The organism is Sphingomonas sp. MM-1, assembly GCF_000347675.2.
Taxonomy (GTDB): Bacteria; Pseudomonadota; Alphaproteobacteria; order Sphingomonadales; family Sphingomonadaceae; genus Sphingomonas_E; species Sphingomonas_E fennica.
Genome location: NC_020561.1, coordinates 791,110 through 847,996 on the forward strand (window position 1 = coordinate 791,110; position 56,887 = coordinate 847,996).

At 67.1% G+C, this 56,887-nt stretch carries 52 protein-coding genes (2 of these 52 running past the window's edge); 18 read left to right on the top strand and 34 right to left on the bottom strand.

Going from position 1 to position 56,887, the window contains the following annotated elements:
- Positions 1–557 carry the 5' end (the start) of a hypothetical protein gene (locus G432_RS03820; protein ID WP_015457498.1) on the bottom strand. The gene continues 1,024 nt to the left of window position 1, outside the view, so the window shows 557 of its 1,581 coding nt (coding positions 1–557); the start codon lies at positions 555–557; its stop codon lies off the left edge, out of view.
- Positions 558–640: 83 nt separating this feature from the next.
- Positions 641–2,095, bottom strand: a complete 1,455-nt coding sequence (locus G432_RS03825) for a methyl-accepting chemotaxis protein (protein ID WP_015457499.1) — start codon at positions 2,093–2,095, stop codon at positions 641–643.
- 55 nt (positions 2,096–2,150) lie between these two features.
- Between G432_RS03825 and G432_RS03830 the strand changes: the two genes are divergently transcribed.
- Genes G432_RS03830 through G432_RS03840 form a run of 3 tightly spaced genes read left to right on the top strand, consistent with a single transcriptional unit; the run spans position 2,151 to position 4,632 of the window.
- Positions 2,151–3,053, top strand: coding sequence for a DUF817 domain-containing protein (locus G432_RS03830; protein WP_015457500.1), 903 nt, complete (start codon positions 2,151–2,153; stop codon positions 3,051–3,053).
- Positions 3,054–3,056: 3 nt separating this feature from the next.
- Positions 3,057–4,235 carry a vWA domain-containing protein gene (locus G432_RS03835; RefSeq protein ID WP_015457501.1) on the top strand — a complete coding sequence of 393 codons (1,179 nt, stop codon included), beginning with the start codon at positions 3,057–3,059 and terminating at the stop codon, positions 4,233–4,235.
- Positions 4,236–4,251: 16 nt separating this feature from the next.
- Positions 4,252–4,632, top strand: coding sequence for a hypothetical protein (locus G432_RS03840; protein ID WP_015457502.1), 381 nt, complete (start codon positions 4,252–4,254; stop codon positions 4,630–4,632).
- A 551-nt stretch (positions 4,633–5,183) separates the two neighbouring features.
- On the opposite strand, the gene G432_RS22300 is transcribed toward G432_RS03840, so the two are convergent.
- On the bottom strand, positions 5,184–6,008 hold the full coding sequence (locus G432_RS22300) for a DUF3800 domain-containing protein (protein ID WP_041864778.1): 825 nt from the start codon (positions 6,006–6,008) through the stop codon (positions 5,184–5,186).
- Between the two features lie 66 nt (positions 6,009–6,074).
- On the opposite strand from G432_RS22300, the gene G432_RS22305 reads away from it, so the two are divergent.
- Both G432_RS22305 and G432_RS23625 read left to right on the top strand, forming a co-directional pair.
- Positions 6,075–7,171, top strand: a protein-coding gene (locus G432_RS22305) for an IS3 family transposase (protein WP_443024284.1) whose coding sequence is annotated in 2 segments (ribosomal slippage) — positions 6,075–6,236 and positions 6,239–7,171 — 1,095 coding nt in all. Because the reading frame shifts where the segments join, the coding sequence is not laid out codon by codon here.
- A 72-nt stretch (positions 7,172–7,243) separates the two neighbouring features.
- Positions 7,244–7,384: a hypothetical protein gene (locus G432_RS23625; protein ID WP_015457506.1), complete on the top strand. Its 141-nt coding sequence runs from the start codon at positions 7,244–7,246 to the stop codon at positions 7,382–7,384.
- A 251-nt stretch (positions 7,385–7,635) separates the two neighbouring features.
- On the opposite strand, the gene G432_RS03860 is transcribed toward G432_RS23625, so the two are convergent.
- The 3 genes from G432_RS03860 to G432_RS03870 all read right to left on the bottom strand — a co-directional run bounded on the left by G432_RS03860 (position 7,636) and on the right by G432_RS03870 (position 9,935).
- Positions 7,636–8,739 (bottom strand): anhydro-N-acetylmuramic acid kinase, encoded by a 1,104-nt coding sequence (locus G432_RS03860; RefSeq protein WP_015457508.1) that lies wholly within the window; start codon positions 8,737–8,739, stop codon positions 7,636–7,638.
- Positions 8,736–9,131: a hypothetical protein gene (locus tag G432_RS03865; protein ID WP_236626847.1), complete on the bottom strand. Its 396-nt coding sequence runs from the start codon at positions 9,129–9,131 to the stop codon at positions 8,736–8,738. Before G432_RS03865 ends, G432_RS03860 begins: the two co-directional genes overlap by 4 nt.
- A gap of 75 nt (positions 9,132–9,206) precedes the next feature.
- Entirely contained in the window at positions 9,207–9,935 is a 729-nt protein-coding gene (locus tag G432_RS03870; protein WP_015457510.1) for an FkbM family methyltransferase, read from the bottom strand.
- Between the two features lie 225 nt (positions 9,936–10,160).
- On the opposite strand from G432_RS03870, the gene tyrS reads away from it, so the two are divergent.
- Together tyrS and G432_RS03880 are read left to right on the top strand one after the other, a co-directional pair.
- The gene (tyrS, locus tag G432_RS03875) at positions 10,161–11,390 is read left to right on the top strand and encodes a tyrosine--tRNA ligase (protein ID WP_015457511.1); all 1,230 of its coding nucleotides are present in this window, start codon (positions 10,161–10,163) and stop codon (positions 11,388–11,390) included.
- Between the two features lie 103 nt (positions 11,391–11,493).
- Positions 11,494–11,826, top strand: a complete 333-nt coding sequence (locus tag G432_RS03880) for a hypothetical protein (protein WP_015457512.1) — start codon at positions 11,494–11,496, stop codon at positions 11,824–11,826.
- Positions 11,827–11,832: 6 nt separating this feature from the next.
- Here G432_RS03880 and recG read toward each other — a convergent pair whose 3' ends face one another.
- Positions 11,833–13,896, bottom strand: coding sequence for an ATP-dependent DNA helicase RecG (gene recG, locus G432_RS03885; protein ID WP_015457513.1), 2,064 nt, complete (start codon positions 13,894–13,896; stop codon positions 11,833–11,835).
- 82 nt (positions 13,897–13,978) lie between these two features.
- Here recG and G432_RS03890 point away from each other — a divergent pair, with 82 nt between their 5' ends.
- Both G432_RS03890 and mfd read left to right on the top strand, forming a co-directional pair.
- Positions 13,979–14,245, top strand: coding sequence for an FAD assembly factor SdhE (locus G432_RS03890; protein WP_015457514.1), 267 nt, complete (start codon positions 13,979–13,981; stop codon positions 14,243–14,245).
- A gap of 154 nt (positions 14,246–14,399) precedes the next feature.
- Positions 14,400–17,876, top strand: coding sequence for a transcription-repair coupling factor (gene mfd, locus G432_RS03895; RefSeq protein WP_015457515.1), 3,477 nt, complete (start codon positions 14,400–14,402; stop codon positions 17,874–17,876).
- A gap of 105 nt (positions 17,877–17,981) precedes the next feature.
- Here the strand turns inward: mfd and G432_RS24020 are convergent, their stop codons facing one another.
- The 8 genes from G432_RS24020 to G432_RS03935 all read right to left on the bottom strand — a co-directional run bounded on the left by G432_RS24020 (position 17,982) and on the right by G432_RS03935 (position 24,576).
- A complete protein-coding gene (locus G432_RS24020; protein WP_015457516.1) occupies positions 17,982–18,740 on the bottom strand; it encodes a PEPxxWA-CTERM sorting domain-containing protein in 759 nt (252 codons plus the stop codon).
- Positions 18,741–18,901: 161 nt separating this feature from the next.
- Entirely contained in the window at positions 18,902–19,297 is a 396-nt protein-coding gene (locus tag G432_RS03905; RefSeq protein WP_015457517.1) for a PRC-barrel domain-containing protein, read from the bottom strand.
- A gap of 175 nt (positions 19,298–19,472) precedes the next feature.
- The gene (locus tag G432_RS03910) at positions 19,473–20,306 is read right to left on the bottom strand and encodes a Coq4 family protein (protein WP_015457518.1); all 834 of its coding nucleotides are present in this window, start codon (positions 20,304–20,306) and stop codon (positions 19,473–19,475) included.
- 24 nt (positions 20,307–20,330) lie between these two features.
- A complete protein-coding gene (locus tag G432_RS03915; RefSeq protein ID WP_236626848.1) occupies positions 20,331–20,549 on the bottom strand; it encodes a hypothetical protein in 219 nt (72 codons plus the stop codon).
- Between the two features lie 22 nt (positions 20,550–20,571).
- Positions 20,572–20,790, bottom strand: a complete 219-nt coding sequence (locus G432_RS03920; RefSeq protein WP_015457520.1) for a hypothetical protein — start codon at positions 20,788–20,790, stop codon at positions 20,572–20,574.
- A gap of 14 nt (positions 20,791–20,804) precedes the next feature.
- Positions 20,805–22,490, bottom strand: a complete 1,686-nt coding sequence (locus G432_RS03925) for an N-acyl-D-amino-acid deacylase family protein (RefSeq protein WP_015457521.1) — start codon at positions 22,488–22,490, stop codon at positions 20,805–20,807.
- A 131-nt stretch (positions 22,491–22,621) separates the two neighbouring features.
- Positions 22,622–23,407: a 3-hydroxybutyrate dehydrogenase gene (locus G432_RS03930; RefSeq protein WP_015457522.1), complete on the bottom strand. Its 786-nt coding sequence runs from the start codon at positions 23,405–23,407 to the stop codon at positions 22,622–22,624.
- Between the two features lie 20 nt (positions 23,408–23,427).
- Positions 23,428–24,576 (bottom strand): patatin-like phospholipase family protein, encoded by a 1,149-nt coding sequence (locus G432_RS03935; protein ID WP_015457523.1) that lies wholly within the window; start codon positions 24,574–24,576, stop codon positions 23,428–23,430.
- Between the two features lie 101 nt (positions 24,577–24,677).
- Here G432_RS03935 and ypfJ point away from each other — a divergent pair, with 101 nt between their 5' ends.
- Positions 24,678–25,568: a KPN_02809 family neutral zinc metallopeptidase gene (ypfJ, locus tag G432_RS03940; protein WP_015457524.1), complete on the top strand. Its 891-nt coding sequence runs from the start codon at positions 24,678–24,680 to the stop codon at positions 25,566–25,568.
- Between the two features lie 181 nt (positions 25,569–25,749).
- On the opposite strand, the gene G432_RS03945 is transcribed toward ypfJ, so the two are convergent.
- Genes G432_RS03945 through G432_RS03955 form a run of 3 tightly spaced genes read right to left on the bottom strand, consistent with a single transcriptional unit; the run spans position 25,750 to position 28,549 of the window.
- On the bottom strand, positions 25,750–26,373 hold the full coding sequence (locus G432_RS03945) for a DUF2497 domain-containing protein (RefSeq protein WP_015457525.1): 624 nt from the start codon (positions 26,371–26,373) through the stop codon (positions 25,750–25,752).
- Between the two features lie 14 nt (positions 26,374–26,387).
- Positions 26,388–27,851, bottom strand: a complete 1,464-nt coding sequence (locus G432_RS03950; protein WP_015457526.1) for a TolC family outer membrane protein — start codon at positions 27,849–27,851, stop codon at positions 26,388–26,390.
- 29 nt (positions 27,852–27,880) lie between these two features.
- Entirely contained in the window at positions 27,881–28,549 is a 669-nt protein-coding gene (locus G432_RS03955; RefSeq protein WP_015457527.1) for a protein-L-isoaspartate O-methyltransferase family protein, read from the bottom strand.
- Between the two features lie 202 nt (positions 28,550–28,751).
- Here G432_RS03955 and cobT point away from each other — a divergent pair, with 202 nt between their 5' ends.
- Genes cobT through cobS form a run of 3 tightly spaced genes read left to right on the top strand, consistent with a single transcriptional unit; the run spans position 28,752 to position 31,029 of the window.
- Positions 28,752–29,759 carry a nicotinate-nucleotide--dimethylbenzimidazole phosphoribosyltransferase gene (gene cobT / locus G432_RS03960; protein ID WP_015457528.1) on the top strand — a complete coding sequence of 336 codons (1,008 nt, stop codon included), beginning with the start codon at positions 28,752–28,754 and terminating at the stop codon, positions 29,757–29,759.
- Positions 29,756–30,310, top strand: a complete 555-nt coding sequence (locus G432_RS03965; RefSeq protein ID WP_015457529.1) for a histidine phosphatase family protein — start codon at positions 29,756–29,758, stop codon at positions 30,308–30,310. Before cobT ends, G432_RS03965 begins: the two co-directional genes overlap by 4 nt.
- A gap of 2 nt (positions 30,311–30,312) precedes the next feature.
- The gene (gene cobS, locus G432_RS03970) at positions 30,313–31,029 is read left to right on the top strand and encodes an adenosylcobinamide-GDP ribazoletransferase (protein WP_041865136.1); all 717 of its coding nucleotides are present in this window, start codon (positions 30,313–30,315) and stop codon (positions 31,027–31,029) included.
- 237 nt (positions 31,030–31,266) lie between these two features.
- Here cobS and lpdA read toward each other — a convergent pair whose 3' ends face one another.
- From lpdA to G432_RS04005, 7 genes are all read right to left on the bottom strand, one after another.
- Positions 31,267–32,661, bottom strand: coding sequence for a dihydrolipoyl dehydrogenase (gene lpdA / locus G432_RS03975; RefSeq protein ID WP_015457531.1), 1,395 nt, complete (start codon positions 32,659–32,661; stop codon positions 31,267–31,269).
- A 105-nt stretch (positions 32,662–32,766) separates the two neighbouring features.
- On the bottom strand, positions 32,767–34,029 hold the full coding sequence (odhB, locus tag G432_RS03980; protein WP_015457532.1) for a 2-oxoglutarate dehydrogenase complex dihydrolipoyllysine-residue succinyltransferase: 1,263 nt from the start codon (positions 34,027–34,029) through the stop codon (positions 32,767–32,769).
- Positions 34,030–34,032: 3 nt separating this feature from the next.
- A complete protein-coding gene (locus G432_RS03985) occupies positions 34,033–36,945 on the bottom strand; it encodes a 2-oxoglutarate dehydrogenase E1 component (protein ID WP_015457533.1) in 2,913 nt (970 codons plus the stop codon).
- Positions 36,946–37,159: 214 nt separating this feature from the next.
- Positions 37,160–38,044, bottom strand: coding sequence for a succinate--CoA ligase subunit alpha (gene sucD, locus G432_RS03990; protein WP_015457534.1), 885 nt, complete (start codon positions 38,042–38,044; stop codon positions 37,160–37,162).
- 36 nt (positions 38,045–38,080) lie between these two features.
- On the bottom strand, positions 38,081–39,043 hold the full coding sequence (mdh, locus tag G432_RS03995) for a malate dehydrogenase (protein ID WP_015457535.1): 963 nt from the start codon (positions 39,041–39,043) through the stop codon (positions 38,081–38,083).
- A gap of 347 nt (positions 39,044–39,390) precedes the next feature.
- Positions 39,391–41,373: a DNA topoisomerase IV subunit B gene (gene parE / locus G432_RS04000; RefSeq protein ID WP_015457536.1), complete on the bottom strand. Its 1,983-nt coding sequence runs from the start codon at positions 41,371–41,373 to the stop codon at positions 39,391–39,393.
- 78 nt (positions 41,374–41,451) lie between these two features.
- Positions 41,452–42,768, bottom strand: a complete 1,317-nt coding sequence (locus G432_RS04005; RefSeq protein WP_015457537.1) for an amidohydrolase — start codon at positions 42,766–42,768, stop codon at positions 41,452–41,454.
- Positions 42,769–42,887: 119 nt separating this feature from the next.
- Between G432_RS04005 and G432_RS04010 the strand changes: the two genes are divergently transcribed.
- On the top strand, positions 42,888–43,706 hold the full coding sequence (locus G432_RS04010; RefSeq protein WP_015457538.1) for an ATP-binding protein: 819 nt from the start codon (positions 42,888–42,890) through the stop codon (positions 43,704–43,706).
- An 11-nt stretch (positions 43,707–43,717) separates the two neighbouring features.
- Here the strand turns inward: G432_RS04010 and G432_RS04015 are convergent, their stop codons facing one another.
- Together G432_RS04015 and htpX are read right to left on the bottom strand one after the other, a co-directional pair.
- Entirely contained in the window at positions 43,718–44,941 is a 1,224-nt protein-coding gene (locus G432_RS04015) for an RsmB/NOP family class I SAM-dependent RNA methyltransferase (RefSeq protein WP_051128800.1), read from the bottom strand.
- A 120-nt stretch (positions 44,942–45,061) separates the two neighbouring features.
- Complete coding sequence (gene htpX / locus G432_RS04020) at positions 45,062–45,997, bottom strand: zinc metalloprotease HtpX (protein ID WP_015457540.1); 936 nt, start codon at positions 45,995–45,997, stop codon at positions 45,062–45,064.
- 67 nt (positions 45,998–46,064) lie between these two features.
- Here htpX and G432_RS22310 point away from each other — a divergent pair, with 67 nt between their 5' ends.
- On the top strand, positions 46,065–46,235 hold the full coding sequence (locus G432_RS22310; RefSeq protein WP_015457541.1) for a DUF1674 domain-containing protein: 171 nt from the start codon (positions 46,065–46,067) through the stop codon (positions 46,233–46,235).
- A 154-nt stretch (positions 46,236–46,389) separates the two neighbouring features.
- Here G432_RS22310 and G432_RS04025 read toward each other — a convergent pair whose 3' ends face one another.
- From G432_RS04025 to G432_RS04035, 3 genes are read right to left on the bottom strand one after another with little or no spacing between them, the layout of a single operon-like run.
- On the bottom strand, positions 46,390–46,821 hold the full coding sequence (locus G432_RS04025) for an ExbD/TolR family protein (RefSeq protein WP_015457542.1): 432 nt from the start codon (positions 46,819–46,821) through the stop codon (positions 46,390–46,392).
- A gap of 55 nt (positions 46,822–46,876) precedes the next feature.
- Positions 46,877–47,797 (bottom strand): EamA family transporter RarD, encoded by a 921-nt coding sequence (gene rarD, locus G432_RS04030; RefSeq protein ID WP_015457543.1) that lies wholly within the window; start codon positions 47,795–47,797, stop codon positions 46,877–46,879.
- Between the two features lie 53 nt (positions 47,798–47,850).
- A complete protein-coding gene (locus G432_RS04035) occupies positions 47,851–48,072 on the bottom strand; it encodes a hypothetical protein (protein WP_015457544.1) in 222 nt (73 codons plus the stop codon).
- Between the two features lie 105 nt (positions 48,073–48,177).
- Between G432_RS04035 and G432_RS04040 the strand changes: the two genes are divergently transcribed.
- The gene (locus G432_RS04040; RefSeq protein WP_015457545.1) at positions 48,178–48,693 is read left to right on the top strand and encodes a hypothetical protein; all 516 of its coding nucleotides are present in this window, start codon (positions 48,178–48,180) and stop codon (positions 48,691–48,693) included.
- An 11-nt stretch (positions 48,694–48,704) separates the two neighbouring features.
- A complete protein-coding gene (locus G432_RS04045; RefSeq protein WP_015457546.1) occupies positions 48,705–49,223 on the top strand; it encodes a hypothetical protein in 519 nt (172 codons plus the stop codon).
- 45 nt (positions 49,224–49,268) lie between these two features.
- Here G432_RS04045 and alaS read toward each other — a convergent pair whose 3' ends face one another.
- Positions 49,269–51,935 carry an alanine--tRNA ligase gene (alaS, locus tag G432_RS04050; protein ID WP_015457547.1) on the bottom strand — a complete coding sequence of 889 codons (2,667 nt, stop codon included), beginning with the start codon at positions 51,933–51,935 and terminating at the stop codon, positions 49,269–49,271.
- A 343-nt stretch (positions 51,936–52,278) separates the two neighbouring features.
- On the opposite strand from alaS, the gene G432_RS24025 reads away from it, so the two are divergent.
- Positions 52,279–53,496, top strand: a complete 1,218-nt coding sequence (locus G432_RS24025; protein WP_051128695.1) for an NF038122 family metalloprotease — start codon at positions 52,279–52,281, stop codon at positions 53,494–53,496.
- Positions 53,497–53,560: 64 nt separating this feature from the next.
- On the opposite strand, the gene G432_RS04060 is transcribed toward G432_RS24025, so the two are convergent.
- The 3 genes from G432_RS04060 to topA all read right to left on the bottom strand — a co-directional run.
- The gene (locus G432_RS04060; RefSeq protein ID WP_015457549.1) at positions 53,561–54,058 is read right to left on the bottom strand and encodes a DUF4019 domain-containing protein; all 498 of its coding nucleotides are present in this window, start codon (positions 54,056–54,058) and stop codon (positions 53,561–53,563) included.
- Positions 54,051–54,677 carry a glutathione S-transferase family protein gene (locus G432_RS04065; RefSeq protein WP_015457550.1) on the bottom strand — a complete coding sequence of 209 codons (627 nt, stop codon included), beginning with the start codon at positions 54,675–54,677 and terminating at the stop codon, positions 54,051–54,053. The genes G432_RS04060 and G432_RS04065 overlap by 8 nt, the downstream gene beginning before the upstream one ends.
- 260 nt (positions 54,678–54,937) lie before the next feature.
- Positions 54,938–56,887: the 3' portion of a type I DNA topoisomerase gene (topA, locus tag G432_RS04070; protein ID WP_015457551.1), read on the bottom strand. 621 nt of this gene lie beyond the right edge of the window; the window shows 1,950 of its 2,571 coding nt (coding positions 622–2,571); its start codon lies off the right edge, out of view; it ends in the stop codon at positions 54,938–54,940.

A 56,887-nucleotide genomic window follows, 5' to 3' on the forward strand; every position in this document is an offset into this window, starting at 1 on the left:
TCGGCCAGCACGATCCGGTCCTTGTCGTCGAGGAACAGATAGGCCCCGCCCGAAGAATCCCCGAAGATCACGTCCATGTCGCGCCGCACCAGCGCCTGGAAGGTGCTGGGCCGCATCGGCAGGTCATAGGTGGCGAGCGCGTCCAGGCTCGCTGGATCGAGGAGGACGAGGCGGAAGCCGGTGACGCCGCCGCACATCGCCACCGGCTTGCCGTCCGAACGGAAGACGAAGGTGGCGCAGAGCCGTGGCAGCCATGTGCCGGCGGTGCGGGTGCGCACCTCGAGGCCGGGGCCGAACGGCCCGCTCACCGGATGGGTATCGGATTGGTAGCCATCGCCATGCATCGGCGATCGGCCGGGCGGCGGCAGCCCCGGCAGGGCCGGCACGAAGCCCGGCACCGGCGAGGGCTGAAACGCGCTGTCCCAGATGGCGGGCGCGGTCGATTGCCCGGCGATGGGCCGCGCCGCCACATGCTCGCGATTGGCGATCGCCAGAAACAGGAATGGCGCGGCCAATGCCGCCCCCAGCACGCCCAGCCCGATCCAGCGCTTGCGCATATCAGCCCCCCTCCCGGGCGCGCGATGCGGCTTTTTGCCCGTCACGCCCGATGGATGAGGATGCCCATAATCTCGGGGTGGCGCTAGATCAGATAGCCCAGCTCATAACAGCCCCAGCGCCGGCCCGCGAAGCGCAGCGGCACGAACACGCTGCGCAGCGGCCGATAGCGCCCCTCCCCCAGATCCTGCCGATAAGTGTAGAGGAACCAGTCGCCCTCGCGGTCGAGCGCGTCGCGGGTCTGATGATCCATGAAGATCTGGCGGTTGCGGGCATTCTCCAGGTTCCAGCGGCGATCGCCGGCCCGCTGCGGCTGGCTCCGCGTCGAGATATGCGTGGGCAGGTGGCCGTTGCGATCGATCAGGCAGCAGCCGACGATAGCGGAGTGCCGGGCCGTCGCCGCATCCAGCAGCGGGCGGATCGCGGCGTCGGCGAAGGGCACGAAGCGCGTCAGGAATTGCGGCGGATCGCTGCCGGGGATCGCGGCATAAGCGGTGTCGAAAAGATCGGCCTCGGCCAGGGCGCCCTCCGCCAGCGCCGCCGCGATCGCGGTCTCCACGCCCGCCGCCGCCTCCCGCGCCATGGCGATGAACGGCTGGTCGGGCGTGGCGATGCCGCTGTGCGCCACCTGATCCAGCATCCGGTTGGAGGCCGCTTCCAGCTCGTCCAGCCGCTGCCGGGTGCGGGCGAGCGCGCTGGCATTCTCGGTCCCGCGCAGCAGGAAATCCTCCAGCCCGGCATCCAGCGTCGCGACATGGCCAGTAACCTCGCGCCCGGCCCGCTCGATCGCGGCGGATCGCTCGTCGAACTGGGTTACCAGCGCGGCGATCGCCCGCAGCGCGCCGCTGATGTCGCCCGTGCGGCTGCGCGCGACGCGGCCGCGCTCCGTGCCCGATCGCATCCCCCCGATCACGCGCCGCGCGCTGCCGTCGAGCCGTTCGATGCCGTCCCGCACGGCGGCCGTGGCGCTGCGCGCGCTGCCGGCCAGCCGCTTCACCTCGCCCGCCACCGCGGCAAAGCCGCTCGCGGCATGGCCGGCGCGCGCCGCCTCGATCGTCGCGTTGATCGCCAGCATGCCCGTCTGCCGGGCGATGGCGTCGAGCTGGCCGGAAATCGCCGCCACATGCTCGATGGCGCGGGTGAAGCCTTCAAGCTCGTCCCCCACGGCCACGACATGATCGATCAGCCCGCCAATCTCGTCGAGCGCCGCCACCGCGTCGTCATGGCTGGTGCGGATCAGGTCGGTCGCGTGCCGGGCAACGCGGCGGATCTCGACGGCGGCGTCATCGGCCTCCTGCTGCGAGGCGTTGAGCCGGGCGACACTGGCGCGCAGCGATTCCAGCCGGCCATGATCGTCCTCGATCCGCTGGTTGACCTGGGCGACGAAGCCCGCGACGTCGCTGCACTGCAACGCAAAATCGCCGCACCGCTCGCCCAGCCGCGCCAGATGCTCGTCCGTCCCCAGCCTCGCCAGCAATTTGGCCCCCACGCCCCGGATGCCGCATCCGTTGATGCAGTGCGGCAACCTATCGATGGCCATGGTAAAATTGCGGTAAACTCTGGCCCGGCGTGCGATTTGGGCGATAGGAAAGCGAATGGCCGACCTGCCCGATCACCCTTCCGAAATCCATTTACATCCACTCGATGCTGCCCCGTCCGGGCGCGGAGCCACGCGTTTCGCGCAGATCCGGCTCCGGCTGGAACGGATCGAGCCGCGCCGGGGATGGCCGGCTCACGTCTACGAATTCCTGCTGTTCGGCTTCAAGCAAGGCTGGGCCTGCCTTTTCGGCGGGCTTCTGCTCGCGCTGCTGTTGGGCACCCATCTGTTCTATCCGGATCACGCCCCGATCGCGCGATACGACTTTCTGACCATCGCGGCCATCCTCATCCAGATCGGCATGCTCGCGCTGCGCCTTGAAAATCTGGAAGAGGCGAAGGTGATCCTCGCTTTTCACGTCGTCGGCACCGTCATGGAATTGTTCAAGACGACCGCCGGATCATGGACCTATCCCGAAACCAGCTTTCTGCGGATCGGCGGAGTTCCCCTGTTTTCCGGCTTCATGTATGCGGCGGTCGGCAGCTATATCGCCCGCATCTGGCGCATATTCGATTTCCGCTTCGATCATTATCCGCCACGATGGCAGACGATCGCGCTGGCGGGGGCGATATATGCCAACTTCTTCACCCACCATTGGCTGCCGGATATCCGGCTCGCCCTGTTCGCAGCCACGGCGCTGATCTTCGGCCGGACCATGATCTGGTTCACCCCGCATCGTGCCGCGCGACCGATGCCCCTGCTCGTCGGTTTCCTGCTGGTCGCCTTGTTCATCTGGTTCGCGGAAAATCTGGCAACCTTCAGCCGCGCCTGGGTTTATCCCGATCAGGCAGGAGGCTGGACGATGGTGTCCCCTGCCAAGCTTGGCGCATGGTATCTGCTGATGATCATCAGCTTCGTGCTCGTTTCGCTTGTCCATCGGCCGCGGGCGCGGCAAGGCTAGGGCATGTTCTTCTCTTTCCTGGATGAGCTGCGCTCCGCCGGCATTCCGGCCTCGATCAAGGAGCATCTGGTGCTGCTCGAGGCGCTGGAGCGCGACGTGATCGCGCGGCGGCCGGAGGAATTCTATTATCTGGCCCGCGCCGTCTTCGTGAAGGACGAAGGGCTGCTCGATCGGTTCGACCAGGTGTTCGCCAAGGTCTTCAAGGGCATAGAGGGCGGATATGGCACCGCCGAGGCCGAGCTGCCCGAGGAATGGCTGCGCAAGGTCGCCGAGCTTTATCTGACGCCCGAGCAGATGGAGGAGATCAAGTCGCTCGGTTCCTGGGAAGAGATCATGGAGACGCTGAAGAAGCGGCTCGAGGAGCAGGAGGGCCGGCACCAGGGCGGCAGCAAGTGGATCGGCACCGGCGGCACCTCCCCTTACGGCAATAGCGGCTACAATCCCGAAGGCGTGCGCATCGGCGGCGAGAGCCGCCACAAGCGCGCGGTGAAGGTGTGGGACAAGCGCGAGTTCCGCAACCTCGATTCCACGCGTGAGCTTGGCACCCGCAACATCAAGGTGGCGCTACGCCGGCTGCGCCGCTTCGCGCGGGAGGGCGCCGCCGACGAGCTCGACCTCGACGCCACGATCAACGGCACTGCGCGCAAGGGCTGGCTGGACGTGCAGATGCGGCCCGAACGGCACAATGCGGTGAAGCTGCTGCTGTTCCTGGACGTCGGCGGATCGATGGACCCGCATATCAAGCTGTGCGAGGAGCTGTTCTCCGCCGCCACCGCCGAATTCAAGAATCTGGAATTCTTCTACTTCCACAACTGCCTGTATGAAGGCGTGTGGAAGGACAACCGCCGTCGCTTCGCGGAACGGATTCCGACCTGGGATATCCTCCACAAATATGGGCATGATTATAAGCTGGTCTTCGTCGGCGACGCGGCGATGAGCCCTTATGAGATCACCCATCCCGGCGGATCGGTGGAGCATTATAACGAGGAGGCGGGACATGTGTGGATGCACCGCATCACCAGCACCTATCCCGCCGCCGCGTGGCTGAACCCGACGCCCGAGGAACATTGGGGCTATTCCCAGTCCACCCGCATCCTCCGCGAGCTGATGGGCGACCGCATGTATCCCCTCACCCTCGAGGGGCTGGACGATGCGATGCGGGCGCTCAGCCGCAAATCCTGAATTCATGGAGCCCAAGATGACCATCGCCCGCCTGCCGCTGCTGATCGCCATGATCGGCGCGATCACCGCCCCCGCGGCCGCGCAGCAGCAGATCAAGACGCCGCCCAACGCCTTCAGCGATCGCCTGGCCAGCCTCAGCGAATTGCAGCGCCATGCGGCGCTCCGCCGCGCGATCCTGGATTCGGGGCAATATTGCAAGCGCGTGGAATGGAGCGCGAAACAGCAGCAATATAAGAATCTGGTGATGTGGGTGGCGCGCTGCAATCCGGGCGGCGACAAGGCCGTCTATATCGGCCCCGACGGCACGGTGCAGGTGCGCGACTGCAAGGAAGCCGCGACGCTGAAGCTGCCGGCATGCCGGGTGCCGCCGGCCAAGCCCGCCACCGCGCGGAAATAACCGCCAATACCGGATCGGAAGCCGTCCGGGAACGGCCCGACATTCATCCTTCACATCACCCCGGGCTTGGTCCGAGGTCCACCGTGCGACAAGCGCCGGAGCTCTAAGGTCCTGGCTCCGGCATTCGTCGCGCGATGGCCTCGGATCAAGTCCGGAGCGACGAAGCTTTCTGGGCGTCGCCCGCGCCCGCACCCCGCTTCTCGATCCGCCTCAGACCGGAAGCTGCGCGCGCCAGATCACGCGCCACCCGGCGTCGCGCCGAGCCAGCACCAGCGCGCGAAGTTTGGATCGTCGCCGATCCAGATGGCATTGCCATTTCCACCGTCACTGCGCAAAAAAACGGGATTCGATCAACAGCTTAGCCTTAACTTCATGGATTCGCAGGATGAATCCTTGACATAAAGATTTCTTTATGCGATCTGGCATACGGTAGGATACGCCGGAACAACCCCAGTGATCCGAGTAACGGACGGGTCGCAACTAGAGTGACGGTCGCCCATCGGATGGTGGCCTAAAAGCAGTCTGGACAAACGGGGCCGGGGCCTACCAACTTACCATCTGCTGAAATCATAGCCGTAGTGGAGAAACACGTCCTTTTGCTCTGCTAGCAATTCAGCTTTCCAAGCCGGGGTCGGAAAGAGCGCCACACCAAAGTCGCGGGCGCTGCCATTCTCTTTCGCCATAATAGGCTGGAGCGCCTTAGACGGCGCAGCATCCCAAGTGCCCGGGCCTAAGAAATCTGACGCTTGGTAAAACGCGCTGGCTACGGCGTCCGCCAGCTGGAGCCCCGCCCGGCTGTAGTGCGGATGATCTTCCATCAGATCTGTATGGAGCATTTTCGTCACAGGCTGGCGCTTCTGCAAATAAATTTTGTCGCCCTCCTGCTGGAACCCAAGATAGTATTGGTAGGCTCTGGTTTGGCTGTAATGATGGCCTCCGCGACGCGAAAATTCAATTTTTACCAGCTTATGCTCACCATAGTCCTTCATCGTTCTAGATTCACAGAACGCCGTCACTCGTTCTAACAAAAGCCTGATGCACCAGTTGTAGAACCATTGCTGCGAAGGGATTTTAGCTGCCTTTCGATTTTCATAGCCGCGCATGTTTTTCTTGTTCGAGCATATCGCAAACGCTCTCAACGGCAGCCCCGCGATCGCGTTGGAAGCGGCCATTTTACGAGTAGGTGACAGATCGCGGAAATGAAGAAACCGCCTTTGCGTTACCCCTATGTCGGTCCTGATCTTATCTATCCAATCGACAACGTTAGCCTCTCGTTGGGCCTTCATAACGACGGCACTCAGTATCAGCCATTCTGACGCGCCATTTTCATCAATTGGGCGGACCTTGGTTAGGCCAGGGTCGCCGGCTTCATCGATGTATGTGACGTGCTCCCCTGAAACTCCGCCAGTCTGAGCTAGAGTCCTTCATGAAGGAGGACGACGATGAAGCGCAGCAGGTTCACCGAGGAGCAGATTATCGGGATCTTGCGGGAGCAGGAGGCCGGTTCGAAGACGGGGGATGTGTGCCGCAAGCACGGCGTGAGCAGTGCGACATTCTACAAGTGGAAGGCGACGTATGGCGGCATGGACGTGTCGCCATCAAGCTGCCCGGGAAGCATCTCCGCCCAAAGCCCCTCACCCAGCGCCTTGCGCAGCCGGTAGGTGCCGTGCAGCGCCTCGGGCCTGCCGCTCGTCGAAGGGCTGTCGAGGATGTTCGGCAGGCCTTCGGCATCAGCGAGCGTCGGGCCTGTGCCATCCTTGGCGTGGATCGATCGTCGATGCGCTATGCGCATCGGCGTGGTGATGATGGCGACCTGCGGTCGCGTCTTCGCGAGATCGCGCTTGAACGTCGCCGGTTCGGCTACCGGCGGCTGGGGACCATGCTGGCCCGCGAGGGCATCGTGATGAACCACAAGAAGCTGCTGCGGCTATATCGCGAGGAGAACTTGCGTGTGCGGCGCCGGCGGGGCCGCAAGCGAGCGATGGGCACGCGAGCACCGATGACGTTACCGCAAGGTCCGAACCAGCGTTGGAGCCTGGACTTCGTGAGCGACACGCTGGTGTGCAGCCGGCGTATCCGTATCCTTGCGGTGGTGGACGACTTCACGCGGGAGAACCTCGCGCTGGTGGTCGATACGTCGCTGTCGGGTGCTCGTGTGGCGCGCGAGCTCGATGCGATCATCGCGGTTCGCGGCAAGCCGCTGATGATCGTGAGCGACAACGGCACGGAACTGACCAGCCTCGCGATCCTGCGTTGGGCGCAGGACCGGGGGATCGAGTGGCACTATATCGCGCCGGGCAAGCCGCAGCAGAACGGCTACGTCGAGAGCTTTAATGGTCGCTTGCGCGACGAATGCCTGAACGAGACGCTGTTCGCGTCCCTCAGCCATGCGCGGTCGGTGCTGCGGGCATGGCGCGACGACTACAACTACGTGCGGCCGCATAGCGGGATAGGCGGGCTGACGCCCGCCAATGCTGCCGGGCGGGTTGCACAACCCAACCCGCCAGGGCACCCTGGCAACCCCGGACTCTACTTATGAGTGGAGGAGAAAAGGGGAGCACGTCATATGCAATATATCCGTAGTCCATAATCCTTCAGGAATATCACAGTCATGTCGGGAACGAAACAGAGCCAACTCGACAAGTTCAAGGAAGCAGCCCGCGCGCTGGAGACGGACGACGACGAAACACGTTTCAAGGAGAGGCTGGCGAAGGTCATGAAGCACAAGCCGGCGGAGAAGCCGGGTGAGTGAGGCCGTTTACGGCCCCATCATCTCGTTTATCTGTGCAGTCGGATTTGGCTGGTTGTTGGTCCGAGGCTTCCGGACTGGCAGCATGAAATTTCCGCAACCCTCTTTTACGATGTCCGGGCGTCGATCTGACCAGCCAGTCCGCTTTTGGCTCACGGCGATGTTCATCGGCTTCCTGACTTTGGCATCAGCCATCGCCACGATTGGGCAGCTAATCTTTCCGCGTGGTTTGTAAACTACACAATCGCCTTTATTTATGCCGCCTTGTGCAGCACGCCTCCGGCCAACGCCTCGGGCGCGCCGGTGGTGCCCGGGAAGCTGATCGGCCGTCCCTTCAGGCTGCGCACCGCCATATAGGCGAAGCCTTCCGCCTCGGTGGCGTCGCCGTTCCAGCCGAGCGCCTCGATCGGCTCGGGCCTCAATCCGCAGGCTTCGCCCAGCATCGCCATCAGCGTGGCATTGTGGCGCCCGCCGCCGGCCACGATCAGCCGCTTCGGCGCCGACGGCAGCAACCGCAGCCCGCGCTCGACGGTGAGCGCGGTGAAGGCGGTCAGCGTGGTGGCGCCATCGGCCGGCGAGAGCCCCGCCACGGCATCCAGCGCGAAATCCGATCGATCGAGCGACTTGGGCGGCGGCTGGTCGAACCAGGGATTGGCGAGCATGCCCTTCAGCACCGCCTCGTCCACCCGGCCGGTCGCGGCGAAGGCCCCGTTCTCGTCATAGGGCCGCCCGGCATGGCGTTCCATCCAGTCGTCGATCAGGCCGTTGGCCGGGCCGGTGTCGAAGGCGATCAGGTCGCCTTCCGCCTCGCCGATCCAGGTGATGTTGCCGACGCCGCCCAGGTTCAGGATCGCCAGCGGCTTGGCCTCCCCGGCGGCCAGCGCGCGGTGATAGACCGGAAGCAGCGGCGCCCCCTGCCCGCCGGCCGCGACATCGGCGCTGCGCAGGTCGTTCACCACGCTGATGCCCAGCGCCGCCGCCATGGCCGGCCCGTCGCCTATCTGCCAGGTCCAGCCGCGATCGGGCCGGTGGGCGATCGTCTGGCCGTGGAAGCCGATCACCGCCACGTCCGCCGGCGATATCTGCGCATCGACCAGCAGCTTGCGCACCGCCAATATATGGCTGCGGGTGACGAGATCCTCGGCCGCCAGTATCTCGGGATTGGGGCGCGGGCTGTCGAAGGCGAGGGCCAGCTCGGTCGCCGCGCGCAGGGTGGCGCGCGCCGCTTCGGAATAAGGCTCCCCCCGGAAGGCCAGCGGCCGGACATGCGCCTCGCCGTCCGTCTCGATCAGCGCCGCGTCCACGCCATCCAGCGACGTGCCGGACATCAGGCCGACCGCCAGCACGACATCGCTCATGAATCGAACCTCTCCGGATGGTCGCGCCGGGCCGCGCGTTCGGCGCGGGCCAGCAGGAAACGCATCTCCATCGCACCCTCCGCCGTCAGCGGCAAGGCGAGCCTGGCGGCGCGCGCACGGATATCCTCAAGCTCGCGATCGGCGATGCGGATGCCGATGAAATCGGCCCAGTCCCAGCCCTGCGCATCCTCGCCGGCAAAGGCCGCGCGCAGATAATGGGCCACCTCCTCGGCGGAACGCTCCATCGGCCGTTCGGTCAGCCTGACGATCAGCGCGATGGGAATGGCGACAGGCGCCAGCGCGATGGTGAGCGCGGCATCCGCCACGTCCCGCCAGGTCCAGCTCCGCGCCTTCGCCATCCATTCGCCCAGCACGTCCTGCTCCCGCTCCATGATCCGCATCGATCATGGACGATATCGGGTCTCGGGCGTCAATCCGAAACCCCGGAACCCTGGAAAGCGGAAAGATCAGCCGCGCATCATCAGGCAATCATATTCCAGCACGGTGCCGTCGGGCATGCGGTTGACGACGAACAGGTCGGCCAGCCGGAAGCCCAATTTCTCATATTCGCTCAGCGAATCGGTATAATGGACCATGCCTTCATAGAGCGGCACCACCGATACCTCAGACTGGAGCAGCCGCACCTGATCGATCAGCGCGCCGGCGCCGGCCACGACATTGGCGTCGAATCCCTGCGTGTCCATCTTCAGGAAGATGCGCGCGTCGGGCACGATCTCGCGGATCATCGGCAGGAAGCCGTCCAGCCGCTTCACCTCCACCGTTTCCACCTGCGTGCGCGATCCCTTGCCCTTCAGCGGCAGGAAGGAGCTGAGCACCGTCTCGTCATCCTCACCCGTCACGATCATGTTGAAGTCGGCGGTGCCGTCTTCCTTCCCCAGCGCGCAGGCCATGGCGTGCCAGTTCGGATCGCCGTTCCGCTTGGCGGCGATGGCGGGCGCGTTGGCGGCCAGCGGCTCGAACGTCATGATCGCGCCCGTATAGCCGGACTGGCGCAGATGCTGGGACCAGAAGCCGCGATTGGCCCCCACGTCCAGCACCAGGTTGATGTCCAGCTTGCGGATCAGCCGCATCGTCCGCGCCTGCTGGTCGAAGGCGCGGAACGAGGCGACGTCCGGCACATGCGCCCCGGCGGCGATCGCCCTGTGCCCCAGGCTGGCGGCAATACGCTTCAGCATCGGCTTCCCCGGCCATGGTTTGCGGAACAGGACGCACCGTCCCATCCGGACGATGCGGAGCGGCGGGCGATAATTCACAACGATATCCGCCGGCCGAATATCCCCTCTTTTGGATTACCCCTTTCGGATAGTATCCCGGTCGCACGGGCGGCCGCGCGGGCAGGACGGCGAAGCCGCTCTTGGCGCTACCCTCGGCCATTTTCGCGTGCTAGATGCCCGCGCGCCATGACCGAATATGCTTCCGATCTGCTGCGCCTCCTCGATAGCCGGGGCTACATCCACCAGCTCACCGATGCGGCGGGGCTCGATGCCCTTGCCGCGCGCCAGGTCGTGCCGGGCTATATCGGCTTCGATCCGACGGCGCCGTCGCTGCATGTCGGCCATCTCGTCTCGATCATGATGCTGCGCCAGTTGCAGCGCGCGGGCCACAAGCCCATCGTGGTGATGGGCGGCGGCACCGGCAAGATCGGCGATCCCAGCTTCAAGGACGAGGCGCGCAGCCTGCTGACGACCGAGACGATCGCCGCCAATGTCGCGTCGATCCGGCGCGTGTTCGAACGCTTCCTCACCTTCGGCGACGGCCCGAGCGACGCGATCATGGTCGACAATGCCGAATGGCTGGACCGGCTGGAATATATCCCCTTCCTGCGGGACATCGGCCAGCATTTCTCGGTCAACCGGATGCTCAGCTTCGATTCCGTCAAGCTCAGGCTCGATCGCGAACAGTCGCTCAGCTTCCTCGAATTCAATTACATGATCCTCCAGGCCTATGATTTCCTGGAGCTTTCGCGCCGCGTCGGCTGCCGCCTGCAGATGGGCGGGTCCGATCAGTGGGGCAATATCGTCAACGGGGTGGAGCTTGCCCGCCGCGTGGACGGCACCCAGGTCTTCGGCCTTACCACCCCGCTCCTCACCAATGCCGATGGCACCAAGATGGGCAAGACGGTGGGCGGCGCCGTGTGGCTGAACGAGGATCAGCTTTCCCATTTCGATTACTGGCAGTTCTGGCGGAATACCGACGATCGCGACGTCGCCTCCCGCCTGCGCCTGTTCACCGATCTGCCGCTCGACGAGATCGACCGGCTGGCCGCGCTCCAGGGCGCCGAGATCAACGAGGCCAAGATCGTCCTCGCCAATGCCGCGACCGCCTTGTGCCGGGGGGCCGAGGCCGCGGCGCAGGCCGCCGAAACCGCGCGCCGCACCTTCGAGGAAGGGGCCGCCGGCGATGCGCTCCCCAGCTTCGCGGTGGCGGGCGGATCGATCGCGATCGTCGATGCGCTGGTCGGGCTCGGCCTCGCCGCCTCCAAGGGCGAGGCCCGCCGCCTCATCAAGGGCGGCGGCGCGCGCGTGGATGGCGAGAAGGTGACGGACGAGGCGCTCGTCGTCTCGGTCGGGGCCGATCCGGTGCGCATCTCCTCCGGCAAGAAGCATCATGGCGTCCTGACGGCAGGCTGACGGGAAGGCGCGCTTCCCTCGCTTCGTCGCATTAACCACCTGCGTTGTCGGGTGATTAACCGCCGGGGTTCAGCTTGAAGCCTGTATTTCCGGGGCAGGTGTCATGGCTTCACAGGGACTCGCGCGTCATCTCTTCGAAGTGGAGAAACGCCGCGTCGCGCGCGACGATGTGTTCCTGCGCACCACCATCCGCCTGCCCGGATCGCAGGAAATCCCGGCGGAAATCATCAACATCTCCCGCTTCGGCTTCATGGCGCGCATGGCCGCCATCGTCGCGCAGGAAGCCAGCGTCGATATCCGCCTGCCGGACGGCAGCGAACGGCGCGCCCGCGTCGCCTGGGCGCTCGGCAATCGCATCGGCGCGGAATTCCGCCCCGCCATGGATGCGGAGGAATATCGCATCCTCTTTGAAACGCTGGATAATCCCGAAGGCTGATCCGCCTCAGCCCGATCGCAGCAGCCCCACCGCCGCATCCCGCTCGAAAAGATAAAGCGCCACCCGCGCCGCGCGGCCGCGATCGCCTTCCAGCCCGCCGTCGCGATCCACCAGCAGGCGCGCGTCCGCCGTGGCGGTATCGATAAGCTGGGAAACCTGCTCGGGATCGGCCAGCCGCATCTCCGCCTCGCCCGATTGCCGCGTGCCCAATATCTCGCCGGCACCGCGCAGCTTCAGGTCCTCCTCGGCGATGCGGAAGCCGTCATTGGTCTCGCGCATCAGGGCCAGCCGCGCGCGCGCCGTCTCGCCCGGCGTGCGGCCGCGCAACAGCAGGCAGATGGACCGCCCCTCCCCGCGCCCCACCCGGCCGCGAAGCTGGTGGAGCTGGGCCAGGCCGAACCTGTCCGCGCCCTCGATCACGATCAGCGTGGCGTTCGGCACGTCCACGCCCACCTCGATCACGGTGGTGGCCACCAGCACGCCGATGTCGCCGCGCTGGAAGGCGGCCATCACCGCATCCTTCTCCGGCCCCTTCATCCGGCCGTGCACCAGCCCCACCCGATCGCCGAAGCGCTGCCTGAGGTCCGCCGCGCGGGCCTCGGCCGCCGCCTGGTCGGATATTTCGCTCTCCTCGACCAGCGGGCAGACCCAATAGGCCTGGCCCCCGCCCGCCATGTGGCGGCCGAGCGCATCGACGATCTCGTCCAGCCGCGCGTCGGACATCACCCGCGTCTCGATCGGCTGGCGGCCGGGCGGCATCTCGTCGAGCCGGCTGACATCCATCTCGCCATAATGGCTCAGCGTCAGCGTGCGCGGGATCGGCGTGGCCGTCATCACCAGCAGATGCGGCGGCACCTCCGCCTTGGCCGCCAGCATCATCCGCTGGGCGACGCCGAAGCGATGCTGCTCGTCGATCACCGCGAGGCCGAGGCGCTTGTAGCTTACGCCCTGCTGGAAGATCGCATGCGTGCCGATCAGGATATGGATCGATCCGTCCGCCAGCCCCATCAGCACGCTTTCGCGGGCGCGGCCCTTTTCCCGCCCGGTCAGGATCGCGACATTGACGGGAAGGCCGGCGAGCTGGCGGCTCAGCGTCTCATAATGCTGCCGCGCCAATATCTCGGTCGGGGCGAGCAGCGCGCCCTGGGTTCCCGCCTCCACCGCCGCCAGCAGCGCCATCAGCGCCACCAGCGTCTTGCCGGCGCCGACATCGCCCTGCAGCAGCCGCACCATCGGCGTGGCCTGGGCCAGGTCGCCCTCTATCTCCGCGATCGTCCGCCGCTGCGCGCCGGTCGGGGCATAAGGCAGCTTCAGCGCCGCCCGCAGCCGCCCGTCGCCCACCAGCGGCAGCCCCCGGCGGCGGCGGGAGGAGGCGCGCACCAGCATCAGGGCGAGCTGGTTGGCGAAGATCTCGTCATAGGCCAGCCGTTCGCGCGCCAGCGTATCGGCGGGGTCGGCGTGGACGCGGGCCAGCGCATCGCGCCAGCCGGGCCATTGCCGCCGGGCCAGCAGCCCCGGCTCGATCCATTCGGCAAGGTCGGGCGCGCGGCTCAGCGCCTGCTCCGCCAATTGCCCCATCCGCCGGTTGGCCAGCCCTTCGGACAGGCGATAGACCGGCTCGCGCGCCGGCAGGTCCACCGGCTCGCCGGGCGCGATCACATGATCCGGGTGGATCATCTGCATCTCCTGCCCGTAAAGCTCCAGCTTGCCGGAAATGGTGCGCGGCTCGCCCAGCGGGAACAATTTGCGCGCCCAGCCCGAACTGCGCCCGAAATAGACCAGGCTGATCCGCTGGCCGGCGCGATCCTGCGCCTGGACCCGGAAGGGCGCGCGGGCGGAGCCGGTGGCGCGATAATCGGCCGGCGTCACCTCCACCACGATCACCTTGCCGGCATCCTGCGGATCGAGCAGCGGCACCGCCTTGCGATCGATCCAGGTGACGGGAAGGTGGAACAATATGTCCACCGCGCGTTCCAGGCCGAGCTTGCGCAACGGTTTCATCAGCGCGGGGCCTACGCCCTTCAACGCTTCCACTTCGGCGAACAACGGGTTGAGAATGTCGGGGCGCATAGTAGAGGACAACCCATATCCTCCAGCCGGCAGGTGCGCCAGCGCCCGCGGGCCGGATGCCCATTGCACGGAAGCCGAGTCCATGGATCGAGACACCCGCCTCAAGCGCCTGCGCTTCCGCGCCTGGCATCGCGGCACCAAGGAGGCCGATCTGCTGGTCGGCGGTTATTTCGATCAGTTGGCGGCCGGCTGGTCCGATGCCGAGATCGACTGGTTCGAAACGCTGCTGGAGGAGCAGGACGTGGATATCATGGCCTGGGCGCTCGGCAGCCAGCCGGTTCCGCCGCAATGGCAGGGGCCGATGATGGATCGGCTGCGGCAGCTGGATTATATCCCGGTGGAGAAGTGACGGCGGGATCCGGCATTCGTCATTCCCGCGAGGGCGGGAATCCATGGACGCGACGGCTCCGGGAAAATCGCAGCGTCGGCGTCGAACCTCGGCGTCAGCGGATTCCTCCCTTCGCGGGGCTGACGCGGCACGATACGGATAGACCATTTCACGCATGACCGATCTCCACCGCATCCTGAAGGCCGATCGCCCGCTTACGCTTGCCGGCGTGGCCCAGGGCTTCCTGCCCTGGCTGCTGGCCGATCTTGCCCGGGCCGCCGCCGCGCGCGGCGGGCGGACGGTGTTCATCACCCCCGATGATGCCGCGATGCGCGGGCTGACCGATGCCGCCACCTATTTCGCGCCCGAGATCGAGGTGCTGGCCTTCCCCGCCTGGGATTGCCTGCCCTATGACCGCGCCTCGCCGTCGCTGCGGGCGACGTCGCAGCGGCTGGCGACGCTCCACGCCTTGCAGCGCAAGGCCGATCGCCCGCAATTGCTGGTGACGACGGTGAACGCCGCCACCCAGCGCACCCTCACCCCCTTCCGCATCCGCCAGCTCGTCGCCCGGCTCGCCCCCGGCGAACGGATCGATCGCGATGCGCTGGCCGTGCTGCTGCAGGCCAACGGCTATGTCCGCACCGATACGGTGGCCGATGCCGGCGAATTCGCGGTGCGCGGCAGCCTGCTCGATCTTTTCCCGTCGGGCGAGGATCTGGCGCTGCGGCTCGACTTCTTCGGCGACGAGATCGAAAGCGTCCGCCGCTTCGACCCCGCCGACCAGCGCACGGTGGACCGGATCGACGGCTTCACGCTGCTGCCGGCATCCGAGGCGCTGCTGGACGAGGAGAGCATCAAGCGCTTCCGCACCCGCTATCGCGAGGCGTTCGGCGCCACGGCGACGGGCGATCCGCTCTACCAGGCGATATCGGAGGGGCGCCGGCTGGCGGGGATGGAACATTGGCTGCCCTTCCTGGAGGACCGGCTTTCCACCCTGTTCGATCATCTCGCCGACGATGACGTGATCGTGCGCGACGCCGGGGATGCGGGCGCCGCCGATGCCCGGTTCGAAGCGATCGCGGATTATCACGCCAACCGCGTGCGCGCCCAGTCCGCCGATCCCGGCAGCTACCGCCCGATCGCGGCCAGGGCGCTCTATCTCGACAATGAGGAATGGCAGGCGGCCATCGCCGATCGGCCGATCCACCTCGTCACCGCCTTCCACGAGCCGGAAAGCGCCGACGTGCTGGAGTTCGGCGTGGACGGCCCGCGCGACTTCGCGCCCGAACGCGCGCAGAACCTGAACGTCTACGAAGCCGTGACCGAGCATGTCGAGGCGCAGCGGCGCGGCGGCCGGCGCGTCATCCTCGCCAGCTATTCCGCCGGCGCGCGCGAACGGCTGGGCGGCCTGCTGAAGGATCACGGGCTGGATCGGCTGGCGGAGGCCGATAGCTGGCAGGATGCGCTGGGCAAGGCGGCGCAGGGCGCCACCGCGCTGATCGTCGTGCCGCTCGACCACGGCTTCACCACGCCCGACATCGCCCTCCTGACCGAGCAGGACATGCTGGGCGACCGGCTGGTGCGGCGGGCGAAGCGCAAGAAATCGGCCGACGCCTTCATGGCCGAGCTGGCGACGCTCTCGCCGGGCGACCTCGTGGTCCATTCCGATCATGGCATCGGCCGCTATGAAGGGCTGACCTCGATCCCGGTCGGCACGTCCCCGCACGATTGCGTGGCGCTCACCTATGCCGGCGGCGACAAGCTTTACGTGCCGGTCGAGAATATCGACGTCCTCTCCCGCTACGGCGCGGAGAATGAGGGCGTCCAGCTCGACAAGCTGGGCGGCGTCGCCTGGCAGGCGCGCAAGGCCCGGATGAAGGAGCGCATCCGCGAGATCGCGGGCGAGCTGATCGCCACCGCCGCCTTGCGGGCGCTGCGCCCGGCGGACGTGGCGCTTCCCGATGCCGGCGGCTACCCCGCCTTCGTCGATCGCTTCCCCTATCAGGAAACGGACGATCAGGATCGCGCGATCGGCGACGTGCTGGACGATCTCGCCAGGGGCACGCCGATGGACCGGCTGGTCTGCGGCGATGTCGGCTTCGGCAAGACGGAAGTGGCGCTGCGCGCGGCATTCGTCGCGGCCATGGCAGGGATGCAGGTGGCGGTGGTGGTGCCGACCACCCTGCTCGCCCGCCAGCACTTCACCAACTTCGTCGAGCGTTTCCAGGGCTTCCCGATCAATATCGGCCGGCTTTCCCGGCTGGTGCCGGCGGCCGAGGCCAAGCGGACCAAGGAAGGGCTGGCCGACGGATCGATCGACATCGTGGTCGGCACCCATGCGGTGATCGCGAAGAATGTGGAGTTCAAGCGCCTCGGCCTCGTCATCGTCGACGAGGAGCAGCGCTTCGGCGTCACCCACAAGGAACGGCTGAAGGCGATGAAGGCGGACGTCCACGTCCTCACCCTCACCGCCACGCCGATCCCGCGCACCCTGCAGATGGCGATGTCCGGCCTGCGCGAGCTTTCGGTGATCCAGACGCCGCCCGTCGATCGGCTGGCGGTGCGCACCTATGTGATGCCGTGGGACCCGGTGGTGCTGCGCGAGGCGCTGCTGCGCGAACATTATCGCGGCGGGCAGAGCTTCTTCGTGGTGCCGCGCATCAACGACCTGCCCGATATCGAGGATTTCCTGCGCAAGGAGGTGCCCGAGGTCCGCTATGTCGTCGCCCACGGCCAGATGAGCCCGACCGAGGTGGAAGAGCGGATGTCCGCCTTCTACGACAAGAAGTTCGAGGTGCTGGTTTCCACCACGATCGTGGAAAGCGGGCTGGACATTCCCAGCGCCAACACGCTCATCATCCACCGCGCCGACCGGTTCGGCCTCGCGCAGCTCTACCAGCTTCGGGGCCGCGTGGGCCGGGCCAAGACGCGGGCCTATGCCTATTTCACCACGCCCGCCACGCGCACCATCACCGAAACCGCGATGAAGCGCCTGCACGTGCTGTCCGATCTCGATTCGCTGGGCGCGGGCTTCCAGCTCGCCAGCCACGATCTCGACATTCGCGGCGCGGGCAATCTGCTGGGCGACGAGCAATCCGGCCATATCAAGGAGGTGGGGTTCGAACTCTACCAGTCGATGCTCGAGGACGCGATCATGGAGGCGAAGGCCGGCGGCCTCAGGGAGGCGGCGGTTTCCGCGCGCGACTTCTCGCCCCAAATCAACGTCGACGCGCCGATCCTCATCCCCGAGGAATATGTGCCCGATCTCGACCTGCGCATGGGCCTCTATCGCCGGATGAACGAGCTGGAGACCGCCAACGAGATCGAGGCCTTCGCCGCCGAGCTGATCGACCGTTTCGGCAAGCTGCCCGAACCGACGCAAAACCTGCTGACGGTGATCCAGATCAAGCTCAACTGCCGCAAGGCGCATGTCGCCAAGCTGGATGCCGGCCCGCGCGGCGCGCTCGTCACCTTCTTCAACGACAGCTTCCCCGATCCGGCCGGGCTGATCGCCTATGCCCAGCGGCTGCAGGGCACGGCCAAGCTGCGGCCGGACAACAAGCTGGTCATCACCCGCCCCTGGCCCGATGCGAAGTCGCGGCTGAACGGCGCGCTCCAGCTTTCCAGGGGCCTGGCGAAAATCCTTCGCTGAACGCGAAAACGGGCCGGCGGATCGCTCCCGCCGGCCCGTTTTCGGCTTTCACGTCATGGCCGCCCGATCCGGCAGGAATGGTTCCGGATCGGGCGGCCCCTGCCCTCAGGCAAGCTGGAAGCGGACGGCGCGGCGGCGCATCGTGCCGCCGACAAGGCCGAAGCCCGCGATCATCATCGCCCAGCTCGCGGGTTCGGGAACCGCCGGGGTTTCGACGCGATCGATGGTGTCGACCACCAGGCCCGAAAGCTTGAAGCCATCGAACTTGGCGAAATCCTTGAAGCTGGCGCCGACGAACAGCAGGTTGCCGATCTCGTTCGCCAGGTTGATGTCGCGGGTGGAGGTGCGCGATCCGCCGGCATTCTCCTCGAACGGGCCGAACACGCTGGCTACGCTCGCCCAATTGGCGAAATCCACGTCGCTGGCGAAGGAAAGATCGATATTGCCGACGCCGATCGTCGCATCGCTGTCGGACGATCCGCCAACGCTGAACGGGGTGAAGGTCGCCTTCTGCACTTCCACCGCCTGATCGAACTGGAACACCAGGAAATCGAAGGTGCCCTGATTGTCGATGGTATGGCTGGTATCGTTCTTCGCGCTCGCGCCCAGCCCCTGCGGATAGGCGCCGAGATAGGCTTCGCTGATCGAATAGCTGTTGCCCGTCTTCTTGGCGGACCAGGCGCTCACCTTGACCTGAAGCGTCTCCGCGCCGTTGGTCGCGGTGAAGGTGCGGACGTTGCCGCGCTGGCCGTTGTCCGGCGTATTGCCCGTCAGGCCGAAGGTGAATTCGGCCGCGGAAGCCATGCCGGGCGCCGCCGCCATCAGCATCGCCGCCGCGGCCAGACCCAGTTTGCGCAAAATCATATATGCCCCTTTCGCTCGTTCCGGATGCCTTCCGGAAATTCGGCGAACGGGAAGCAGGGGCCGGGCCAGTTCCGCGCAAAACACGCAAAATGCGGGCACTCGATGGTTAATACGGCTCCGCCCGGCGGAGCCGGTGTCAGTTCAGCCGACAGGACCCGCCGTCACCAATAGGGTTTCGCGTCCCAATAGGAATACATCGGCGTCTCGCTTTCGCGGATGCGGTCGGTGTCGTCGAGGTCCAGGCTCGGCGCGTCCTCGATTTCCTGCCTGGTGATGCCCGTCACATAGCCGCGCCTGACGGCATCGTAGCGCAGCCGTTCCCACGGGATCGGGTAGACATGCCCGCCAATGCCCAGCAGGCCGCCGAAATGCAGGACGGCATAGGCCACCTGCCCGGTCGTCTTGTGGATCATCACCGAATGCACGGTGCCCAGCTTTTCGCCCTTGGGCGAGTAGACGGGCGTTCCTTCGACCCGCGCGGACGATATCAGCTCGTGCGCGCGCACATCGTCGGCCACCGCCGCCATCGCCAGGTCTGTCATCATCTGGTCTGTCATGGCCAGCCTCCTTCGGAAGCCCCCCGCCCATAACAGCGGCGACTCCCTGCCGGAGCCGCCCGGTCAGGCCATCGATTATGCACCCTCGCCCGCCCGATGGCCAGCGCCGCGCACGCGACGCCGGCCGCCGGAAAGGCATTTTCCGCTATGCCGGGTCGCGGCTAAAGGGCTGATTTCAGCCGCGGAAGGCGTCGTAGGTCCATTCCCAGGCGCCAAGCTCCGGCCCGTCCTGGAAATTGAACTCCTCACGGATATCCGACACCTGCCAGTCGAGATAATCCTCCCAGCGGATCATGAAGAACGGCTTCTTCTGCTTGGCGCCGACGGCATAGCCACGGGCAAGGCCCTCCAGCAGCGTCGGCAGCACATCGGGATAATGCAGGCCGGCGCGGCTGATCGATGTCGCCGTCAGGATGGATCCATAGGCGTTCAGCTCATGCACCAGATCGCCCTGGAAATAATTGGAATTGGCGACCGTATTGGCCGCGATCAGCGCGATCTCGCCCACCGGGCTGGGATCGAGGCCCGTCACCATATGCTCGATATCGTGATTCTGGACGCGGCGCTTCACCAGGAAGTCGAAATCGTTCTTCGGCTCGTCCTTGTACATGAAGTCGATCGCCAGGCCGCTCTTGACGATGAAATCGTGGATCAGCGCGCCAAGGGTGCCGGGCGCCCGGCCTTCCACCAGCTCCGCCGTGAAGTTGGAGATGTAGCGTTCGTCCAGCCAGGCGGCGAATTCGGGGATGCGCGCCTTCTCCGCTTCGAGCGCCGCGAACACCCTGGCATAGTCCGTGACCTCGCCGAAGGCGCGGCTCAGCTCGGGGATCAGATAGGCGGCCGGCAGATCGTGGCCGTCGCGCTTGAGGCCGAACTGGGCATAGATATCGCGGAACAGCGGATTGTTGAGATATTTGGACGTGCTGATCAGCACGCTGGACTTGGCGGGCTCCGCCGCGCCCATGAGGTAGGAGGATTCTTCCTTGTTCAGCTCGATCGGCTTGTTCATCGCCCTCTCCTGATTTTTATCGTGTCAGCCCATGAAGCTCGGGTCGCGGACCTGCAGCACCGTCCAGGGGTGGCCGACGAGCGCGTCGGCGCTCGCCACGCCCGCCTTGGCCATCACGTCGGCCGCTTCCTCGGCATTGATATGCACCTTCGATCGGCCGCCATTGGCGAACATCAGCTCGATCACCAGCGCCGCCTCCCCGTCATGGGTGGAGGTGAGCTGGACGGATGCGATGCTGGGCACGGCGGTTCCCATCGATCCTGTCTCAGGCCGCGCGCGGCGGCTCCACGAAGATCACGTCCGATGGCGTCACCGCGCCGCCGCCGGGCCGGAAGGCGACGTAGAGGTTCCAGCTCTGCAGCATGCCCACCGCTTCCTCGGCCGGCGTGCCCGGCAGCTCGCGCGCGGCGATGCTGGCCCAATCGTCGCCGGGGACGGGCTGGATGAAGTTGCGGACGGGCGGGATATTGACGGTCTTGGCCATGTTTCTTGCTCCCCTCAGGCCGCCATCGGCACGATCGCGCCGGCCCGATCGCTGCTGTATCCGCCGTCGCGGCTATAGGCGCGGCGGCCGTTGACGAACACCTGCTCGATCCCCTCGGCGCGGCGGATGTAGCGGAAGCCCGGCGCCGGCAGGTCGTCGACCGCGATTTCCGGCCCGCGATCGATCGCTTCGGGATCGAAGATGACGAGATCGGCGGCATAGCCCGGCTTCACCAGGCCGCGATCCCTGATGCCCCACAGGCTGGCGACCTCATGGGTCAGCTTGTGCACCGCCTGCTCGACCGACAGGGTCTTGTGGCCGCGCACATATTGGCTGAACAGGAAGCCGGTGTCGCCATAGGTGGAGAAGTTGGTGACGTGCGCGCCGCCGTCGCCCGCGCCGATGCCGATCAGCGGCTCGGCCAGGAAATCGCCGATCTTGGCGGTGTTGTTGTGGCCCAGCGCCTCGAGGCCGTAGGAGGTCTGGAGGTCGTCCGCCAGCGCGATGTCGATGATCGCCTCGGCGATGTGGCAGCCGCGCGCCTTGGCGATGTCGCCGATGCGCTGGCCGGCCAGGTCCGCGCTGTTCGGCCCCGGCCGCTTCACGAAGGCATCGGCGAAATCGATCTGGAGGCCGATGGGCATCATGAAATTGTCCATCTCGCCCTTCAGCTTCTCGCGATGGGCGGGGTCGCGCAGCGCGGCGATCTTCTCCTCATGCGTCATCAGCGTCGTCGCCCACCAGGTCGGCAGGGTGGCGAAGGTCGACATCGGCGCCGTCAGGTCGAAGGAAAGGTCGATCGGCCGGGTCTGCATCTGCGGCACGACGCGCGCGCCATAGGCGGTCTGCAGCTTGATGCGGTCGAGCGCGATGCCGCACAGTTCCGGCGAGGCATTGCTGTCGAACAGCGGCGAGAAGGTCGTCGAGATATTATGCTTGCGCGAAAGATCGCCGAGGATGTCGATCCGGGCGCACAGCAGGTCCGCATCCCAGAATTCGGGGACGATCTGCAGGATCGCGCCATATTCGCCGAGCACGGCGCACAGCGCGTCCAGTTCCTTCGGCTCGGCCAGGCGGGCCGGCACCGGCCGGTTTTCATGATCGATATCGACCCACGATCCGCTCAGGCCCACGGCGCCCGCCTCCAGGCATTCGCGCAGGGCCTGCTGCATGTCGGCGATCTCGCCGTCGGTGGCGGCACGCTCGCGCGCGGCCTCGCCCATCACCCACAGGCGGATCAGGCTGTGGCCGACGAGCGGCGCGACGTTGATGCCCAGCTGGCCGCGGATCGCCTCGACATATTCGCCGAACGTCTCCCAGCTCCAGGTGAGGCCGGCGTCGAAGGCGTTCTTCGGCATCTCCTCGATCTTGCGGAAGGTGGCGCCCAGAAGCTCGCGATGCTCGGCGCGGAGCGGCGCGAGGCTGAGCGAGCAATTGCCCGGCACGATCGTCGTCACGCCATGCTCCAGCGCAGGCTGGGCAAAGCCGTCCCACACCAGCTGGGCGTCGTAATGGGTGTGCGGATCGATGAAGCCGGGCGACACCACCAGGCCCCTGGCGTCGATCGTCTCGACGGCATCGCCGCCGACATCGCCGACCGCGACGATGCGACCGCCGCGCACGCCCACGTCACCGTGGAAGCTGGGACCGCCGGAACCGTCGCAGATACGCGCATTCCGGATGATGAGATCGAGCGACATTGCGGCTTCCTCTGCCTTGAGACGACGAATCACCGGCGCGGTCTCGGGGCCGCGCTCGGTCGTTCCGTCGATTACGATACAGTTTGCATCTTATTTGGCAAGGGGAGTCCGCATGCCCTCCGGCAGCACCGTCAGGCGGCGGTCCACCCCCCGTCGATCGAAAGGTTGGCACCGGTGACCTGAGCCGCGCCATCGGTGCAGAGATAGACGGCCAGCGCCGCCACCTGCTCCGCCGTCACGAACTGCTTGGTCGGCTGCCCCGCCAGCAGCACATCGTTCATCACCTGCTCGCGCGTCATGTTCCGCGCCTTCATCGTATCGGGAATCTGCTTCTCGACCAGCGGCGTCCAAACATAGCCGGGGCTGATGCAATTCGCCGTCACGCCCGTTGTCGCGGCTTCCAGCGCCACCGTCTTGGTAAGGCCGGCGAGGCCATGCTTGGCGGCGACATAGGCCGCCTTGAACGGCGAGGCGACGAGCGAGTGGGCCGACGCGGTGTTGATGATCCGCCCCCATTTGCGCGCCTTCATGCCCGGCAGCGCGGCGCGGATGGTGTGGAAGGCGGAGCTGAGGTTGATCCCGATGATCGCATCCCATTTTTCCGGCGGGAATTCCTCGATCGGGGCGACATGCTGCACGCCCGCATTGTTGATGAGGATATCGACGCCGCCGAAGGTCCGGGCGGCCTCCTCCACCATCGCGACGATCTCCTCGGGCCTCGTCATGTCGGCCGCCGAATAAGCGGCCCCCGCCCCGCTCGCGGCGGCCAGCGCCTGCCGCTCCTGCTCGATCGCGCCGGCATCGCCGAAGCCGTTGATAACGACATTGGCCCCTTCGGCCGCCAGCGCCTTGGCATAAGCGAGACCGATACCCGAGGTCGATCCGGTGACGAGCGCGGTCTTGCCCTTCAGGAACATGGCGAAAACTCCGTTTTGGTTCAGCGGTTGAGAAGATCGAAGGCGGCGGTTTTCCCGTCGACGATGTTGCGGGCGACGAGCGCGGACCGGGTCATGGTCTCCGCCACGGCGGCCTCGCCGGCCGCCCAATGCTCGTTCATCGTCCGGGCCGAGAATTCATAGTCGCGCGCGCCGCCCTCCCAGGCGTTGGCGCGGTAGATGAGCTGGACGACATTGACCGAATATTCCCGCGCCATCTCCGCCAGCGCCGCCACGTCGGGATCGTCCGCCATCGCATCGGGCAGCTTGGCCAGCACCTTCCGGATGGCCTCCCTCTCGCGCCGCAGGCGGAGGCGCTCGTTCGATACCTGGCGGGTGCGGCTGGAGAATCGGATCTCCTTCTCCCGCGCGATAACGTCCATGATGGTGTGCGGAAAGGCCGATGCGGCGGGGAACAGGTCCACCTGGAAAACCAGCATGTCCGCATCCTGCGTATCGAGCACATAGCCGAGCGGCGTGTTCGATACGATGCCGCCGTCCCAATACCAGCGGCCATCTATCTCCACCGGCGGCAGGCCGGGCGGCAGCGCGCCCGATGCCATGATGTGGCGGGCGTCGATCCGCCGCGCGCGCGGCCCGCAACTGTCGAAATATTCGAAATTGCCGCTTTCGATATCGACCGCGCCGACCGACAGCCGCACCGGCCCTTCGTTCAGCAGATCCCAGTCCACCAGCGAATCGAGCGTCTGCCGAAGCGGGCTGCCGTCGTAGAAGCTGAGCGCCTGCGGCGTTCCCGGCTCGGCGAACATCGGCGGCATGACGCGCGGCGTGAAGAAACCCGGAACGCCGAAGGTGGCGACATGCGCGGCGGACCATTCGTGGATGAACTCGCGCACATTATCGTCCGGCCAGATCGGAAAGCTGGGCAGCCAGGCGCTTACGCCTTCCCAGAAGGCGCGCAGCCGCTCCACCCGCCGTTCCGGCGGATTGCCGGCGATGATCGCGGCATTGACGGCGCCGATCGAGATGCCGGCCACGCGATCCACCTCGATCCCCGCCGCCGCCAGCGCCTGATAGACACCCGCCTGATAGGAGCCCAGCGCACCGCCGCCCTGCAGCACCAGCGCCACCTCGTCCGGCAGCGGCATGGTCCCGCCCTTGGCGGCCCTGGCGGGTTCGGCATCGGCCATGGCGGCAATCTGCGCCCGATATTGCGGTGCGGCAAGGCAGAAGATTGCAACCCGCCGCATCGGCGCGCATGGTCGCCCGGCAATCTGCGGGGAGACCGACCTTGCGCCTGGACGACGAAAGCGAAAGCAGCAACATCGAAAGCCAGCGCGGCATGGGCGGCGGCGGCTTCCAGCTCGGCGGGATGGGCGGCGGCGGCGCGATGGGGCTGATCTTCAGCCTTGTGGCGAGCCGCTTCGGCATCGTCGGGATCATCGGCATCGTCGTGGTGATGATGCTGCTCGGCGGCAACCCGCTTTCCATGCTGGGTGGCGGTTCCGGCAGCGCCCCGGCCGTCCAGCCCGCCGCGACCGGCCAGGCCGCGATCCGCGACGAGACCGATCGCAAGGTCGCCAAGATATTGGGATCGACCGAGCGGGTGTGGGGCGAGCTGTTCCGCCGCGCGGGCCAGACCTATCAGGACCCGACCCTCGTCTTCTACGACCGCAACGGCATGTCGGGCTGCGGCGCCGCCCAATCCGCGATGGGGCCGTTCTATTGCCCCGCCGATCACAAGATCTACCTGGACACCACCTTCTTCGACGAGCTTGCCACCCGCTTCGGCGCGCCGGGCGATTTCGGCATGGCCTATGTGATCGCGCATGAGGTGGGCCATCATGTGCAGACGCTGACCGGCATTTCGGACAAGGTGCGCGCGGCCCAGCAGCGGGCCGGCCAGGCCGGCGCCAACGCGCTGCAGGTGAAGATGGAGCTTCAGGCCGACTGCTATGCCGGCGTGTGGGCGACGAACGACCGCAACCTGCTCGAGCCCGGCGATGTCGAGGTCGGCATGCGCGCCGCGCAGGCGATCGGCGACGATACGCTGCAGAAGGCGGCCGGCCAGCGCCCCGTGCCCGAAAGCTTCACCCACGGCACGTCGGCCCAGCGCATGGAATGGCTGCAACGCGGCCTGCAGACGGGCGATCCCGCCCAGTGCGACACCTTCGCCAGCTAGATTATCGCGCCGATCATCCCGCAAACGGGAAGAAACCGGCGGCGGTTCGGCCAGGCGAGAGAGGCATCACCCTGTAGTCGCTCATGTGCGACTCCGGGACCCATCGTGCGGCAAGCCGATGTCGGTGCAAGCGGGGGCAGGAAGGCGCCCGACCTTCCGAATATTCGGATCGCGGCCGGATCTAGAGCGCGCGCCCCGCGATACGGGCGATTTCGCGCTGGACGACGCCTTCGACCAGTTCGGGCAGCCGCGCGTCCAGCCATTCCTTCAGCATCGGGCGCAGCATCTCGCGCACGAGGCCCTCGAGCGTCTGCTCCTCGCCCGCCGGCTTGATCACGCTGGACGAAAGCGCCGCAAAGGCATGGCGGCTCGCCTCCGCCGTCGCGGTGGAAATCAGCTCGGGCTCGGTGCGGGCGCCCATATCCGTTTCAGCAGCCATCGCCGCCTCTCCCGTCGATATGCTCTTTCCCGTCGCCGGCGCGGCGGCGGCGTCCTTCGCGGCCGCGGCCGGCACCACATCGGCAGCCGGATCGACGGCAGCGTTTCCGGCTTCGGCGGGCACGGCCTCCACCGCGACTTCCTCGGTCAGTTCCAGAACCTCGTCCGCCGGGCGTTTCGCCTGGCGCCCCTTGATCGCGCGAATCATCGAAGCCGGAATCGGCACCTCCGCATCGGCCTGCGTCGCCTGGCCACGGCCGCCGCGCGTGCGCGGGGCGTTCATGGCCGCCGCGCTGTCATCGGCGATGATGCGCTTGATGGAAGCCAGTATCTCCTCCATCGACGGGTCGTTGCGGATATCAGCCATCCGCTTTTTATTGCCTAGTTCGACGGCGGAGTCACGGGGGCTTGGGCCGCCGGATCCATCGCCGGATCGACGGTCCGTGTCGCCTGGGCGACGGGTTTCGGATCGTTCGACCAATCCCAGGCCTTGTTCCGGACGCGGTTGTAATTTGTGACCGGATCGTAGAGCGGACCGCCATCGAGGTTCAGGTCGCGCATCTCGGCCCGGCCCATGGCGTTGAGCAGCGCGAAGCCCGCGACATAGGCGTCGCGCCGGGCGGTGACGAGCAGCACCTCGCTGTTGAGCAGTTCCTGCTCGGCATTCAGCACATCGAGCACGTTGCGCGTGCCGACCGTGTTTTCCGCCCGGGTGCCCTCCAGCGCCAGCCGGTTGGCGGCCACCGCCTGTTCGGCCGAACCGATCGTCTCGATCGCGGCCTGATAGCTGGCGAAGGCGGATCGCGTATCGGCGATCACCAGCCGCTCCACCTCGATCACGCGCTCCAGCGCCTGGCTTTCCTGCGCCTGCGCCTGGCGGACGCGCGCGCCCACGCCGCCGCCCTGGTAAAGCGGCATGCGCGCCCGCACGCCGACGAAGCTGTCCGTCCAGGCATCCTTGGGATTGAGCCCGGCGGCGGAGCCCGTCGCCTTGTCCAGCGTGCCGAGATAATCGGTGTAGCTGACGCCGGACACGGCATCCAATGTCGGCATGCGGCCGGCCCTGGCGGTGCGGACGTCATAGCCGGCGGCCTTGGCGCTTTCCTCGCTCGCCTGCAGATTGGCGTTGTTTTCAAGCGCCACCCGCACCGAATCGTCCGGCGTCTTGGGCAGTTCCGGCAGCGGCGGCGGCGGCTCGAGCGTGCCGGGGAACACGCCGACGAGGCGGCGGTAATTTTCGCGGCTGGCGGTCAGCTGCCCTTCGGCGACCGTCAGCCGGCTGCGCGCGTCCGACAGGCGCGCCTCGGACTGGGCGACGTCCGTGCGGGTGAGGTCGCCCACCTCGAAGCGATCGCGGCTCGCCTGCAAATTGGTTTCGAGCACGCGGACCTGGTTGCGGTTCAGCTCGACGATCGAGGTGTCGCGGATCACGTCCATATAAGCGGCGACCGCCTCGCTGAAGATCGCCCCTTCCGTCGCCAGCAGGTCCGCCCGGCCGGCGAGGACGCGCGCGTCGGCCGACCGGATCGAATTCTTCACCCGCCCGCCCGCATAGAGCGAATAGCTGGCGGATGCGCCCGCCGTCACCGAACGGCCATTATCGCGAAACGCGCTCAGGCCGCGATAATTCTGGGTGAAATCGGCACTGCCGGCCACCTGCGGGCGCGCGTCCGCCTTGGCGATCGGCACGCCTTCGTCCAGCGCGCGCTGCTGGGCGCGCGCGCCGGTCATCGTCGGGTTGGTCCGATAGGTCTGGATCAGGGCGTCGCGCAGCGTATCCGCCGAAGCCGCATTCGCAACCATGGTCCCGGCGAGCGCCGCACCGCACATCAACCAGAAACGCATGAGCAACCGATCCCCCCAATCCGCTTATGTCAGAATTTGAAAACAGCCGGCTTCGCAAAGCCCGGCAAGGGCGCCGCCTCGGCATCCGCAAAGGCCACGAGGCCGAAGGCGCCACCCACCTTGCGGCCGACCGAAAGGCGGCTGACGCCGCGTTCCACGACGGCGGCGGCCAACCGGCCTTCCTCGCCAAGCTGATCGACCAGCGCCTGTGGCAGCGTCTCGATCGCGCCGTCCACCAGGATCAGGTCATAAGGCGCGCCCTGCGCCCATCCGGCCGCCAGCGGCCCCTGCACCAGCTCGACATTCGCGGGCAGGCCGGCGGAGCGGGCAGCCGTCACCAGCGCCACATCCTCCTCCAGGGCCACGACATGCGCCACGAGGCCGGACAGCAGCGCCGCGACATAGCCGGTGGCCGATCCGACGATCAGCGCGCGATCGGTGGCGCGCGGCTGGGCCTCGGTCAGCAGCCGCCCGGTCGCCATCGGCGAATTCAGCGAACGCCCGCCGCCCAGCGGCACCAGCGTATCGACATAGGCGACCTCGGCCCGATTTGCGGGAACGAACGCCTCCCGCGGAACGGCGCGCATCGCGTCGACCACGCGCACGTCGTTGACGGCGGTGGTGCGGAGCTGGTTCGAAACCATCGCTTCGCGCATCGATTCAAAATTCTGCTCGGTCACTTCTGCCTCGTCGCACAACTGTCTTACGCATGCAATACACTAAAGACGACAAGCGCTTCTAGCCTGCCCCTTTTGTGTCGCCAAGCGGCTTACGGCCCATGTTCGGCAGACATGCAACCATCTTCGACAAAAATTTTCCACCCGGAAGGCGCGAGGACGGGCGATCGGCGGCGGGGCGACGGGCTGGACAGGCCAGCGCCAGCCTTTATGGCCGTCAGGCATGTTCGCGAGCGCCGCCGATTTCTCCGCCGCCCTTTCCGCCTTGCCGCTTCCCGATTCCGGCGCGCGATCCGCCGCCGCCGCGCGGCAGGCGCAGCTTACCAAACCGCCGGGCTCGCTGGGTCGGCTGGAAGATCTGGCGATCCTGATCGCCGGCTGGCAGGGGCGCGAGCGGCCGGAGATAGCGCGCGCGCGCGTCGCGGTCTTCGCGGGCAACCATGGGGTTGCGGCGCGCGGGGTGAGCGCGTTTCCGGCGTCCGTCACCGCGCAGATGGTGGAGAATTTCGCGCGCGGCGGGGCGGCGATCAACGCCTTGTCCGCCGCGGCCGCCGCCGAGCTCGTCGTGGTGCCGATCGATCTCGACCGGCCGACCGCCGATTTCACCATGGCGGCGGCGATGACGGAGGCGGAATGCCTCGCCGCGCTGAATGCCGGCGCGGCCGTGGTGGAGGACGGGATCGACCTGCTGGCGGTGGGGGAGATGGGCATCGCCAACTCCACCGCCGCCGCCGCGCTCTGCGCCGCCAGCTTCGGCGGCGAGGCCGTGGATTGGGCCGGACCCGGCACCGGCGTCGACGCGGCCGGCCTTGCCCGGAAGGCCGCCGTGATCGATGCGGCGCTGGCGTTCCATCGCGGCGCCCCCGCCTCTCCGTTCGAGACGCTGCGCCGGCTGGGTGGACGGGAACTGTCCGCGATCGCGGGCGCGGTGGTGGCCGCGCGGCTGGCGCGGGTGCCGGTGGTGATGGACGGCTTCATCGCCACCGCCGCCATCGCGCCCATCGCCGCGAGCCAGCCGGCCATCGTCGATCATGTCATCGCCGGGCATGTTTCGGCTGAGCCCGGCCACCGGCGCCTGCTCGACCGGATCGGCCTCTCTCCCCTCCTCTCGCTCGACATGCGGCTGGGGGAAGGCAGCGGCGCGGCGGTGGCGATCAACATCATCCGCTCCGCGCTTGCCGCCCATGGCGGAATGGCGACCTTCGCCGAAGCCGGGATCGGCGGCGGGTGACGGGCTTCCTGCTCCATCTGCTGCGCCACGGCGCGCCGGCCCTGCCCGGCCGGCTGCTGGGCCGCACCGACTGCGCGGCGACGCCCGAAGGCATCGCCGCCTGCCGGGAACAGGTGGAGGGGCTGCCGTTCGACCGGCTGGTCAGTTCCGATCTGGTCCGGTGCCGCGATACGGCGATGGCGATCGATCGCGGCGCGATCGTCGATCCGCGCTGGCGGGAACTGGATTTTGGGGATTGGGATGGCCTGACCACCGCGGAGATCGATCCCGCGGCGATGGCGGCATTCTGGGCGGACCCCGATCGCGATCCGCCGCCGGGGGGCGAAAGCTGGTCGGCACTGGTGGCGCGCGTGGCGGCAGCGATCGGGGCGCTCGATCCCGTCGACACGCTGGTCGTCACCCATGGCGGGGCGATGCGGGCTGCGGTTTCCTGTTTGTGCGGGTTCGACCAGCGGCAGACATGGGCGCTGGACCTTCCTTACGCGGCGCTGCTTTCGATCCGCATATGGCCGGGCGAGCGGCCGCAGGGCCAGATCGTGGGGCTTTGCTGATGTTGCGCGGGCCGATCATCGCCATCCAGTTCCTGACGCGCATCCCGACGCCGCAGGTCCGGGATTTCGACCCTGCCGAGATGGCGGCCGCGATCCGCTGGTTTCCCGCCGTGGGCCTGCTGGTGGGCGCGATCGTGGTGGGCGCCTGGTGGCTGGGGGCACGGATCGACCCCTGGGCCGCCGGCCTCGCCGGCCTCGTCGCCTGGGTGCTGGTGACGGGCGCGCTCCACCTCGACGGGCTGGGCGACCTTGCCGACGCGCTGGGCGCGAGCCACCGCGATCCCGAACGGCTGCTGGCGGTGATGAAGGACCCGCATGTCGGCAGCTTCGGCGCGATCGCGCTGATCCTGCAATGCGCGGCGAAGCTGGTGCTGCTGGCATTGCTCGCCAGCCGGATCGGGCCGTGGCCGCTGCTGCTGGTGCCGGCGCTGGCGCGGATCGGCCCGCTCGCCTGGACCCGCTGGCTGCCCCCGCTGGGCAGCGGCCTGGCCGAGCGATTCGCCTGGGCGGTGCGCCCGGCGGACATCCTGATCTGGTCGATCGCGGCGCTGGCCGCCTTCGCCCTGTTCCCGCCGCTGGCGATGGCGCTGCCGCTGGTGGCCGGCTGGGGCCTGTGGCTGCGCTGGCGGCTGGGCGGCGCCAGCGGCGACTGCCACGGCGCGGGGATAGAGCTGGTCGAAACCGGTTTGCTCGCCGCCCTGCTGGTGGCGGCGGGATGAGGCGGCGCGAGGTCGGGCGCCGATCCCGATACCCTTCTCCAACCTCGTTACCCCTCAACCTCGTCATTCCCGCGCAGGCGGGAATCCATTGTGTCGGGAGCTATCGGCTCAATCGGGCCAGCCGCATCCATGGATTAGCTACGCTGGCCTAGGGCTCCCGCCTGCGCGGGAATGACGAGAGATTGAAGGATAAGGACGACAGGGAGCCAGCACCCGGCCGGCTCCCTGCCCGCCTCGTCAGATGTGGATCGGCAGCCCCTGCACCGCCATCGCCGCTTCCTTGAGCGCCTCGGGGTGGGTCGGGTGCGCGTGGCAGGTGTAGGCGATATCTTCGGACGTGGCGCCGAATTCCATCGCCTGCGCCGCCTGCGCGATCATCGTGCCGGCGACCGACGCGACGATCCACACGCCGAGCACGCGATCGCTCTTGGCGTCCGCGATCACCTTCACGAAGCCGGCCGTGTCGTCGATCGTCTTGGCGCGGCTGTTGGCGAGCATCGGGAACTTGCCGACCTTCACCTCGCCGCGTTCCTTCGCCTGTTCCTCGGTGAGGCCGACGCCGGCGATTTCCGGGCTGGTGTAGACGACCGAGGGAATCACGTCATGGTTCACGATGCCGGTGAGGCCCGCGATATTCTCGGCCACGGCAATGCCTTCATCCTCGGCCTTGTGCGCGAGCATCGGGCCGGGGACGACATCGCCGATCGCCCAGATGCCGGGAACGGCGGTGGCGAAATCATGGTCGATATCGATCTGGCCGCGCTGGTTGACGGCAAGCCCCGCCTTGTCGAGCGCCAGCCCATCGGTGTTGGGACGGCGGCCGATGGCGACCAGGACGACGTCCGCCTCGATCGTCTGCGCTTCGCCGCCCGCGGCGGGCTCCACCGTCAGCACGGCGCCGTCGCCCTTGCGCTCGACCTTGGTGACCTTGGTCGAGGTCTTGATGTCGAAGCCCTGCTTCTTGAACAGCTTGGCGGCTTCCTTGCGGACTTCGCCATCCATGCCCGGCAGGATCTGGTCGAGATATTCGACGACGGTGACCTGCGCGCCGAGGCGGCGCCACACCGATCCCAGTTCCAGGCCGATCACGCCGCCGCCGATGACGACCATGTGGCCCGGCACCTTGGCCAGTTCCAGCGCGCCGGTGGAATCGACGATCACCTCGTTATCGACCGTGACGCCCGGCAGCGGGGTGACGGACGAGCCGGTGGCGATGACGATGTTCTTCGCCCGGTAGGTCTTGCCGGCGACTTCCACCGTATCCTTGCCGGTGAAGGCGGCGCGGCCCTTCAGCCATTCCACCTTGTTCTTCTTGAACAGGAATTCGATGCCGCCGGTCAGGCCCTTCACGGCCTTCAGCCGCTGGCCGTGCATGGCATCGAGATCGAGGCTGGCGCCGTCGATCTTCACGCCGAACTTGGCGAGCGCGCCCGAATGGGCTTCCTCATAGAGGTGCGAGGAGTGGAGCAGCGCCTTGGAGGGGATGCAGCCGACGTTGAGGCAGGTGCCGCCCAGCGTTTCGCGGCTTTCCGCGCAGGCCGTCTTCAGGCCGAGCTGCGCGGCGCGGATCGCGGCGACATAGCCGCCCGGGCCGGAACCGATGACGAGAACGTCGAAATCATAATCGGACATTCGTTTTCTCCTCGTCACCCCCGCCGGAGCGGGGGTCCATATAGCCCAGAAAGGTGGCGATATGGATTCCCGCCTGCGCGGGAATGACGGTCAAAGGGGCAAGGATCAGAGGTCGATGAGGAGGCGGGTCGGATCCTCGATCGCTTCCTTGATGCGGACGAGGAAGGTGACCGCTTCGCGACCGTCGATCAGGCGGTGATCGTAGCTGAGCGCCAGATACATCATCGGGCGCGCGACGATCTGGCCGTCGCGGACGACCGGGCGTTCCTCGATGCGGTGCAGGCCCAGCACCGCCGACTGCGGCGGGTTGATGATCGGGCTGGACAGGAGCGATCCGAACACGCCGCCGTTGGAGATGGTGAAGGTGCCGCCCTTCATCTCCTCCATCTTCAGCGTGCCGTCCTTGGCGCGCCGGCCGAAATCGGCGATCGTCTTCTCGATGCCGGCGAAGCTCAGCTTGTCGGCATCGCGCACCACCGGCACGACCAGGCCCTGCGGGGCCGAGACCGCGACCGAGATATCGACATAATCGCGATAGACGATCTCATCGCCCTCGATCGAGGCGTTGACCGCCGGCACGTCGCGCGCCGCCAGCACCGCCGCCTTGGCGAAGAAGCTCATGAAGCCGAGGCGGATGCCGTGCTTCTTCTCGAACAGGTCCTTGTAGCGGTTGCGCGCATCGATAACGGCCGTCATGTCGACGTCGTTATAGGTGGTGAGCATCGCGGCGGTGTTCTGCGCGTCCTTGAGGCGGGCGGCGACCGTCTTGCGCAGGCGCGTCATGCGCACGCGCTCTTCCTTGCGCTCGCCGGAAACGGCGAAGCTGGCGGCCGGGGCCGAGACGGCGGGCGCGGGCGCCGCAGCGGCGGGCGCCGCCGCCGGCTTCTGCGTCTTGGCGGCGAGAAGCACGTCGTCCTTCGTCAGGCGGCCGTCCTTGCCGGTGCCCTTGATCTTCGAAGGATCGAGCCCGTATTCGAGCACCACGCGGCGAACGGCGGGCGACAGCGTCTTGGGATCGCCGTCATCCTCCTCGACCGGCGCGGAGGCCGGCTCCGCCGGGGCGGCGGCCTCGGCCTGGCCTACGGCGTTGCGATCGGCCACGGCCGGGGTGGCCGCGGTCGAGGCGGCGGCGCCTTCGTTGATGATCGCGATCACGGCATCGACGAGGACGGTATCGCCCTCGGCCACCACCTGCTCGCCCATCACGCCATCGACCGGCGAATTGACTTCCACCGCAACCTTATCGGTTTCGAGGCTGGCGATCGGCTCATCGGCCTTCACCGCCTCGCCCGGCGCCTTCAGCCACTGGCCGAGCGTCGCTTCGGTGATGGATTCGCCCAGCGTGGGCACCTTGACTTCGGTCGCCATGTCTCAGTTTGCCTTCACTTCATGGCCAAGCGCTTCCGCAACGAGCGCCGCCTGCTGTTCCACATGCTTGCGTGCGAGGCCGGTGGCCGTCGCCGCGGATGCCTTGCGGCCCGCGTAGATCGCGCGGGCCGGGCCGACGCCCGCTTCCTTCAGACACTCCTCCAGGATCGGTTCGACGAAGAACCATGCCCCGTTATTCTTGGGTTCTTCCTGGGCCCACACCACCGTTTCGAGATTGGGCATCCGCGCCAGCCGCTTGACGAGCGCCTCGGCCGGGAACGGATAGATCTGCTCGATCCGGATGATCGTGGTGTTCTTGTCGCCCGCGGCGTCGCGCGCCTCGGCGAGGTCGTAGAAGACCTTGCCCGAGCAGAGCACGACGCGCTTCACATCCTGGTCCGCCGGTGCGTTCGGATCGGAAAGGATGCGCTTGAAGTGGCTGTCGCCCATGAACTCGTCGATCGTCGACACCGCCGCCTTGTGGCGGAGCAGCGACTTCGGCGTCATGATGATCAGCGGCTTGCGGAAATTGCGGTGCATCTGCCGGCGCAGCACGTGGAAGTAATTGGCCGGCGTCGTGATGTTGCACACCTGCATATTATCTTCCGCGCAAAGCTGCAGATAGCGTTCCAGGCGGGCGGAGCTGTGCTCCGGCCCCTGCCCTTCATAGCCGTGCGGCAGCAGCATGACGAGGCCGTTGGCGCGCAGCCACTTCGCCTCGCCCGCGGCGATGAACTGGTCGATCATCACCTGCGCGCCATTGGCGAAATCGCCGAACTGCGCTTCCCACAGCACCAGCGTGTTGGGCGCGGTGGAGGCATAGCCATATTCGAAGCCGAGCACGCCGAACTCGCTCAGCGGGCTGTCCAGCACCTGGAAGCGGCGGTCGAGCGTGGAGAGCGGGACATATTTGTGCCCGTCCTTCTGGTCCGTCCAGGCCGCATGGCGCTGGCTGAAGGTGCCGCGGCCCGAATCCTGGCCCGACAGGCGGACCGGATAGCCTTCTACCAGCAGCGAACCGAAGGCCAGCGCCTCGCCGGTCGCCCAGTCGAAGCCTTCACCCGTCTCGAACATCGCCTTCTTGGCATCGAGGATGCGGTTCAACGTCTTGTGGATGTTGAAGCCTTCCGGGACGGTCGTCAGCACGCCGGCCACGCGGTCCAGTGTCTCGCGGCTGATGCCGGTATTGGCGGCGCGGCGCTCGGTGATCGCCTCGCGCGGGGCGGCGAAGCCGCTCCAGTCGCCCTCGAACCAGTCCGCCTTGTTGACGCGGAAGCCCTTGGCGGCATCGAACTCGCCCTCGAGCATCTTGACGAATTCCTCGACCTGGCTGTCGAGCCAGGCCTGATCGATCACGCCTTCCGCCTTCAGCCGGGCGGCGTAGAGCTCGGACACCGGCGGATGCTTGCGGATCGCATCATACATCAACGGCTGGGTGAAGCCGGGCTCGTCGCTCTCATTGTGGCCGAAGCGGCGATAGCACCACATGTCGATCACCACGTCGCGCTTGAAGGCGACGCGGAATTCCGTGGCCAGCTTGCAGGCGAAGGTGACGGCTTCGGGATCGTCGCCGTTCACATGGATGATCGGCGCCTGCACCATCTTCGCGATATCCGACGGATAGGGCGAGGAGCGCGCGAATTGCGGGCTGGTGGTGAAGCCGACCTGGTTGTTGATGACGAAATGGATCGTGCCGCCGGTATTATAGCCGGCGAGGCCCGAAAAGCCGAAGCATTCCATGATGATGCCCTGGCCCGCAAAGGCAGCGTCGCCATGGAGCAGGATCGGCACCACCTTGCCGCGCTCGAGATCGTCGAGCTTGGTCTGCTTGGCGCGCGCCTTGCCCAGCACCACGGGATCGACCGCCTCGAGGTGCGAGGGGTTGGGCGCGAGGCTCAGGTGGACGAGATTGCCGTCGAACTCGCGGTCGGTGGAGGTGCCGAGGTGATATTTCACGTCGCCCGATCCGCCGACATCCTCCGGATTAGCGGAACCGCCGGCGAATTCGCTGAAGATGGCGCGATAGGGCTTTTCCATCACGTTCGCGAGAACGTTCAGGCGGCCGCGATGGGCCATGCCGATCACCACCTCGCGCACGCCGCCGGCGCCGCTATATTTGATGACGCTTTCCAGCGCCGGCACCATGGATTCGCCGCCGTCGAGGCCGAAGCGCTTGGTGCCGACATATTTGCGGCCCAGGAACTTCTCCCACTGCTCGGCGTGGATCACCTTGGAAAGGATGGCCTTCTTGCCCAGCTCGGTGAACTGGATCTCCTTGTCGCGGCCTTCCATCCGCTCCTGCAGGAAGCGGCGCTCCTCGATGTCGGAGATGTGCATATATTCGAGGCCGACATGGCCGCAATAATTGCGCTGGAGGATCGCCACGACCTCGCGGATCGTGCCGCGCTCCAGCCCCAGCGTGCCGCCGAGGTAGATCGGACGATCGAGGTCCGCGCCGAAGAAGCCGTGGAATTCCGGCGTCAGATCGGCGGGCAGATCGCGCTTGGAAAGGCCCAGCGGATCGAGATCGGCGCCCAGATGGCCGCGCACCCGATAGGAGCGGATCAGCATCACCGCGCGGATCGAGTCGGAGGCGGCGGCAACGATATCCTCGGACGAGATGGACGGCTTGGCCGGGGCGGATGCGGCCGGAACGGGGGCGCCGCCCTTGGCGGGCTTGGGCGGCAGGGCCGACTGGGTGGGGTCGAGGCCGGCGGTCAGCGCATCGGTATCGGTGGGGGGCCAGTTCGATCGCGCCCAGGAGGGGGAAGAAACCGTCGCCGCCAAGCCTTCGAAATATGTCCGCCAGCTCGGTTCGACCGATGCCGGATCGGCCTCGAAGCGCCGGTACAGCGCCTCCACGAAGGAAGGACTAACTCCCTCCAACTCGTCGAAACCCAGACCCTCGATACCCATTTTGCCGTCCTTGCGCGGATGCCGCGCCTTGGTTTGCACGCACCGGCGCCGAACGCACCGGCCAGTGGCTTTTACACGATGCCGGCAGCGGATGCGCCGACTTGTTCACAGTATTTAGGACGGAAAGCAGTCCCGCCAAACCGCTTCCCGCCCCACTTTATTGTCCAGCACCTTTCGCCTCCCTTTCCCACGGGGAGGCGGAAGATCGCCCGCTTCAGCCCTTCAGGACCTCCACCAGCGTCGTGCCCAGCTCCGACGGGCTGGCCGCGACGCGGATGCCCGCCGCTTCCATCGCCGCGATCTTGTCCTCGGCGCCGCCTTGGCCGCCGGAGACGATCGCGCCGGCATGGCCCATGCGGCGGCCCGGAGGCGCCGTGCGGCCGGCGATGAAGCCGACCATCGGCTTCTTGCGGCCCTTCTTAGCCTCATCCCGCAGGAATTGCGCGGCTTCTTCCTCGGCCGAACCGCCAATTTCCCCGATCATGATGATCGATTTCGTCGCTTCATCGGCCAGGAACAGCTCGAGCACGTCGATGAAGTTGGTGCCGTTCACCGGATCGCCGCCGATACCGACAGCGGTGGTCTGGCCGAGACCGGCGTTGGAGGTCTGGAACACGGCTTCATAGGTAAGCGTGCCGGAGCGCGAGACAACACCCACCGAACCCTGGCGGAAGATCGAGCCGGGCATGATGCCGATCTTGCATTCGTTCGGGGTGAGAACGCCGGGGCAGTTCGGGCCGATCAGGCGCGACTTGGAACCCTGGAGCGCACGCTTCACGCGCACCATGTCCAGCACCGGAATGCCCTCGGTGATGCAGACGATCAGCGGCACTTCCGCGTCGATCGCCTCCAGGATCGAATCCGCGGCGAAGGGCGGCGGAACGTAGATCACGCTGGCATCGGCGCCGGTGGCGGCGACGGCTTCGTGAACCGTGTCATAATTGGGCAGGCCGAGATGGGTGGTGCCGCCCTTGCCGGGGGTGACGCCCGCCACCATCTGCGTGCCATAGGCCAGCGCCTGTTCCGTATGGAAGCTGCCGGTGTTGCCGGTCATCCCCTGGGTGATGACCTTGGTGTTCTTGTTGACGAGAATCGACATCGGTTTTGTTCGCCCTTTGCTGGGGAAGCGGAAAGATTAAGCGAGGCTCGGATCGATGCCCTTGCAGGCGACCAGCAGTTCCTTGACCGCATCGACGGAGACCTGGAGGTTGGCCTTCGCCTCGTCATCGAGCTTGATCTCGACGATCTGCTCGACGCCGCCGGCGCCGATCACCACCGGCACGCCGACATAGAGGCCGTCCACGCCGTACTTGCCTTCGACATAGGCGGCACAGGGCAGCAGGCGCTTCTGATCGTTCAGATAGGCTTCGGCCATCGCGATGCCGCTGGTGGCCGGCGCATAATAAGCCGATCCGGTCTTGAGCAGGCCGACGATCTCGCCGCCGCCCGAGCGGGTGCGCTGCACGATCGCGTCGATGCGCTCCTTGGTGGAACGGCCCTGCTCGATCAGGTCGGGGATCGGGATGCCCGCGACGGTGGAATATTCGACCACCGGCACCATGGTGTCGCCATGGCCGCCGAGCACGAAGCTGTTCACGTCGCGGACGGAGACCTGGAATTCCTCGGCAAGGAAGTGGCTGAAGCGCGCCGAATCGAGCACGCCGGCCATGCCGACCACCTTGTTGTGCGGCAGGCCGGAGAATTCGCGCAGCGCCCACACCATCGCGTCGAGCGGGTTGGTGATGCAGATCACGAACGCATCCGGCGCATTGGCCTTGATGCCCTCGCCCACGGCCTTCATGACCTTGAGGTTGATGCCCAGCAGGTCATCGCGGCTCATGCCCGGCTTGCGGGCGACGCCGGCGGTGACGATGATGACATCCGCGCCCGCGATATCGGCATAGTCGTTCGTGCCGGTGATCTTCGCGTCGAAACCCTCGATGGGACCGCACTGGCTGAGATCGAGCGCCTTGCCCTGGGGAACGCCCTCGACGACGTCGAACAGGACGATGTCGCCCAGTTCCTTGATCGCCGCGAGATGAGCGAGCGTGCCGCCGATATTGCCTGCGCCGATAAGCGCGATCTTCTTCCTGGACATGCGCGTGCCTTCAAGGGTTCGAGTTGGCTTAGGAAGGCGGCCGCGGCGAGCGTCCGCCCGTGAAACGGCGTCCGCTTAGACCCATGGGACGCACGGGGCAACCGCCCGCGGCGCCATTCGGGACAGTTTTTGTTGCGGCTGCTGCCATCACCGCTTTCCATTGATGTCGTCCGGCCCGATCCGGGACCATATTAGGGCAACAGGAAACGATGGCTCACCGATCGTTTCCATACTTCGCATCGAGGCGACGCTTCACCCGCCATTGAGGACAAGAAATGTCCTTGCCCGGCTGGGCCGCCATGTCCCGCCTTTCCCTTCAGGTGGCGGGAAAGGATGGCAGGGGCGCCTCAGGCGTCGATCGCTTCCTCGTCGAACTGGGCGGCATTGGCCTGGATGAAGGCGAAGCGGTGCTCGGGATTCTTGCCCATCAGCCGGTCGACCAGATCGCGCACGCTCTGCCGCTCTTCATATTCCTGCGGCAGGACGACGCGGATCAGGCTGCGCTTCGCCGGGTCCATCGTCGTTTCGCGAAGCTGCTGGGGGTTCATCTCGCCCAGGCCCTTGAAGCGGCTGACCTCGACCTTCTTGCCCTTGAACTCGGTCGCCTCCAGCTCGGCGCGGTGCGCATCGTCGCGGGCGTAGGCGCTCTTGGCGCCGGCCACGATCCGGTAGAGCGGGGGCTGGGCGAGATAGAGATGCCCGCGCCGCACGACTTCCGGCATTTCCTGGAAGAAGAAGGTCATCAGCAGCGTGGCGATATGGGCGCCGTCGACGTCGGCGTCGCTCATCACGACGATGCGCTCGTAGCGCAGCAGATCGGGATTGCACTTGTCGCGCACGCCGCAGCCCAGCGCCTGGATGAGATCGGCGATTTCCTGATTGGCGAGGATCTTGGCGGACGAGGCCGAGGCCACGTTCAATATCTTGCCCCGGATCGGCAGGATCGCCTGCGTCTTGCGATCGCGCGCCTGCTTGGCCGATCCGCCGGCCGAATCGCCTTCGACGATGAACAATTCGGTGCCGGCGGGATCGTCGTTCGCGCAATCGGTGAGCTTGCCCGGCAGGCGCAGCTTGCGCCCGGCCGTCGCCGTCTTGCGCTTGACCTCGCGTTCGGCCTTGCGGCGCAGGCGTTCGTCCATCCGATCCAGCACGAAGGCGAGCAGCGCCTTGCCGCGTTCCATATTGTCCGCGAGGAAATGATCGAAATGGTCGCGGATCGCCTTCTCCACGAGGCCGGCGGCCTCGGGGCTGGTCAGCCGGTCCTTCGTCTGGCTCTGGAACTGCGGATCGCGGATGAAGACGGAGAGCATCAGCTCCGATCCGGTCATCACGTCGTCCGCCGTCAGGTCCTTCGCCTTCTTCTGGCCGACCAGTTCGGCGAAGGCGCGCATCCCCTTCACCAGCCCGGCGCGCAGGCCGTTTTCATGGGTGCCGCCATCGGGCGTGGGAATGGTGTTGCAATAATAGGAATAGCTGCCTTCGGACCAGAGCGGCCAGGCGACCGCCCATTCCACCGATCCTTGCGCGTTCGGGAAATCCTGCTTGCCCGAAAAGAAATTCGCGGTCGCGCACTCGCGGCCGGCAATCTGTTCCTGCAAGTGATCGGCCAGCCCGCCGGGGAACTGGAAGACGGCCTCGGCCGGCGTATCGTCCCCGATCAGCGAGGGATCGCAGCGCCAGCGTATCTCGACCCCGGCATAGAGATAGGCCTTGGACCGGGCGAGCCGATAGAGCCGGCCGGGCCGGAAATGGGCGGCCGGGCCGAATATCTCCGGGTCCGGCGTGAAGGACACGCTGGTGCCGCGCCGGTTGGGGGCGGCGCCCACGGTTTCCAGCTTCGAGGTCGGATGCCCCTTGGAGAAGGTCTGGCGGAAAAGCTCCCGATTGCGGGCGACCTCGATCACCGTATCCACCGACAGCGCGTTGACGACGCTGACGCCCACGCCGTGCAGGCCGCCCGAGGTGGCATAGGCCTTGTCGCTGAACTTGCCGCCGGAATGGAGCGTGGTGAGGATCACCTCCAGCGCCGACTTGCCCGGGAATTTCGGATGCGGATCGACCGGGATGCCCCGGCCGTTATCGGCGATGGTGATGCGGTTGCCGGCCGCCAGCGTCACCTCGATCCGCGTCGCATGGCCGGCGACGGCCTCGTCCATCGCATTGTCCAGCACCTCGGCGGCGAGGTGATGGAAGGCGCGCTCGTCCGTGCCGCCGATATACATGCCGGGGCGGCGGCGAACCGGCTCCAGCCCTTCCAGCACCTCGATCGCCGAGGCATCGTAATTTCCGGAGCTGGTGGAGGGAGTGGAAGCGAAGAGATCGTCAGCCATGGCGGAACGTATAGGGGGTGGATTCGCCGGCCGCCAGCCCCCCGCGCATGGCGGGGAGCGACACCACCCCCTTATGCCTCACTTCTTCCCCAGCGCCGTCAGGGCCGCCGTCACCATCGCTTCGGTTGCGGTGGAGATGGTGATGTCGGGATCGGGCGCCCAGAAGGGGCTGTGGATCGAGGGGAGCTTGGTTACGTCGCCGCCGGCCTTGTCCCAGCTCGCCTTCGATACGCCGCCCACCCAGAAGAGCAGCGACTGGATATTATCCTTGTCCGCCAGGTAGAACTGGCTGAAATCCTCGCCCCCCATCTGCGCGCGGAGCAGGCGGACGCGATCCTTGCCGAAACGATCGGCGAAGGCGGTGGTGATGGTGTTGGTGAGCGGCTGGGTGTTGAAGGTGGCGGGCGTGATGCCGTCCTTCAGCGCCATCACCGGCATGCGATCCTCCGGCATGCCGGCGGCGATCGCCTCGCCTTTGGCGATGCGGATGATGCCGTCCAGCAGGGTCTTGCGCACTTCCGGCGTGTAGCTGCGGACCGTGAGCTGCAGCTTCACCTCATCCGGGATGATGTTGTGCTTGGTGCCGCCGATGAAGCTGCCGACCGTGACCACGCCCGATTCCAGCGGATCGATCTCCCGCGAGACCAGCGTCTGCAGCGCGGTGACGATGCGGGCGGCCAGCACGATCGGGTCCTTGGCAAGCTGGGGATAGGCGCCGTGGCCGCCGATGCCCTTCACCGTCAGGTCGACGGTATCGACATTGGCCATCGTATAGCCGTCGGCATAGCCGATCACGCCGGCCGGCAGCGCGGCCGAATCGTGGAAGGCGATGACGGTGGAGGGCTTGGGAAAGCGGGTATAGAGCCCGTCGTCCAGCATCGCCTTGGCGCCGGAGCCGATCTCCTCCGCCGGCTGGCCGACCATGACGAGCGTGCCGGACCACTGATCCTTCATCGCCGCCATCCGCCGGGCGGTGGCGATCCAGGCCGTCATGTGCGTATCGTGGCCGCAGGCGTGCATCACGCCGGTTTCCGCGCCCTCGCGGGTGAGCGCCTTCACCTTGCTGGCATAGGGCACGCCCGTCTGCTCGACGAGGGGAAGCGCGTCCATATCGGCGCGGAGCAGCACGACCGGGCCGGGGCCGTTCTTCATCACCGCGACGACGCCCGTCTTGCCGACGCCGGTCGTCACCTCGAAGCCGGCCTTCTTCGCCTCGGCCGCGAGCTTCGCCGCGCTCTTCACCTCCTGGAAGCTCAGTTCCGGATTGGCGTGCAGATCGCGATAGATGGTGAGCAGCGACGGCATGTCCGCGCGCACCGCATCGGACAGCGTGTCGGCCGCCGCGGGGGTGGAAAGAAGGCCGATCAGGGCCAGGGCGGGCAGCGCTTTCTTCATGGCGACTCCGAAAATTCAGTATCCGGCGGTTTTTCTGGCAGGAAGGTTATCCGAGGGAAAGGGATTCAATCTTGCGCCACAGTCGGTTATGGCCGCCCGGACCGTAGCGGAGGACGCCCGTGACCGACAGTGAAGCCCTTGCCCGCATCGCCGCCGCGCTGGAACGGATCGCGCCGCCGCCGCCGCCCGATGGCGATCCCGCCGCGCATCCGGCCTATGTGTGGCACATGGGGGCGCTGCAGCCGACCCGCGCGTTCCGGCCGATCGCGCTCGACCTGCTGACCGGGATCGACCCACAGAAGACCGCGCTGATCGAGAACAGCCGCCGGCTGGCGCACGGCCATGCCGCGCACGACGTGCTGCTGTGGGGATCGCGCGGGGCGGGCAAATCCGCGCTGGTGAAGGCGAGCGTCGGCACCCTCCAGCAGGAAGGGCTGGATATCGCGCTGATCGAGGTCGCGGGCGACGCGATCGGCACCCTGCCGCGCCTGTTCGCCCGCATCGCGGACGTGCCGCGCGCCTATGTGCTGTTCATCGACGATCTGGGCTTCGAGGAAGGGAGCGACGCGCCCCGCATCCTGCGATCGCTGCTGGAAGGCGGCGCGGAGGCGCGGCCGGCCAATGCGCGGCTCTACGTCACCTCCAACCGCCGCCACATCGTCCACCGCGACATGCGGGAGCAGGACAGCCCGATCAACCCGCGCGACGTGGTGGACGATCGCATGGCGCTGGCCGACCGCTTCGGCCTCAGCCTGGGCTTCCATGTGTGCGACCAGGATACCTATGTCGCGATGGTTTCAGGCTATGCGGCGAAGCTGGGGCTGACATTCGAACCGCAGGACGCCATCGCCTGGGCGACGCAGCGCGGCGGCCGATCGGGCCGCATCGCCTGGCAATATGTGGTGGAGTTGGCCGGTCGGGCGGGGAAATCGGTTTAAGGCCGCCAGCGTCACCCTCGCCGGAACCGCGCCACGAAGAAGCCGTCCGCCCCGCCCTGCTTCGCCAGCGCGCCGGGCAGCACGCGGACGCGGCCCGCGCCCCCCGGCACGATGCCTTCGGGCAGTTCCTCAGGCCGGATCGGATCGCGGGTGAAGCCCTGTTCGGCCGCGAAGCCATCGGCCACCATCTCGCCTTCGGCGGGTTCCAGCGAGCAGACGGCATAGATCAGCGTGCCGCCCGGCTTCACCCAGCCGGCCGCCTGGCGGAGCATCGCCGCCTGCTGTTCGGCAAAGCCGGCGATGGCGCGATCGGTGGCGCGGTGGAGCACATCGGGGTGGCGGCGGAAGATGCCGGTGGCCGAGCAGGGCGCATCGAGCAGCACCGCATCGAAAACCGGGCGCGGCTCCTCCGCCATCACGTCCGCCTGCCGGACCTCGGCGGCAAGGCCGGTGCGGGCGAGATTTTCGCGGAGCCGTTCCAGCCGGGGCGCGGACAGGTCCGTCGCCGTAACCTGCCAGCCGGCGGCGGCGAGCTGCATCGTCTTGCCGCCGGGCGCGGCGCAGAGATCGAGCGCGCTGCGCCCCTCCCCCGCGCCCGCCACCCGCGCGGGCAGCGAGGCGGCGATATCCTGCACCCACCATTGTCCATCCGCGAAGCCCGGCAGATCGGCGATCGCGCCGCCACGGGCCAGGCGGACATGGCCGGGGGCGAGGCTGACGCCGCCCAGCCGTTCCGCCCATTCGGCGGTGGCGGCGGGATCGCGGAGCGTGAGATCGACCGGCGGCGGCGCGGCGATCGCAGCGCGGGCGGCATCGACCATGTCCTGCTTCCAGGCCTTGCGCCAGCGCTTCTCCACCGGACGCGGGAGCGCGGGCTGACCCGGCAGCGTGGCGCCGGCCCGCATCGCCGCGCCGAACACGCCATGGACCAGCCGGCGCGGGCCGCCATCCATCAGCGGCAGCACGGTGGCGATGGCGGCATGGGGCGGCGTGCCGAGCGCCAGCGCCTGGGCGAGCGCGATGCGCAGCGCGAAGCGGGCCTTGGCATCGTGGGGAAGCTTCTTGGCCGTGTGGGAATCGATCAGGGCATCGAGATCGGGCAGGCGGCGCAGCACTTCCGCCGCGATGGCGCGGGCGAAGGCGCGATCATCCGCGCGGTCGATGCCCGCCGTGGCATTGCCCAGCGCCGCTTCCAGCGGCAGGCCCTGCCGCAGCACGGCATCGAGCAGGCGCATCGCGGCACGGCGCGCGGCGACGCCGGCGGGTTCGTTATCGCTCAAATCATATTCCCATCGGTCGTTTCCGCGCGGCCATAGAGCATTTCCAGGCCGGGCGGAAATCGCGCGCCAGGCGGATCAGCGGCGCCCGTTGGGATCGAGCGCGCTGGCACGGCGGCGCGAAGCGGGCACCGAGGCGACGCGCGGCGCGGCCGGCCGCTGGCGGGGCAGATCGCCCATTTCCGCCGCGATCGCATCCAGCCGGGCGATGCGGTTGCCGGTATCCGGGTGGGTGGAGAAGAGATTGTCCCCGCCCCTGCCCGACAGCGCCGGCACGATATAGAGCTGGGCGGCCGCCGGGTTGCGGTCCACCACGGGATTGGGGATGCGGGCCGCGCCCTTGGCCAGCTTGGCGAGCGCGGAGGCCAGCGCGCGCGGCTTGCCGGAAATCTCGGCCCCGCCCCGGTCCGCGCCATATTCGCGGGTGCGGCTGATCGCCATCTGGACGATCATGGCCGCAAAGGGCGCCATGATGACGGCGGCGAGCGTGACGAGCATGTTCGGCCGATTTTCGCCATGGCCGCCGAAGAACAGGCCGAAATTCGCGATCATCGATATCGCGCCGGCGATCGTGGCCGTCATCGTCATGATCAGGGTATCGCGGTTGCGCACATGGGCCAGCTCATGCGCCATCACGCCTTCGATCTCGTCGCGATCGAGGATGGCGAGCAGGCCCGTCGTCGCCGCGACGGCGGCATTTTCCGGGTTCCGGCCGGTGGCGAAGGCGTTGGGGTGCGGCGAATCGATGATGTAGACCTTCGGCATCGGCAGGCCGGCGCGCCGCGCGAGGCCCTGCACCAGCCCGACGAATTCGGGGCAGTTGCCGGCGTTCACCTCGCGCGCATCGTGCATGCGCAGCACGATCTTGTCCGCATTCCAGAAGGTGAAGAGGTTCATGCCCCCCGCCACCAGAAGGGCGATGATCGCCCCGCCCGAACCGCCGATCGCATAACCCAGGCCCATGAACAGCGCGGTCATCGCCGCGAGCAGCATGGTCGTCTTCATACCGTTCATCTTGCGCTTCTACCTCCAGAGCGCAATGTGGGGCGCAGCCCCGCAATCTTCAATCGGAACCAACGCCATGTCCGGCAAGCGCCCGCCCCATGTGAAGCCGCCCGCTCATCTTTCGCCCAGCCCGCCCGTGCCGGAGCCGGCCGAATATGTGCCCGATCCGGAGGAGGCGGAGACGCGCGGCCACGATCCCGTCCGCTACGGCGACTGGGAAAGCAAAGGCATAGCGGTGGATTTCTAGGGACCTCCAGGGGGACGCGCGGCGGTTCGGGGGTAGGGGCCGCCGCGCGTCCGGGAGGGGGAGCCGCCCTAGGGGTCGGAAACGCGGCTCCGGAAGCGTGCAGGCATCTTATGACTCGGCGATGTTACAGGGCCATTGCATCCGCGAGGCCCGATCAGTCGAGCCCGGCATAGCGCGCATTGTCGACCAGCCCGATCCGGTCGATCCGCGCCCGCTTGATCGCGGCCAGCGTCTGATCGACGACGCCGTAGGGCGCCTCCCCATCGGCGCGGACATGGAGGATGGGGCGGGCCGGATCGGCGCGGTGGCCCGCCAGCCGCGCGGGCAAGGCCGCAACCGCCACCGGCGCCCCATCCCAGGAAAGCGCGCCCGAAGCCGCGATATCCAGGCGATGCACCGGCGGCGGCGCGGCATCCCGCCGCCCGTCGCCCGGCAGATCGATCGCGACCTTGTGCGTCACCACGGGCACCGTGAGGATCATCATGATGAGGAGGACGAGCAGCACGTCGATCAGCGGCGTGGTGTTCATCTCCACCATCGGGCGGGGATCGGTGAAGGGAATCGGACGATAGCGGGAACGGGCCATGGCATCCTCCTTTTCTGGAGGATACGGGATATCATAACCAATCGCCGAGGGAAGCCTATTCCGGCAGCGTAACGGGCATGGCGCGATGCGCGCGGAGCATATCGGCGACATAGACGGCAAGCCCCGCCCAGATCAGCCCGAAGGTGATGATGTGGACCGTCGTCAGCGGCTCCCCGAACAGCAATATGCCCTGGAAGAAGACCAGCGTGGGCGTGAGATACTGGATCAGCCCCATCGCCGTGTAGCGCATCCGCCGCGCCGCCGCCGCGAACAGCAGCAAGGGCGTGGTGGTGAGCAGGCCGCCGGCGATCAGCAGCAGATCGGTATCGCGATCCACGCCGAAGACGCCCTCCCCCGTATGCGCGCACCACATGAGCCAGCCGAGCGCGACCGGCGCGAGCAGGGTCGTCTCCACGGCGAGGCCGCCCAGCGCATCGATCGCCACCACCTTGCGGACAAGGCCGTAGAGCCCGAAGGTGAGCGCGAGGGCGAGCGATATCCACACCGCCCCGCCCTGCGCCACCGCCATGACGATGACGCCCGCGCCCGCCAGCCCCACCGCCAGCCATTGCACCGGCCGCAGCCTTTCCTTGAGGAAGATCATGCCGAGCGCGACATTGACCAGCGGGTTGATGAAATAGCCGAGGCTCGCCTCCAGCACATGTTCGTGCAGGATCGCCCAGGTGTAGAACAGCCAGTTGAGCGCGATCAGCGTGGCGCTGACCATCAGCAGGCCGAAGGTGCCGCGCGTGCGCAGCGCCGCGCGGATGCCCTTCAGCCGGCCGAAGGCGAGGACGATGACCGCGACCAGCACGAAGGACCAGACGGTGCGGTGCGCGACGATCTGCACCGGCGGCACATGCATGATCTGCTTCAGGTAGAGCGGCAGCAGCCCCCAGATCAGATAGGCCGATAAGGCCAGGAACACGCCGCTGCGGGCTTCATCCTGGGACGCGGAGGGAGATTGCCGGCTCATGATCGCGGCCCTTCGGCCGTCCCATGGCCGCCGTCAACCCGATATGATTTCAATCAGATGATGCCGCCGCCCAGGAACAGGCGCAGGCAGCCGATCGCGATCACGACGAGGTTGAGCGTCTGCCCTTCCTTCGATCGGGACAGCAGGCCGACGATCAGCCCCACCACCGCCACGGGCAGGATCAGCCAGTTGGCCCAGCCCAGGAAGGGAATGAAGGCGAAGATCGCGAGGACCGCCGCGATGACGCCGATAAACAGGGAGATGACGTTCAGCATGGCAGGATGATCGCCTTCTCCGCTCCGCGATGCAAGCGGAAACTGTATTGCCCATATAATACACATGCGATAAGGGAAACCGACCGGAAAACTGGGGAGAAGAAAATGCGTCGCACCACCCTGCCGATCGGCCTTGCCGTAGCGGTTTCAGGCCTGTTTCTGCTCACCGCCTGCGAGGTGAAGGTGGGCAAGGACGACAAGGCCGATGCCGGCAATGGGGCGGCGGCTTCCTCGGCCGACAATGGCGGGCAGGTGTCGCTCGACATACCGGGCTTCAGCGCCAAGGTGGACGTGCCGGCGACCAGCCTCGGCAGCGACGACATGGATATAGACGGCCTGCGCCTCTATCCGGGCACGAGGGTGACGGGCGTGGACGTGAAAGCCGCGGGCGATGCGAGCGCGAACAGCGTGCGCATCAGCTACGCCAGCGCCGACGCGCCGGACAAGCTGAAGGCCTATTATGAGGCGGCGGCCAAGGACAAGGGCTTCACGTCCGCGGCTTCCACCCGCGAAGGCGCGGCCGACGTGCTGAACCTGACCAACGCCAAGGGCAAGAAGGTGCGGATCGCCATCGAGCCGGCGGGCACGGGCAGCAAGGGCGCGCTGACGATCCTGGATTGAAAGGCGGCCAGATGACCGGATCGACCAAGAACAGGCCCCACCCCGCGATCCTGGCGCTGGCTCTGGCCGCCGCCCTGTCCGGTTGCGGCAAGAGCGGCACGGCCGGCAAGGACAGTGCCGGGGGGGATGCGAGCTACCAGCTCAGCGAGAGCAACGGGCAGAGCACGCTGACCGTGCGTTCGGACAAGGGCACGGCCCGGATCGTGAGCGGCACCGGCGACGCGGCCCTGCCGGCCGGCCTTTCGCTCTATCCCGGCGCCACCGTGACCAGCAGCACGCGGATCACCGGCGAAGCGACCGCCAGGAGCACGATATTGAGCTTCGACACGCCGGACATGCCGGCGCAGGTGATCGCTTATTACAAGGCCGGCGCCCGGAAAGCAGGCTATGCCGTCGATGCCGAGGTGAAGGCCGGCACGATGGAGATGCTGAACGGCAAGCACGGCAAGGAGGGCGGCTTCACCCTCACCGCCAATCGCGAAGGCGGCAAGACGGTGGTCAGCCTGCTCGGGAGCGCCGGCGCGCAATAGCGCGTGGCCGGAACCCCGGGGCGGCTCCGCCCGCCGATCGCGCGATCAGGCGGCGACCGGCGCCGCCTCCATCACGGCGCGGATCGCGGCCAGCGCATCGGCCGCCTTGGCGCCGTCCGGTCCGCCGCCCTGGGCCATGTCCGGCCGGCCGCCGCCGCCCTGCCCGCCCAGCGTCGCCACCGCCGCCTTGACGAGATCGACGGCGCTCACATCGCCCTTCAGATCGTCGGTGACGCCGACGGCCACGGAGGCGCGCCCTTCGTTCACCGCCACCAAAGCGGCGACGCCGGAGCCGATCCGGGCCTTCTCCTCGTCGATCAGGCCGCGCAGGCCCTTGGGGTCCAGCCCCTCGATCACCTTGCCGACGAAGGCGCGGCCGGCGATGGTTTCGGACCGGGCGGCCTCCGGCGTCACGCTTGCGCCGCCGGAAAGCGCCAGCGCCTTCTTCGCATCGGCCAGCTCGCGCTCCAGCCGCTTGCGCTCCTCGACCAGCGAGAGGACGCGGGCGGGCACGTCTTCCGGCGCGGTCTTGAGCGTGGCGGCGGCTTCCTTCAGCCGGTCCTCGCGGCCGGTGAGCCAGGCGCGGGCGGCCTCGCCGGTCAGCGCCTCGATACGGCGGACGCCCGACGAGACCGCGCTTTCCGACACGATCTTGAAGAGCGCGATATCGCCCAGCGCGGCGACATGGGTGCCGCCGCACAGCTCGACCGAATAGCTGGCGCCATCGGCCGCGCCCATCGAAAGCACGCGCACCTCGTCGCCATATTTCTCGCCGAACAGCGCCATCGCGCCGGCCGCGATCGCATCGTCCGGCGTCATCAGCCGGGTCATGACGTCGCCATTCTCGCGGATGTGACGGTTCACCTCGGCCTCGACCTCGGCGATCTGCTGCGCGGTCAGCGCCTTGGGGTGCGAGAAATCGAAGCGGAAGCGATCGGCCGCCACCAGGCTGCCCTTCTGCGTCACATGCCCGCCCAGATGCTTGCGCAGCGCGGCGTGCAGCAGATGGGTGGCCGAATGGTTGGCGCGGACGCGGGCGCGATATTCGACGTCGATGGCAAGCTGGACGGCATCGCCCACCTGCACCTCGCCGCCCTCGATCACGGCCTTGTGGGCGTGGATGCGGCCCAGCGGCTTCAGCGTGTCGGTGACGGTGGCGAAGAAGCCGCCCTCGCCCCTGATCTCGCCGACATCGCCCATCTGGCCGCCGCTTTCGCCGTAGAAGGGCGTCTGGTTGGTGACGATCATCACCTCGTCGCCCGTCTGGGCGGCCTTCACCCGCTCGCCGTCGCGAACGATGGCGATCACGCTGCCTTCGCCGACATTGCTGCTATAGCCCGTGAACTCGGTGCCGCCGGCTTCCTCGGCAATGTCGAACCAGACGTCGTCGGACGCCTTCTCGCCCGATCCCTTCCAGGCGGCGCGGGCGGCGGCCTTCTGCTCGGCCATCGCCGCATCGAAACCGGCGCGATCGACGCCGAAGCCCTGGGCGCGCAGCGCATCCTCGGTCAGATCGTAAGGGAAGCCGAACGTGTCGTAGAGCTTGAAGGCCACGGCGCCCGGCAGGGTTTCGCCCGCCTTCATCGATCCGGTCGCCTCGTCCAGCAGCCGCAGGCCGTTGGCGAGCGTCTGGCGGAAGCGGGTCTCCTCCTGCTTCAGCGTTTCCTCGATCAGCGGCTGGGCGCGGACCAGCTCGGGATAAGCGGCGCCCATCTCGGCGACCAGGGCCGGGACGAGGCGATACATCAGCGGCTCGGCAGCGCCCAGCAGATGCGCGTGGCGCATGGCGCGGCGCATGATGCGGCGGAGCACATAGCCGCGGCCCTCATTGGCCGGCAGCACGCCATCCGCCACCAGGAAGCCCGAGGCGCGGAGGTGATCGGCGATCACGCGGTGCGAGGCCTTTGCCGGCCCGGCGGTGTCGGTGCGCGTCAGCTCGCCGGAAGCCGCGATCAGCGCCTTGAAGGTGTCGGTATCGTAATTGTCGTGCACGCCCTGCAGCACGGCGGCGATCCGCTCCAGCCCCATGCCGGTGTCGATCGAGGGGCGCGGCAGGTTGACCCGCTCCTCCTTCGTCACCTGCTCATATTGCATGAAGACGAGGTTCCAGATCTCGACGAAACGGTCGCCATCCTCCTCGGGGCTGCCGGGAGGACCGCCATAGATATGGTCGCCATGATCCCAGAAGATCTCGGAACAGGGGCCGCACGGGCCGGTATCGCCCATCGCCCAGAAATTGTCCGAGGTCGGGATGCGGATGATGCGGCTTTCCGGCAGGCCGGCGATCTTGCGCCAGAGGTCATAGGCCTCGTCGTCCGTGTGATAGACGGTGACGGTCAGCCGGTTCTTGTCGAGGCCCCATTCGCGGGTGATGAGGTTCCACGCGAGCGAGATCGCACGTTCCTTGAAATAATCGCCGAAGGAGAAATTCCCCAGCATTTCAAAGAAGGTGTGGTGCCGCGCCGTATAGCCGACATTGTCGAGATCGTTATGCTTGCCGCCGGCGCGCACGCATTTCTGCGAGGAGGTCGCCGTGGAATAGGGCCGGGTTTCGAGGCCGGTGAAGACGTTCTTGAACGGCACCATGCCCGCGTTGACGAACATCAGCGTGGGATCGTTGTGCGGCACCAGCGGCGCGGAAGGCACGATCTGATGCCCCTCGCCTCCGAAATAGTCGAGGAAGGAGCGGCGGATGTCGTTCGTCGATGTCATGCGCGCGACTTAGTGGAGCGCGCGTCTCTTCTCAAGCGGAGTCGAAGGCAAGGCGGCAGCGGCGCGGCCTGCGGCGCATGTCTCGGAATAGGTACGACCAATGGCCTGGGGCAGGCCGATCCCACTGAAAAGGCCAGATAAACGGAATATCCCATCAAGCCATATAGTTAACGCCAATATAACGCACACGTAATAATCGTTAATATTTGGTTAAAAACAAGTTTTCGGCGCCGCAACAAAAAGATACCATCCCCTATCGAATCGCGCCACGGGGGCGTGGCGTGGTCGCCCTTTGGAACGGGGACTGCTCATGCAAGTATGCAAGCTTCTGGCTGGCGCAGCTTTGGCCGTTGCGGCAATCGCTTCGACACCGGCATCGGCGATCGTCATCAACCTCAACTATACAGGCGCCGGCAGCGCCAATGATTCCGCCGCCTATATGGGTTTCCTGACGGCGGCGAAATTCTGGGAAAACATGCTCGTCGGCGATTCCACGGTGAATCTGAACGTCAGCTATGCGGTGCTGGCCCCGAATGTTCTGGGATCGACGAGCAGCACGCGCGCCGACGTCAACCTGACCGACGTGGTGGCGGCGCTGGAAGCCAAGGCCACCTCCGCGCTGGACGCCAGCGCCGTCGCTGCGGTCAAGGCCCAGCTCACCAACAGCGGATCGGTGAACGCCATCACCAACACGCCCCTGCAGGGCACGCTCGGCGTGGATACCCGCTTCCGCGAATGGGACAATGATTCCAGCGAGAACAACAGCTACATCTGGGGCAACACCGCCAATCTGAAGGCGCTGGGCCTTACCACCGACATTCGCGGCAACGATTTTACGAACACGACCGACGGCAGCATCACCTTCAGCTCGCAGTTCAAGTTCGATTTCCACCCCGAGGACGGCATCGATGCCGATGCGATCGATTTCGTCGGCGTCGCGGTGCACGAGATCGGCCATGCGCTCGGCTTCGTCAGCGGCGTCGATCTCTATGACGTCTATGGCTATTCCAAGGGGCCGGCCTGGCAGCAGGGCGGGTTCGACTTCGACAATCCCGACGGCGGCCTGATGAGCGTGCTGGACCTGTTCCGCTTCAGCAACGATCCTTCCGGCCTTTCGCCCGATGGCGGGCCGGTGCTCGACTGGTCGGTCGCCGATGCCGCCTATATCGCCGCCGGGGGCAATCCCTATTTCTCGATCGACGGCGGCCTGACCCAGCTGTTCGGGGATTCGCGCTATTCCACCGGGCGCTACAATGGCGACGGCCAGCAGGCATCGCACTGGAAGGATAATCTGCCCGGCGTGCCGCAGATCGGCGTGATGGACCCGACGGTCGCCTACGGCCACCAGGACATCGTCGAGGCGCTCGATCTCGCCGCGTTCGATGCCATGGGCTACCAGCTCAACTTCGACATATTGGCCCGCCCGCGCAGCTACAGCACGGCGCAGATGCCGGCCCTGCCGGAACCGGCCACCTGGGCGCAGATGCTGCTGGGCTTCGGCGTCATCGGCGGCGCCATCCGCCGTGCCCGCCGGGAAAAGGCGGCCGCCGCCACGGCCTGAACGCCCTTTCGATCGACCTTCGGCCGGCGGATCCCATGGGTCCGCCGGCCATTTCATGCCGCCATCAGGGATCGACGCAGCCGAGCTGGCGGTCGGCGGAAGCCAGCCTTTCCGGCGGCAGCTGCGCGGCCGTCGCCTTGTCGATGAAGCTCTGCTCCTCCCGCACGATGCGGAACTGCCCGTCGGCATCCTGGTGCCACATCAGATAGCCGCAATGCGCGTGGATGTTGGGAAAGCGGCTGCGGAAATCGGCCGCGACATAAAGGCCCGGCTCCGGCGCATCCGGCGGATCGCGATACCAGGTGAGGCGAACGACATCGCGCGCCTCCGCCCTGCCCGCCTCCGCATTGAAACGCCGGGCTTCGGCGGTATAGAAATCCTCGGTCAGATAGCCGCGCATCGACGCCGCGATCAGCGCATAGGCGCGGTGATAATCCCCGCCATCCTTGGCCGCGAAATAAGCCTGGGTGCGATCGATCACCGCCCGCTGCACGGCCTCGCCGGGGACCGCGTCGCCCGCCATCGCCGGCAGCGCCGCCGTCAGCAACAGCCATTCAGGCATAGGCATAAGCGCCCCCGGCAAGGAGCGCGCGGCCGTATGCCGGGCGGGCGTGGATGCGCTCCAGCCAGTCCATCAGGTGCGGGCGGCCGTGGTCCAGCCCGCCGCGATGGCGCGATATCTCGACGGGAAAGCTCATCATCACGTCCGCCGCGGTGAACATGTCCCCGGCGAACCAGGGGCGATCGGCGAGTTCGAGGTTCAGCCAGTCGAGATGCCGGTCCAGCATCGCCCGCAAGGGCTTGCGCGCCGGCCGGCCCAGCAGGCCCAGCCGGTTCACCACCAGGATCGCCAGCAGGGGCGGCATCATCGATCCTTCGGCATAATGGAGGAAATGGCGGTAGCGCAGCGCGGCCTCGCGATTGCCGGGAGGCCCAAGGCGGCCATCGGCCTTCTCCACCAGATATTCGGCGATCGCGCCCGTTTCCGCGACGACGCGGCCTTCATCCTCGATCAGCGGGGATTTGCCCAGCGGATGCACCCGCCGCAATTCGGGCGGCGCCAGCATCGTCTTGCGATCGCGGGCATAGCGGATCACCTCATAAGGCAGATCCAGTTCCTCCAGCAGCCAGAGCACGCGCTGCGACCTTGAATTTTCGAGATGATGGACGGTGATCGTCATTTCCGGCCCTCTTCCACGGCGGCGGCAAAGGAATGCCCGTGGACGGGCCGGGATGCGAGGGAAATTTCGCCCTGCATCCCGGGGCCTGCCTGCGGACGGACCGCGTCGCCGCCAGGCTGCGCGAGGGATTCGGAGGAAATGGCAGGCAACTCCCCCACCGTCACCCCGGACCTGGGCCGGGGTGACGATGGAGCTTGTGTGCGGCAATGGCAGCATTGCCGGCATCCCTGCCGACGCTGCCGCCAATCCCAACCCGCAGCCTAGGCTTTTTCCACCTTCTTCTTCGCCGGCGCCTTTTTCGCCGCCGCCTTCTTGGGCGCGGCCGTCTTGGCGGCCGCCTTCTTCGGCGCCGCCTTCTTCTTGCCCTTGGCCGGCCCCTTGGCCGCGCGTTCGGCGAGAAGGGCCAGGGCCCCTTCCAGCGTGAGCGTCGCGGGATCGGTGCTCTTGGGCAGGGTGGCGTTGGTGGTGCCGTCGGTCACATAGGGGCCGAAGCGGCCTTCCATCAGCTTCACCTCCGCCCCCGTTTCCGGGTTCGCGCCGAACATCTTCAGCGGCTCGCGGGAGGCGCCGCGCGAACGGCCGCCGCCGGCCGCCGCTTCCGCCAGCTTCACGACGGCCGCGTTCATGCCGGTTTCGAACACCTCGGCGGTGGACGACAGCCGGCCATATTTGCCGTCATGCGCCAGATAGGGGCCGTAACGGCCGATCGAGGCGGTGATCGGCTTGCCGGTTTCCGGGTGCAGGCCGATCTCGCGCGGCAGCGACAGCAGCTTCAACGCCCAGTCGAGCCCGAAATCCTCGGCCGGGATATCCTTGGGGATCGATCCGCGCTTGGCGTCCTTGCCGTCGCCGAGTTGGACATAAGGCCCGAACCGGCCGCTGCGCTTCGTCACCTCCAGCCCGGTCGCGGGATCGGTGCCGAGGGTGACGGGGCCGCTATCCTCGCCCTCGTCCGCCCCGCCCTTCTGCGCGAAACGGCGGGTATATTTGCATTCGGGATAGTTGGAGCAGGCGATGAACGCGCCGAAGCGGCCACCGCGCAGGCTGAGCCGGCCCTCATGGCAGGCCGGGCACAGCCGGGGATCGCTGCCGTCGCCCTTGTCGGGGAACAGATACGGCCCGAGGAACTCGTCCAGCGCCGCCGTCACCTCGGACGGCTTCTGCTCCATCACCTCGACGGTCTTGGGCTTGAAATCGCGCCAGAAGGCTTCCAGCACCTTCTGCCATTCCGCCCGGCCGCCGGAGATATCGTCCAGGCTCTCCTCCAGCCCGGCGGTATAATCGTAGCTGACATAGCGATCGAAGAAGCGCTCCAGGAAGGACGTGACCAGCCGGCCGCTTTCCTGCGGGATGAAGCGATTCTTCTCCAGCGTCACATATTCGCGATCCTTCAGCGTCTGCAGGATCGAGGCATAGGTGGAAGGCCGGCCGATGCCGAGCTCCTCCATCTTCTTGACGAGGCTCGCCTCCGAATAACGCGGCGGCGGCTGGGTGAAATGCTGTTCGGCCTGCACTGCCTTCTTGGCCGGCGCATCGCCTTCCTTCATGCGCGGCAGGCGCTTGCTGTCCTCGTCGCCCTCGTCATCGCGGCCTTCCTCGTAGAGCGCGAGATAGCCGGGGAAGAGCACGACCTGCCCGGTCGCGCGGAGCCCGTGGCTGCCGCTGCCGTCCACCAGCTCCACCGTGGTCCGTTCCAGCCGCGCGGACGCCATCTGGCTCGCCAGCGCGCGCTTGAAGATCAGATCGTACAGCCGCGCGTGATCGCCGGTGCCCACGCGGTCCTTGCTGAAATCGGTGGGCCGGATCGCCTCGTGCGCTTCCTGCGCGTTCTTGGCCTTCGCCTGATACTGGCGGGGCTTGTCCGGCACGTAGGACGCATCGTAGCGATCGGCGATCGCGCTGCGCGCGGCCGAGATCGCGCCGCCGTCCATCTGCACGCCGTCGGTTCGCATGTAGGTGATGGCGCCGTCCTCATAGAGGTTCTGCGCCACCCGCATGGTGTGGCTGGCGGAAAAGCCCAGCTTGCGCGCCGCCTCCTGCTGGAGGGTGGAGGTGGTGAAGGGCGGCGGGGGATTGCGAGTGAGCGGCTTGGTCTCGACCGAGGCGACGGCGAAGCGGCCGGCCTCGACATCCTTCTTCGCCGCCTCGGCATCGCCCTGGTTGCCGATCGTAAGCCGATCGATCTTCTCGCCCTTCCAGCGCACGAGGCG

Coding starts and splice junctions, on each gene's coding strand:
- G432_RS03825 (WP_015457499.1), bottom strand. CDS start 2,095: ATGGCCATCGATAGGTTGCCGCACTGCATCAACGGATGCGGCATCCGG.
- G432_RS03830 (WP_015457500.1), top strand. CDS start 2,151: ATGGCCGACCTGCCCGATCACCCTTCCGAAATCCATTTACATCCACTC.
- G432_RS03835 (WP_015457501.1), top strand. CDS start 3,057: ATGTTCTTCTCTTTCCTGGATGAGCTGCGCTCCGCCGGCATTCCGGCC.
- G432_RS03840 (WP_015457502.1), top strand. CDS start 4,252: ATGACCATCGCCCGCCTGCCGCTGCTGATCGCCATGATCGGCGCGATC.
- G432_RS23625 (WP_015457506.1), top strand. CDS start 7,244: ATGTCGGGAACGAAACAGAGCCAACTCGACAAGTTCAAGGAAGCAGCC.
- G432_RS03860 (WP_015457508.1), bottom strand. CDS start 8,739: ATGAGCGATGTCGTGCTGGCGGTCGGCCTGATGTCCGGCACGTCGCTG.
- G432_RS03865 (WP_236626847.1), bottom strand. CDS start 9,131: ATGGAGCGGGAGCAGGACGTGCTGGGCGAATGGATGGCGAAGGCGCGG.
- G432_RS03870 (WP_015457510.1), bottom strand. CDS start 9,935: ATGCTGAAGCGTATTGCCGCCAGCCTGGGGCACAGGGCGATCGCCGCC.
- tyrS (WP_015457511.1), top strand. CDS start 10,161: ATGACCGAATATGCTTCCGATCTGCTGCGCCTCCTCGATAGCCGGGGC.
- G432_RS03880 (WP_015457512.1), top strand. CDS start 11,494: ATGGCTTCACAGGGACTCGCGCGTCATCTCTTCGAAGTGGAGAAACGC.
- recG (WP_015457513.1), bottom strand. CDS start 13,896: ATGCGCCCCGACATTCTCAACCCGTTGTTCGCCGAAGTGGAAGCGTTG.
- G432_RS03890 (WP_015457514.1), top strand. CDS start 13,979: ATGGATCGAGACACCCGCCTCAAGCGCCTGCGCTTCCGCGCCTGGCAT.
- mfd (WP_015457515.1), top strand. CDS start 14,400: ATGACCGATCTCCACCGCATCCTGAAGGCCGATCGCCCGCTTACGCTT.
- G432_RS24020 (WP_015457516.1), bottom strand. CDS start 18,740: ATGATTTTGCGCAAACTGGGTCTGGCCGCGGCGGCGATGCTGATGGCG.
- G432_RS03905 (WP_015457517.1), bottom strand. CDS start 19,297: ATGACAGACCAGATGATGACAGACCTGGCGATGGCGGCGGTGGCCGAC.
- G432_RS03910 (WP_015457518.1), bottom strand. CDS start 20,306: ATGAACAAGCCGATCGAGCTGAACAAGGAAGAATCCTCCTACCTCATG.
- G432_RS03920 (WP_015457520.1), bottom strand. CDS start 20,790: ATGGCCAAGACCGTCAATATCCCGCCCGTCCGCAACTTCATCCAGCCC.
- G432_RS03925 (WP_015457521.1), bottom strand. CDS start 22,490: ATGTCGCTCGATCTCATCATCCGGAATGCGCGTATCTGCGACGGTTCC.
- G432_RS03930 (WP_015457522.1), bottom strand. CDS start 23,407: ATGTTCCTGAAGGGCAAGACCGCGCTCGTCACCGGATCGACCTCGGGT.
- G432_RS03935 (WP_015457523.1), bottom strand. CDS start 24,576: ATGGCCGATGCCGAACCCGCCAGGGCCGCCAAGGGCGGGACCATGCCG.
- G432_RS03945 (WP_015457525.1), bottom strand. CDS start 26,373: ATGGCTGATATCCGCAACGACCCGTCGATGGAGGAGATACTGGCTTCC.
- G432_RS03950 (WP_015457526.1), bottom strand. CDS start 27,851: ATGCGTTTCTGGTTGATGTGCGGTGCGGCGCTCGCCGGGACCATGGTT.
- cobT (WP_015457528.1), top strand. CDS start 28,752: ATGTTCGCGAGCGCCGCCGATTTCTCCGCCGCCCTTTCCGCCTTGCCG.
- lpdA (WP_015457531.1), bottom strand. CDS start 32,661: ATGTCCGATTATGATTTCGACGTTCTCGTCATCGGTTCCGGCCCGGGC.
- odhB (WP_015457532.1), bottom strand. CDS start 34,029: ATGGCGACCGAAGTCAAGGTGCCCACGCTGGGCGAATCCATCACCGAA.
- G432_RS03985 (WP_015457533.1), bottom strand. CDS start 36,945: ATGGGTATCGAGGGTCTGGGTTTCGACGAGTTGGAGGGAGTTAGTCCT.
- sucD (WP_015457534.1), bottom strand. CDS start 38,044: ATGTCGATTCTCGTCAACAAGAACACCAAGGTCATCACCCAGGGGATG.
- mdh (WP_015457535.1), bottom strand. CDS start 39,043: ATGTCCAGGAAGAAGATCGCGCTTATCGGCGCAGGCAATATCGGCGGC.
- parE (WP_015457536.1), bottom strand. CDS start 41,373: ATGGCTGACGATCTCTTCGCTTCCACTCCCTCCACCAGCTCCGGAAAT.
- G432_RS04005 (WP_015457537.1), bottom strand. CDS start 42,768: ATGAAGAAAGCGCTGCCCGCCCTGGCCCTGATCGGCCTTCTTTCCACC.
- G432_RS04015 (WP_051128800.1), bottom strand. CDS start 44,941: ATGCGCCTGCTCGATGCCGTGCTGCGGCAGGGCCTGCCGCTGGAAGCG.
- htpX (WP_015457540.1), bottom strand. CDS start 45,997: ATGAACGGTATGAAGACGACCATGCTGCTCGCGGCGATGACCGCGCTG.
- G432_RS22310 (WP_015457541.1), top strand. CDS start 46,065: ATGTCCGGCAAGCGCCCGCCCCATGTGAAGCCGCCCGCTCATCTTTCG.
- G432_RS04025 (WP_015457542.1), bottom strand. CDS start 46,821: ATGGCCCGTTCCCGCTATCGTCCGATTCCCTTCACCGATCCCCGCCCG.
- rarD (WP_015457543.1), bottom strand. CDS start 47,797: ATGAGCCGGCAATCTCCCTCCGCGTCCCAGGATGAAGCCCGCAGCGGC.
- G432_RS04035 (WP_015457544.1), bottom strand. CDS start 48,072: ATGCTGAACGTCATCTCCCTGTTTATCGGCGTCATCGCGGCGGTCCTC.
- G432_RS04040 (WP_015457545.1), top strand. CDS start 48,178: ATGCGTCGCACCACCCTGCCGATCGGCCTTGCCGTAGCGGTTTCAGGC.
- G432_RS04045 (WP_015457546.1), top strand. CDS start 48,705: ATGACCGGATCGACCAAGAACAGGCCCCACCCCGCGATCCTGGCGCTG.
- alaS (WP_015457547.1), bottom strand. CDS start 51,935: ATGACATCGACGAACGACATCCGCCGCTCCTTCCTCGACTATTTCGGA.
- G432_RS04060 (WP_015457549.1), bottom strand. CDS start 54,058: ATGCCTGAATGGCTGTTGCTGACGGCGGCGCTGCCGGCGATGGCGGGC.
- G432_RS04065 (WP_015457550.1), bottom strand. CDS start 54,677: ATGACGATCACCGTCCATCATCTCGAAAATTCAAGGTCGCAGCGCGTG.